The organism is Micromonospora sp. NPDC006766, assembly GCF_040636055.1.
Lineage (GTDB): Bacteria > Actinomycetota > Actinomycetes > Mycobacteriales > Micromonosporaceae > Micromonospora.
This window is the reverse complement of sequence record NZ_JBEYIX010000050.1, coordinates 1-43,472: the sequence shown is the minus strand read 5'-3', so window position 1 is coordinate 43,472 and position 43,472 is coordinate 1. Positions and strand designations below refer to the sequence as shown.

39 protein-coding genes, 1 tRNA gene and 2 pseudogenes are annotated in these 43,472 nt (G+C 71.5%); 31 read left to right on the top strand and 11 right to left on the bottom strand.

Translation table 11 applies throughout. The features are described from left to right. Nucleotides 1-320: 320 nt before the first annotated feature. Together ABZ671_RS27115 and ABZ671_RS27110 are read left to right on the top strand one after the other, a co-directional pair. Complete coding sequence (locus ABZ671_RS27115) at nt 321-1,250, top strand: Replicase polyprotein 1ab (protein ID WP_357863306.1); 930 nt, start codon at nt 321-323, stop codon at nt 1,248-1,250. After that, nucleotides 1,247-2,266, top strand: a complete 1,020-nt coding sequence (locus ABZ671_RS27110) for an HAD-IIA family hydrolase (RefSeq protein ID WP_357863294.1) — start codon at nt 1,247-1,249, stop codon at nt 2,264-2,266. Before ABZ671_RS27115 ends, ABZ671_RS27110 begins: the two co-directional genes overlap by 4 nt. Before the next feature lie 17 nt (nt 2,267-2,283). Here the strand turns inward: ABZ671_RS27110 and ABZ671_RS27105 are convergent, their stop codons facing one another. Continuing rightward, the gene (locus ABZ671_RS27105; protein ID WP_357863292.1) at nt 2,284-2,619 is read right to left on the bottom strand and encodes an SCP2 sterol-binding domain-containing protein; all 336 of its coding nucleotides are present in this window, start codon (nt 2,617-2,619) and stop codon (nt 2,284-2,286) included. A 114-nt stretch (nt 2,620-2,733) separates the two neighbouring features. Between ABZ671_RS27105 and ABZ671_RS27100 the strand changes: the two genes are divergently transcribed. The 13 genes from ABZ671_RS27100 (at nt 2,734) to ABZ671_RS27040 (ending at nt 18,349) form a co-directional block, all read left to right on the top strand. Continuing rightward, nucleotides 2,734-3,195: a hypothetical protein gene (locus ABZ671_RS27100; RefSeq protein WP_357863289.1), complete on the top strand. Its 462-nt coding sequence runs from the start codon at nt 2,734-2,736 to the stop codon at nt 3,193-3,195. Further along, nucleotides 3,192-3,452 carry a hypothetical protein gene (locus ABZ671_RS27095; protein ID WP_357863286.1) on the top strand — a complete coding sequence of 87 codons (261 nt, stop codon included), beginning with the start codon at nt 3,192-3,194 and terminating at the stop codon, nt 3,450-3,452. The genes ABZ671_RS27100 and ABZ671_RS27095 overlap by 4 nt, the downstream gene beginning before the upstream one ends. Before the next feature lie 20 nt (nt 3,453-3,472). After that, the gene (locus tag ABZ671_RS27090) at nt 3,473-4,333 is read left to right on the top strand and encodes a TlyA family RNA methyltransferase (protein WP_357863283.1); all 861 of its coding nucleotides are present in this window, start codon (nt 3,473-3,475) and stop codon (nt 4,331-4,333) included. Further along, complete coding sequence (locus tag ABZ671_RS27085) at nt 4,330-5,214, top strand: NAD kinase (RefSeq protein ID WP_357863280.1); 885 nt, start codon at nt 4,330-4,332, stop codon at nt 5,212-5,214. Before ABZ671_RS27090 ends, ABZ671_RS27085 begins: the two co-directional genes overlap by 4 nt. Nucleotides 5,215-5,317: 103 nt before the next feature. Then, nucleotides 5,318-7,075 carry a DNA repair protein RecN gene (recN, locus tag ABZ671_RS27080; RefSeq protein WP_357863277.1) on the top strand — a complete coding sequence of 586 codons (1,758 nt, stop codon included), beginning with the start codon at nt 5,318-5,320 and terminating at the stop codon, nt 7,073-7,075. Between the two features lie 136 nt (nt 7,076-7,211). Continuing rightward, nucleotides 7,212-8,390, top strand: a complete 1,179-nt coding sequence (gene steA, locus ABZ671_RS27075; protein ID WP_357863274.1) for a putative cytokinetic ring protein SteA — start codon at nt 7,212-7,214, stop codon at nt 8,388-8,390. Nucleotides 8,391-8,797: 407 nt separating this feature from the next. Then, complete coding sequence (locus tag ABZ671_RS27070; protein WP_357863271.1) at nt 8,798-9,739, top strand: copper transporter; 942 nt, start codon at nt 8,798-8,800, stop codon at nt 9,737-9,739. Between the two features lie 88 nt (nt 9,740-9,827). Continuing rightward, nucleotides 9,828-10,694 (top strand): hypothetical protein, encoded by an 867-nt coding sequence (locus tag ABZ671_RS27065; protein ID WP_357863268.1) that lies wholly within the window; start codon nt 9,828-9,830, stop codon nt 10,692-10,694. Between the two features lies 1 nt (nt 10,695). Beyond that, nucleotides 10,696-12,381 carry a lipid II flippase MurJ gene (locus ABZ671_RS27060; protein ID WP_357863265.1) on the top strand — a complete coding sequence of 562 codons (1,686 nt, stop codon included), beginning with the start codon at nt 10,696-10,698 and terminating at the stop codon, nt 12,379-12,381. Continuing rightward, entirely contained in the window at nt 12,378-13,511 is a 1,134-nt protein-coding gene (locus tag ABZ671_RS27055; protein WP_357863264.1) for a glycosyltransferase family 4 protein, read from the top strand. The genes ABZ671_RS27060 and ABZ671_RS27055 overlap by 4 nt, the downstream gene beginning before the upstream one ends. 2 nt (nt 13,512-13,513) lie before the next feature. Beyond that, a complete protein-coding gene (locus tag ABZ671_RS27050) occupies nt 13,514-15,811 on the top strand; it encodes a hypothetical protein (RefSeq protein WP_357863303.1) in 2,298 nt (765 codons plus the stop codon). Nucleotides 15,812-15,963: 152 nt separating this feature from the next. Next, on the top strand, nt 15,964-17,712 hold the full coding sequence (locus ABZ671_RS27045; RefSeq protein ID WP_357863261.1) for a CTP synthase: 1,749 nt from the start codon (nt 15,964-15,966) through the stop codon (nt 17,710-17,712). 31 nt (nt 17,713-17,743) lie between these two features. Further along, nucleotides 17,744-18,349 (top strand): NUDIX hydrolase, encoded by a 606-nt coding sequence (locus ABZ671_RS27040; protein WP_357863260.1) that lies wholly within the window; start codon nt 17,744-17,746, stop codon nt 18,347-18,349. 64 nt (nt 18,350-18,413) lie between these two features. Here ABZ671_RS27040 and ABZ671_RS27035 read toward each other — a convergent pair whose 3' ends face one another. From ABZ671_RS27035 to ABZ671_RS27025, 3 genes are all read right to left on the bottom strand, one after another. Continuing rightward, a complete protein-coding gene (locus ABZ671_RS27035; RefSeq protein WP_357863258.1) occupies nt 18,414-18,662 on the bottom strand; it encodes a TM2 domain-containing protein in 249 nt (82 codons plus the stop codon). 163 nt (nt 18,663-18,825) lie between these two features. Then, on the bottom strand, nt 18,826-20,283 hold the full coding sequence (gene tnpB, locus ABZ671_RS27030) for an IS607 family element RNA-guided endonuclease TnpB (RefSeq protein ID WP_357863255.1): 1,458 nt from the start codon (nt 20,281-20,283) through the stop codon (nt 18,826-18,828). After that, nucleotides 20,280-20,855, bottom strand: a complete 576-nt coding sequence (locus ABZ671_RS27025) for an IS607 family transposase (RefSeq protein WP_357863252.1) — start codon at nt 20,853-20,855, stop codon at nt 20,280-20,282. The genes tnpB and ABZ671_RS27025 overlap by 4 nt, the downstream gene beginning before the upstream one ends. A gap of 258 nt (nt 20,856-21,113) precedes the next feature. On the opposite strand from ABZ671_RS27025, the gene ald reads away from it, so the two are divergent. From ald to ABZ671_RS26980, 9 genes are all read left to right on the top strand, one after another. Next, nucleotides 21,114-22,229 carry an alanine dehydrogenase gene (gene ald / locus ABZ671_RS27020; protein ID WP_357863249.1) on the top strand — a complete coding sequence of 372 codons (1,116 nt, stop codon included), beginning with the start codon at nt 21,114-21,116 and terminating at the stop codon, nt 22,227-22,229. A gap of 5 nt (nt 22,230-22,234) precedes the next feature. Next, nucleotides 22,235-23,212, top strand: a complete 978-nt coding sequence (locus ABZ671_RS27015) for a site-specific tyrosine recombinase XerD (RefSeq protein WP_357863300.1) — start codon at nt 22,235-22,237, stop codon at nt 23,210-23,212. A 192-nt stretch (nt 23,213-23,404) separates the two neighbouring features. Continuing rightward, a complete protein-coding gene (locus ABZ671_RS27010) occupies nt 23,405-24,328 on the top strand; it encodes a ParA family protein (protein ID WP_357863246.1) in 924 nt (307 codons plus the stop codon). Nucleotides 24,329-24,369: 41 nt separating this feature from the next. Further along, a complete protein-coding gene (locus ABZ671_RS27005; RefSeq protein WP_357863243.1) occupies nt 24,370-25,323 on the top strand; it encodes a segregation/condensation protein A in 954 nt (317 codons plus the stop codon). Then, entirely contained in the window at nt 25,323-26,309 is a 987-nt protein-coding gene (scpB, locus tag ABZ671_RS27000) for an SMC-Scp complex subunit ScpB (RefSeq protein WP_357863241.1), read from the top strand. Before ABZ671_RS27005 ends, scpB begins: the two co-directional genes overlap by 1 nt. Next, the gene (locus ABZ671_RS26995; protein ID WP_357863238.1) at nt 26,296-27,066 is read left to right on the top strand and encodes a pseudouridine synthase; all 771 of its coding nucleotides are present in this window, start codon (nt 26,296-26,298) and stop codon (nt 27,064-27,066) included. Before scpB ends, ABZ671_RS26995 begins: the two co-directional genes overlap by 14 nt. Nucleotides 27,067-27,285: 219 nt before the next feature. Beyond that, nucleotides 27,286-27,966 carry a (d)CMP kinase gene (gene cmk / locus ABZ671_RS26990; protein ID WP_357863235.1) on the top strand — a complete coding sequence of 227 codons (681 nt, stop codon included), beginning with the start codon at nt 27,286-27,288 and terminating at the stop codon, nt 27,964-27,966. Beyond that, the gene (gene der, locus ABZ671_RS26985; RefSeq protein ID WP_357863233.1) at nt 27,963-29,366 is read left to right on the top strand and encodes a ribosome biogenesis GTPase Der; all 1,404 of its coding nucleotides are present in this window, start codon (nt 27,963-27,965) and stop codon (nt 29,364-29,366) included. Before cmk ends, der begins: the two co-directional genes overlap by 4 nt. Before the next feature lie 168 nt (nt 29,367-29,534). Next, nucleotides 29,535-29,608 (top strand) — tRNA-Pro (locus ABZ671_RS26980). Nucleotides 29,609-29,721: 113 nt separating this feature from the next. Here ABZ671_RS26980 and ABZ671_RS26975 read toward each other — a convergent pair. Next, nucleotides 29,722-30,903 carry a tyrosine-type recombinase/integrase gene (locus tag ABZ671_RS26975; protein ID WP_357863230.1) on the bottom strand — a complete coding sequence of 394 codons (1,182 nt, stop codon included), beginning with the start codon at nt 30,901-30,903 and terminating at the stop codon, nt 29,722-29,724. A 211-nt stretch (nt 30,904-31,114) separates the two neighbouring features. On the opposite strand from ABZ671_RS26975, the gene ABZ671_RS26970 reads away from it, so the two are divergent. Next, nucleotides 31,115-31,363, top strand: coding sequence for a hypothetical protein (locus tag ABZ671_RS26970; protein WP_357863228.1), 249 nt, complete (start codon nt 31,115-31,117; stop codon nt 31,361-31,363). On the opposite strand, the gene ABZ671_RS26965 is transcribed toward ABZ671_RS26970, so the two are convergent. The 4 genes from ABZ671_RS26965 to ABZ671_RS26950 all read right to left on the bottom strand — a co-directional run bounded on the left by ABZ671_RS26965 (nt 31,364) and on the right by ABZ671_RS26950 (nt 34,236). Beyond that, a complete protein-coding gene (locus ABZ671_RS26965) occupies nt 31,364-31,612 on the bottom strand; it encodes a helix-turn-helix domain-containing protein (protein WP_357863225.1) in 249 nt (82 codons plus the stop codon). It lies immediately after the preceding gene. Nucleotides 31,613-31,860: 248 nt separating this feature from the next. Continuing rightward, nucleotides 31,861-32,115 carry a hypothetical protein gene (locus ABZ671_RS26960; protein WP_357863222.1) on the bottom strand — a complete coding sequence of 85 codons (255 nt, stop codon included), beginning with the start codon at nt 32,113-32,115 and terminating at the stop codon, nt 31,861-31,863. A 203-nt stretch (nt 32,116-32,318) separates the two neighbouring features. Next, nucleotides 32,319-32,948 carry a DUF402 domain-containing protein gene (locus ABZ671_RS26955; RefSeq protein WP_357863220.1) on the bottom strand — a complete coding sequence of 210 codons (630 nt, stop codon included), beginning with the start codon at nt 32,946-32,948 and terminating at the stop codon, nt 32,319-32,321. A 46-nt stretch (nt 32,949-32,994) separates the two neighbouring features. After that, a complete protein-coding gene (locus ABZ671_RS26950) occupies nt 32,995-34,236 on the bottom strand; it encodes an MFS transporter (RefSeq protein WP_357863297.1) in 1,242 nt (413 codons plus the stop codon). Between the two features lie 207 nt (nt 34,237-34,443). Here ABZ671_RS26950 and ABZ671_RS26945 point away from each other — a divergent pair. Beyond that, nucleotides 34,444-35,732: pseudogene (locus ABZ671_RS26945) on the top strand (IS701 family transposase). A gap of 79 nt (nt 35,733-35,811) precedes the next feature. On the opposite strand, the gene ABZ671_RS26940 reads toward ABZ671_RS26945, so the two are convergent. Then, a complete protein-coding gene (locus ABZ671_RS26940; RefSeq protein ID WP_357863216.1) occupies nt 35,812-36,333 on the bottom strand; it encodes a GNAT family N-acetyltransferase in 522 nt (173 codons plus the stop codon). A 557-nt stretch (nt 36,334-36,890) separates the two neighbouring features. On the opposite strand from ABZ671_RS26940, the gene ABZ671_RS26935 reads away from it, so the two are divergent. Genes ABZ671_RS26935 through ABZ671_RS26920 form a run of 4 tightly spaced genes read left to right on the top strand, consistent with a single transcriptional unit; the run spans nt 36,891 to nt 40,411 of the window. Further along, the gene (locus tag ABZ671_RS26935; protein ID WP_357863214.1) at nt 36,891-37,307 is read left to right on the top strand and encodes a hypothetical protein; all 417 of its coding nucleotides are present in this window, start codon (nt 36,891-36,893) and stop codon (nt 37,305-37,307) included. Further along, complete coding sequence (locus tag ABZ671_RS26930) at nt 37,304-38,740, top strand: relaxase (protein WP_357863211.1); 1,437 nt, start codon at nt 37,304-37,306, stop codon at nt 38,738-38,740. The genes ABZ671_RS26935 and ABZ671_RS26930 overlap by 4 nt, the downstream gene beginning before the upstream one ends. Nucleotides 38,741-38,789: 49 nt before the next feature. After that, nucleotides 38,790-39,905 carry a hypothetical protein gene (locus ABZ671_RS26925; protein WP_357863208.1) on the top strand — a complete coding sequence of 372 codons (1,116 nt, stop codon included), beginning with the start codon at nt 38,790-38,792 and terminating at the stop codon, nt 39,903-39,905. Continuing rightward, nucleotides 39,902-40,411, top strand: a complete 510-nt coding sequence (locus ABZ671_RS26920; protein ID WP_357863206.1) for a DUF4913 domain-containing protein — start codon at nt 39,902-39,904, stop codon at nt 40,409-40,411. The genes ABZ671_RS26925 and ABZ671_RS26920 overlap by 4 nt, the downstream gene beginning before the upstream one ends. A 154-nt stretch (nt 40,412-40,565) precedes the next feature. Here ABZ671_RS26920 and ABZ671_RS26915 read toward each other — a convergent pair whose 3' ends face one another. Further along, nucleotides 40,566-42,614 carry a hypothetical protein gene (locus ABZ671_RS26915; RefSeq protein ID WP_357863203.1) on the bottom strand — a complete coding sequence of 683 codons (2,049 nt, stop codon included), beginning with the start codon at nt 42,612-42,614 and terminating at the stop codon, nt 40,566-40,568. A 370-nt stretch (nt 42,615-42,984) separates the two neighbouring features. Between ABZ671_RS26915 and ABZ671_RS26910 the strand changes: the two are divergent. Next, nucleotides 42,985-43,472: pseudogene (locus ABZ671_RS26910) on the top strand (IS5/IS1182 family transposase); the annotation flags it as partial.

Genomic DNA, 43,472 nt, shown 5'->3' with positions numbered 1-43,472 from the left:
AGGAGCGGCGCGAGGGCGGCTTCGGTGGCGGCGAGCGCCGTGAGGGTGGCTTCCGGCGCGACGACAGCCGCGAGGGCGGCTTCCGGCGCGACGACAGTCGTCCGGGTGGTTTTCGGGGCGCCCGGGAGCGTACCGAGCGGGACGGGGAACGCCGCGGCTATGGCGAGCGCCGCCAGCCGGGTGGTCACGGCCCGCAGGGGGAGCGCCGCGACGACCGGTGGGAGCGTGTCGAGGGACGTGAGACCGAGCGGGCTGCCGCGCCGGCGCTGCCGGACGAGGTGGTCGCCAGCGACCTCGATTCGACCGTCCGGGCCGAGCTGCTGTCGCTGGCCAAGCCGGTGGCGGAGACCGTCGCCCGGCACCTGGTCGCGACCGGCCTGCTGATTGACGAGCACCCGGCGGAGGCGCTCGCGCACGCGCTGGCCGCTCGCCGGCTCGCCGCGCGGATCGCCGCGGTCCGGGAGGCGGTCGGGCTGGCCGCGTACCACGCTGGCGAGTGGCAGACCGGCATCGCCGAGCTGCGCACGTACCACCGGATGACCGGCTTCCAGAGCCACCTGGCGGTGCTGGCCGACTGCGAGCGGGCGCTGGGCCGGCCGGAGCGGGCGGTCGACCTGTTCCGCGGCGCGGACCGGGAGAAGCTCGACCAGCCCGTCGCGATCGAACTGCTGATCGTCGCCGCCGGGGCCCGGGGTGATCTCGGGCAGAAGGACGCGGCTGTGGCGATGCTGCAGGTCCCCGAGCTGACCACCGACTCGTCGGAGCCGTGGGCGGCGCGGCTGCGCTACGCGTACGCGGACGCCCTGCTGGCCGTGGGGCGGCGCGCGGAAGCGCGGGAGTGGTTCTCCAGGGCCGCCGACGTGGACGCCGAGGGCGAGACCGACGCGGCCGAGCGGCTGCTGGAACTCGACGGCGTGGTGATCGAGGGCGACGACGAGGAGGACGACGACCTCGACGCGGTGCACGACGAGCCGGACGGTGACGCGGGTGCGGGCCGCCGCGACGAGCCGGACGAGGTTGGGGATGGCGATGACGCGCCGGTCGGGTACCGCGACGGGGACGGCACGGACCTTGGCGAGGACGAACTGACCGGCGCCGAGGCGGGCTCGCTCGCCGGCGACGCGTCGGCCGAGGCCTCGGACGCCGAGCGGAACCGGGACGACGACGCGCCGGTCGCCGCGGACGAGGCTCCGGACGCTGCGGACGGCGATGCCGCCCCGGATCGCGGGGTGGAGGCGGACCGCCGGTGACCACGAGCGCCGGGGAACGGCTGGTCGACGGGTACACCCTGGTCGTCTTCGACCTGGATGGGGTGATCTATCTGATCGACCGCCCGATCCCCGGCGCGGTCGAGGCGGTCGGCCGGCTGCATGCCGAGGGGCGGGCGGTGGCGTACGCGACCAACAACGCCTCCCGTCGGTCCAGCGAGGTGGCGGATCTGCTCACCGGCATGGGCGTGCCGGCCCGGCCGGAGGAGGTGCTCACCTCGGCCGCTGCCACCGCCGAGCTGCTGCGCGACCGGCTGCCGGCCGGGGCGCCGGTGCTGGTCGTGGGGGCGGAGGCGCTGCGGGCGGAGTTGCGGGCCGTCGGGCTGCGCCCGGTGTCGACGGTCGACGAGCAGCCCGCCGCCGTGGCCCAGGGCTACGGGCCGGAGGTCGGCTGGGTCGACCTGGCCGAGGCGTCCCTGGCGGTGCGGGCGGGTGCGACCTGGTACGCGACGAACACCGACCGGACGCTGCCCAGCCCGCGTGGTCCGCTGCCGGGCAACGGTTCCCTGGTCGCGGCGCTGCGTACCGCGTTGGGGCGGGACCCGGACGTGGTGGTGGGCAAGCCGGAACCGGCGCTGTTCGCCACTGCTGCCCGTCGGGCTGGTGGGGGGCGGACCCTGGTGGTCGGCGATCGCTTGGACACCGACATCGAAGGTGCCCGCCGGGCCGGTCTGGACAGTCTGCTGGTGCTCACCGGTGTCAGCGACGTACTCGAGCTGCTGGCCGCACCCGAGCGGCGCCGGCCGACGTACGTGTCGGTCGATCTGGCCGGGTTGTTCGACCCGGCGGTGGTGGTCCGGGTGCCGGGTACGCCCGACGCCGGCGGTTGGTCGGTGACCGAAACCGACGGCGGGCTGGCCCTCGACGGTGCGGGACGCCCGCTCGACGCGCTCGCTGCGCTCTGCGCGGTGGCCTGGTCGACGGCGGCCCATCCGCGGGTGCGACCGGCCTCCCCGGCGGCGGTGGACGCTCTCGCTGCGCTGGGCCTGCCCGCCTGACCGATCGCCGCCGTAGGTCAGAGCAGCTTGCGCAGCTTCATCAGGTCGAACGGGTTCGCCTTGATGGATACTCGGCGGGCGCCCAATGCCTTGGCCATGTCGAGCTGGCCGTGGACCATCGCGACCAGGTCGTCGCTGCTGGTGCTGAGCGCGATCTTGGCGTTCGGGTCGTCGCCGTCGGTCAGGTCGACCAGCCGGCCTCCCTCGATGCGGGCGTGGAACGCGGTGTCCAGATCGGTGATCCGGCAGGCCAGGGTGCGTTCCAGGTCGATCCGACCTTGCGCCTCGGCATGCCGGTCCAGCCGAGCGGCCAACTCCTGTAACGCCTGTCGGCACTCGTCCACGCTGGCCACATCATCTCCTCACCACGCGCCACGCCGTACCCTCGGCACGGTACCGCAATGGGGTGTCCGGGGTGCCCGGTAGCGTGACACCAGCACACTCGCCCCGCGGAAGGACTCTCAGGCATGCAGGACGCGTGGCGCGCCTATCTCGAGCTGGCCATGGGCCTGACGGAGGCGCCCCGGAAGAAGGCCCAGGACGCGGTGCGACGCGTTGTCGACCAGGGGGGCGCGACCGCGGCCCAGCTGCAGGCGCTCGCCGAGGAGCTCGTCTCCACCGGCATGGCCAACCGGGAGGCGTTGACCAAGCTGATCCGCTTCGAGGTGGACCGGGCGTTGGGCGCGGTCGGGCTGGCCACCGCCGATGAGGTCGGCGAGCTGACCCGTCGGGTGCGCGAGCTGGAACGGCAGCTGCGCGAGGCCACAGCCGCCCCGACCTCTGGTGTCCAGGCGGCGCCGACCGGCTCGGTGCCCGCGCCGACGAAGGCCGCGCCGACGAAGGCCGCGCCGACGAAGGCTGTGGCGAAGAAGGCTGTGGCGAAGAAGGCCGCCGCCCCTAAGCGGACGTCCGGGGGTGCCGGGTCGTGACCGGCTCGTACCGTCCCGGACCGCCGCCGGCCCCGCGCTCGGGACCGCCGCCCGGTGGCCCCCGGCCCGGGCCGCCGCCCGGAGTGCGGCCGGCGCCGGTCGAGGAGCTCGGCGACATCGTCCGGCACCCGGCGGTGGACGCCGCCGTCCAAGCCATGATCAACGCCGAGGCGCTCTCCCCGGCGGATCAGATCGCCCAGTACGAGGCGGCGTACGAGACGTTGCGCGAGACGCTGGCCAGTATCGACCAGACCTGACTGACCGGAGAGAACCCCGCATGGCACGTCGCACCCGACTGGATGCCGAACTCGTCCGTCGCGGTCTGGCCCGATCCCGCGAGCAGGCGGCCGCGCTGGTGGAGGCCGGCCGCGTACGGCTACGCGGAGTGCCCGCCCGCAAACCCGCCGCGATGGTCGACCCGGCCGACCCGCTGCTGGTCACCGGCGCGGACCCCACCACGGAATACGTCTCACGGGGCGGGCACAAGCTGGCCGGGGCGCTCGCCGCGTTCGCGCCCGGCGGGCTGACCGTGGCCGGCCGACGCTGCCTGGACGCCGGCGCCTCCACCGGCGGCTTCACCGACGTGTTGCTGCGCGCCGGCGCCGCCGAGGTGGTGGCGGTCGACGTCGGCTACGGTCAGCTGGCCTGGCCGCTGCGCACGGACAACCGGGTGCACGTCTTCGAGCGCACCAACGTGCGCACCCTCGCTCCGGAGGTCGTCGGCGGCGCGGTCGACCTGACGGTGGCCGACCTGTCGTTCATCTCGCTGCGGCTGGTGCTGCCGGCGCTGGCCGGCTGCACGAAGCCGAGCGGTGACCTGGCGTTGATGGTCAAGCCGCAGTTCGAGGTGGGCAAGGAGCGGGTCGGTGCGGGCGGGGTGGTCCGCGACCCGGCGCTGCGCGCCGAGGCGGTGCTCGACGTGGCCGCTGCGGCGGCACAGCTCGGTCTGGGGCTGGCCGACGTGGCCGCCAGTCCGCTGCCGGGGCCGAGCGGCAACGTCGAGTTCTTCGTATGGTTACGCCGGGACGCACCGGCCGCGGACCCCGAGCGGGTGCGCGCGGTGGTGGCCGCGGGCCCGCAGGGATTCCCGTCCCCGGCTGACACTGTGGGTTCCGCGAGCGAGGAGGTGCCCGGGTGAGCCGGACCGCTCTGCTGGTGACGCACACCGGCCGTCGACGCAGCACCGAGCACGCGCGGGCGGTTGCGGCCGACCTCATCGCGGCCGGTTTCGAGGTACGGGTGGTGGCGGAGGAAGCCGACGACTTGGACCTGCCCGGGGTGGTGCCGGTGACCGGCCTGGAGGCCGCCGAGGGCGCCGAGATCGTCTTCGCCCTCGGCGGGGATGGCACGTTCCTGCGGGCCGCGGAGTTGGCGCGGCCGGCGAAGGTGCCGCTGCTCGGCATCAACCTCGGCAAGGTCGGTTTCCTCGCCGAGGCGGAGATCGACGACCTGGACAGCGCGGTACGCGACGTGGTCGGGCGAAACTACACCGTGGACGAACGGCTCACCCTCGATGTGACCGCCGAGTTCGACGGCGGTCCGATGATCGAGTCGTGGGCGTTGAACGAGATCAGCGTGGAGAAGGGCGTCCGCGCCCAGATGCTCGAGCTGCTGGTCGACGTGGACGGTCGGCCGTTGTCCCGGTACGGCTGCGACGGGGTGGTCTGCGCGACTCCGACCGGCTCCACCGCGTACGCGTTCTCCGGCGGCGGCCCAGTGGTCTGGCCGGAGGTGGAGGCGCTGCTGCTGGTGCCGATCAGTGCGCATGCGCTGTTCAGCCGTCCGCTGGTGACCGCGCCGACGTCCACCTTCGCGATCACGGTCGACCCGTTCACCACCCTCGCGGTGCTGAGCTGCGACGGCCGGCGGGTGTATGACCTGCCCCCGGGTGCCCGGATCACGGTGCGCCGGGGTGCGCTGCCGGTGCGGGTCGTCCGGCTGCGGGCGCGCCCGTTCACCGACCGGCTGGTGGCCAAGTTCGACCTGCCCGTTCAGGGTTGGCGCGGCAGCCGCCGCTGACGGAGGCGCGGAGCCGCACGGGGACCGGTTCGCCCAGCGGGGCGGACGGGGCCGCCCGTGCCGGCTGGTCAACTGTCGGGGCCCGCGTCTACTGTCGGGTGCTGTGCTGGAAGAGCTGCGTATCACCGGACTGGGCGTCATCGAGGACACCACGCTGCCGTTGACCGGCGGGATGAACGTCATCACCGGGGAGACCGGTGCGGGCAAGACCATGGTGGTGACCGGCCTCGGTCTGCTCTTCGGCGGCCGGGCGGACGCCGGCCGGGTGCGGGCCCAACCGGGTCGTGCGGTGGTGGAGGGGCGGCTGCGCCTGCACGGCCGGGTGGCCGCGACGGTGCACGCCCGGATCGCCGACGCCGGCGGCGAGGCTGACGAGGACGGTTCGCTGCTGCTCAGTCGCACGGTCACCGTGGAGGGCCGGTCCCGGGCGCACCTCGGCGGCCGGAGCATGCCGGTGTCGATGCTGGGCGAGGTGGGCGATCAGGTGGTGGCCGTGCACGGCCAGTCCGACCAGCTGCGCCTGTTGCGCCCGGCCGAGCAGCGGGCCGCGCTGGACCGGTTCGCCGGCCCCGAGCACGAGAAGTTGCTCGACGCACTGCGCGAGGCGCACACGCGGTGGCGGGCGGTGGTCGACGACCTGGCCGACCGGCGGCGCAACGCCCGGGAACGCAACCAGGAGGCGGATCTGCTCCGCCTCGGTCTTGACGAGATCACCCGGGTCGATCCGCAGCCGGGCGAGGACGACGAGCTGAAGGCGGAGGCGCAGCGTCTGGAGCACGCCGAGGGGCTCCGGACGGCGGCTCAGCTGGCCCAGCAGTGTGTGGCCGGTGGCGTGGAGGCGGCCGACGACACCCCCGACGCCGCCGCTCTGCTCGGCACCGCCCGGCGCGCGCTTGAGGCGCAGGCCGGCACCGATCCGGCGCTCGGCGAGCTGGCCGGGCGGCTGGAGGAGGCGGCGGCTCTGGTCGCCGACGTGTCCGCGGAGCTGTCGGCCTACCTCGCCGGGCTGGACGCTGACCCGGCCCGCCTGCAGGCTGTCTACGAGCGGCGGGCGGCGCTGCGCGGGCTGACCCGCAAGTACGCCGACGACGTCGACGGGGTGATCGCGTGGGCTGAGCGGGCGCGTACCCGGTTGTCCGACCTGGATACCTCCGATGACCTGCTCGACGAGCTGGACCGGGAGGCGTCCCGGCTGGCCGCGGAGGTGGCCGAGCTGGCCGGTCGCGTCTCCACCTCGCGTCAGGAGGCTGCGGGTCGCTTCGCCGAGCAGGTCACCGTCGAGCTGGCCGGGCTGGCCATGCCGCACGCCCGGATCGAGGTGGCGGTGCTGCCGCGTCCGGCCGGGCGGGCCGAGCCGAGCCTCCCGGTCAACGGGGTCGAGGCCGGGGTCGGCCCGGACGGTGCCGACGAGGTGGAGCTGCGCCTGCTGGCGCATCCGGGCGCTCCCGCGTTGCCGTTGCAGCGGGGCGCCTCCGGCGGTGAGTTGTCCCGGGTGATGCTCGCCATCGAGGTGGTCTTCGCCGGTTCCGGCGGGCCGCCCACGTTGGTCTTCGACGAGGTCGACGCCGGGGTTGGCGGGCAGGCGGCGGTGGAGATCGGCCGGCGGCTGGCCCGGCTGGCCCGCAGTCACCAGGTCCTGGTGGTCACCCACCTGCCGCAGGTCGCCGCGTTCGCCGACCGCCACCTGGTGGTAGCGAAGGACACCGGGGGAGCGGTGACCACCAGCGGGGTCCGGGTGGTGGAGGACACTGAGCGGGCCCGGGAACTGGCCCGGATGCTCGCGGGTTTGCCGGATTCCGACCTGGGTATCGCGCATGCCGAGGAACTCCTGGCCGTGGCGGCCAAGGAAAGGCGTCCGTGATCTCAGGTTTGTGACGGCAAGCACACCGGCCCCCGCTCCGGTGTGCTTCCCTGGGTAGGCGACCCTGCTCAGACATGTCGCGACAGTGAGGCATGTCGCGACAGCAAAACCTGCCTCACATGCCAGGATGGTCACGATGCGTCTACCCACGTTGCGCCGGACCCGGAACGCGGAACCGGGCTCGATCCTTGGCACCGCGCGGCTCGATCGCCGGACGAAGCGGCTGGTCGGCCGGCTCCGGCCCGGGGACATCGCGGTCATCGACCACGTCGACCTGGACCGGGTGGCGGCCGACTCGCTGGTCGCGGTCGGGGTTGCCGCGGTGCTCAACGCCAAGCCGTCGGTTTCCGGGCGTTATCCGAACCTCGGCCCCGAGGTGCTGATCTCCGCCGGCATCCCACTCCTGGACGACCTCGGCGAGAGCGTTTTCGAGCAGGTCCGGGAGGGCGACGTCGTCCGGATCGAGGGCAACACCGTCTACGTCGGTGACGAGCCGGTCGGGCACGGCGCCCTGCAGGACGCCGAGTCGGTGGCCAAGTCGATGGCCGACGCCCGGGAGGGGCTGTCGGTCCAGTTGGAGGCCTTCGCCGCCAACACCATGGACTACCTCAGGCAGGAGCGCGACCTGCTGCTCGACGGCGTCGGCGTGCCGGAGATCCAGACCCAGATCCAGGGACGGCACTGCCTGATCGTGGTCCGCGGTTACGACTACAAGGCCGACCTGGACGTGCTGCGCCCCTACATCCGGGAGTTCAAGCCCGTGCTGATCGGCGTGGACGGCGGCGCGGACGCGTTGGTCGAGGCCGGCTATACCCCCGACATGATCATCGGTGACATGGACTCGGTCACCGACGACGTGCTGCGCTGCGGCGCTGAGGTGGTCGTGCACGCCTACCCGGACGGTCGTGCCCCGGGCCTGGCCCGGGTGGAGGGACTCGGCGTGCCGGCGATCACCTTCCCGGCCGCGGCCACCAGCGAGGATCTGGCCATGCTGCTGGCCGACGAGAAGGGCGCCTCCCTGCTGGTGGCCGTCGGCACCCACGCCACCCTGGTGGAGTTCCTCGACAAGGGCCGGGGCGGGATGGCCTCGACCTTCCTGACCCGGTTGAAGGTGGGCGGCAAGCTGGTCGACGCCAAGGGCGTGAGCCGGCTCTACCGGCAGGGCATCTCCGGCTCGTCCCTGCTTCTGCTGGTCCTCTCGGCGGTGGCCGCGATGGCCTCCGCGGTGGCGGTCTCCACCGTGGGGAAGGCGTATCTGGGCGTGGTCTCCGAATGGTGGGACAATTTCGTGTTCCAACTCGGCCAGCTCTTCTAGTGCGCGGGCCATCGGAGTGCCGACGCGGTGTCGTGGATCCTCGCCGGGTGGCGAGCGGTCCAGCCCGCCGGCTGTGCCCAGCTTCGACTCGGGCAGCGCCCCGAACAACTCCTGATAGCCTGCCAAGGGCGTGTCCCGGCGATGGCGCGGCCCGGTGCTGACCTCGATTGCGCGGGTGCACACGTCACCGGTTGTGCGCAGCAGCCCGAAACCCCGCCGCCGCCCAGCCGTCACCCGCGGACCGACCCGCGCCGTGCGACGCATCACCTGAGGAGCGGCAGGACCCGACGACGAGGCACGAACCAGACCACCCGTACGACGATTTTCTGCGGCGCCGACCGGAGGCGCACCGTGAACGTTCACCGACGAGGCACTGACTCCCCCCGACCGATCAAGAGGCTGCAAGCGTGATCAACTTCCGCTACCACGTGGTGTCCCTGACCGCGGTCTTCCTGGCGTTGGCGATCGGCCTGGTGGTCGGTACGGCCGCCCTCAACGGGCCGGTCGCCGACTCGCTCAGGGAGACCGTCAACGGGCTGCGCAAGGACAACCAGCAGATGCGCCAGACGGTCAACAGCATGCAGAAGGAACTGGACCAGGAGGAGCAGTTCGCCGCCGGGATGGCGCAGCTCCTGCTCCCGGGCAAGCTGACCGGCCGGCGGGTACTGGTGCTCACCCTGCCCAGCGGCCGCGACCACACCGAGGGCGTGGTGAAGATGCTCCAGCTTGCCGGGGCCCACGTCGCCGGCCGGGTCGACGTCCAGGACAAGTTCATCAACCCGGACAGCACCAACAACCTGCTCGAGCTGGCCGTCACCGCCTCCCGCCCGAACAGCGTCTCCACCAACCTGCCGGGCAACGGGCACGGCGTGGAGACCTCCAGCGCGCTGCTGGCCAGCGTCCTGCTGGACCGGCCGCAGGGCACCCCGGCGGTCACCGACGGGGACCGCCGGACGGTGCTGCAGGCGTACACGAACGCCGGATACCTCACCGCACCGGACAAGGTCGCCGGGCCCGCCGAGGCGGTCGTGCTGGTCAGTGGGCAGCCGTACGTCGACAAGGACTCGGCGAAGAAGGACGACTCGGTGGTGAAGATCGTCGAACAGTTCGAGCGCAACGGCCCGATCGTGGTGGGCGGCATGGGCTCGGCGGGCGGCAACGTGGTCAACGCGGTCCGGAGCGACGCGGTGCTCTCCCAGAGCATCTCGACCGTCGACGACGCCAACACCGTGCAGGGCCAGCTGGTCACCGCGCTCGCCCTGGTGGAGCGGCTGACCGAGAAGAAGGCCGGCCAGTACGGTGTCGGGGACAACGCCTCGGGAGGGCTGCTGCCTAAACTGCCGCAGTGAGCGAGCGTCGCGAGGCGGCGGGCGTGCGGGGCCGGCTGCTGTGCGGTCGGCGTCGCGTCGGGCATGACATCCGGATCGGAGGGGTCGCGTGACCAGGTGGGGTCGGCTGCTTGCCGTCGGCGCGGGGGTGGCCGCCGCCCGCTACGTACTGCGGGAGGTGCGCACCTGCCCGAGCGCGCCGGCGCTGGAGCGCACCAATTTCCGGGGCCGCACGGTCACCCTGGCCGCCGGCCCGGCCCTGGCCGTCGGGGCCGCGACCGCGGGTGCGCTCGGTGCGGGCAGCGCCCCCGCCGGCGCCGCCGCCCTGCTCGCCGGGGTGGGTGCCGGCACGGTCGGGCTGTACGACGACATTGTCGGCGCGCGCCCCGAGCAGAGAGCCGCCAAGGGCTTCGCCGGGCACCTCGCCGCGCTGCGCGAGGGGCGGGTCACCGCCGGGCTCGTCAAGATCGTCGGGGTGGGGGCGGCCGGCCTCGGCGCCGCCGCGCTGCTGGCCGCCGATCGCCGGGTCGCCGCCCACCCCCGCCGGCAGCGGGCCGGCGCCGTCGGCCGTGGGATTGACGTGCTGCTCGGCGCCGGCGTGGTGGCCGGTACCGCCAACCTGGTCAACCTGCTCGACCTGCGCCCCGGCCGGGCGTTGAAGGCGGGCATGCTGCTCGGCGCGCCGCTGTCCGCCGGCCCGTACGGGGGGATCGCCGCGGGCGCGGTCGGCGCCGCCGCCGGGCTGGTCCGCGACGACCTCGACGAGCGGGTGATGCTCGGCGACAGCGGCGCCAACGCGCTCGGCGCGCTGCTCGGGGTGAGCCTGGCCGCGCGCACCGGCCCGCTCGGCCGGGCCGGCGTGCTCGCCGTGCTCGCCGCGCTCACCGCCGCCAGCGAGAAGGTCAGCTTCACTCAGGTCATCCAGCGGACCCCGGGGCTGCGGGAGATCGACGCGCTGGGCCGGCTCGCGGACTGATGTGAAAAAACCGGCACCTCTCGCCGGCGCCGGCCGGGTGGCCGGAGCGGCCGCGCTCATCGCCGTGCTCACCGTGGTGAGCCGGCTCGCCGGCTTCGGCCGTACCGCCGTCTTCACCTGGACGCTCGCCCCCACCGACCTCGGCGGCGCGTACCTGGTGGCGAACAACCTGCCGAACTTCATCTTCGAGATCGTCGCCGGTGGGGCGCTGGCCAGTCTCGTCGTACCGCTGCTGGCCGGGGCGGCCGAGGCGGGCGACCGGCGGGCCGTGGCCGCCACCACCGGCGCCCTGCTCACCTGGGTGCTCGCCCTGCTGGTGCCCCTCGCGCTGCTGGTCGCGCTGCTGGCCGACCCGCTGGTCTCGCTGCAGGGGGGCGGCCTCAACGAGGTCCAACAGCAGGTCGGGGCACGGATGCTGCGGCTGTTCGCCCCCCAGCTGCCGCTGTACGGCGTGGGCATCGTGCTGACCGGGGTGCTCCAGGCGCACCGGCGCTTCGCCTGGCCGGTGATCGCCCCGCTGCTGTCCAGCATCACCGTCATCGCGGTCTACCTCGGCTTCACCGCCGTCGAGGGGCGGCTGGCCACCGTCAGCGAGGTCGGCGGAGGCGGTGAGCTGCTGCTCTCCGGCGGCACCACGCTCGGCGTGGTGGTCCTGTCGCTGTCCCTGCTCATCCCGCTGCGCCGGCTGCGGCTGCCGCTGCGGCCGGGCTTCCGGTTCCCCGCCGACGCCCGGGCCCGGGTCGGCGCGCTGGCCGTCGCCGGGGTGGTCACCATCGCCGCGCAGCAGATCGCCCTGATAGTGGCGCTCAACCAGGTGTCCTACGGGTCGAAGGCCAACCTGGGCGTCTACAACCTCGCCCAGACGGTCTACTTCCTGCCGTGGTCGGTGCTGGCCGTGCCGCTGGCCGTGGCCGCGTACCCGACCCTGGCAGCGGCCCGGGCGGCCGGCGACGAGCGGACCTACCGGGAAACCCTCGCCCCGGCGGTACGCGGGGTGGTGCTGTTCAGCCTGCTCGGCGCCGCCGCGCTGGTCGGCACGGCCATCCCGGTCGGGCACTTCTTCTTCGCGCCGCACCTCGCCGGCCCGGCCGCGGCCGCCATCGCCGGTTTCGCCCCCGGCCTGGTCGGCTACGGCCTGTTCGCCGTGCTCACCCGGGCCCTGTACGCCCGCGGCGAGACCCGGTCGGCGAGCGTCGCCACCGCCGTGGGCTGGCTGACCGTGCCAGTGCTGGCGGTCCTGCTCGGGTGGCTGCTGCCGCTTGCCGACCGGGTCCTGGCGGTGGCCCTGGCCACCTCCGCCGGCATGCTGGTGCTCGGCGCCCTGCTGATCGCCGCCGTGCTCCGCACCGCCGGGCGGACCGCACTGGCCGGCGTCGGCCGGGCCGGGGCCGCCGGCCTGCTCGCCGCGGCGGTGGCCGGGCTCGGCGGGGCGGCCACGTCCCGCTGGCTCGCCGGCCTCGGCACCCCGACGACGGCGCAGGCGCTTCTGCAGGGCATGCTGTCCGGAGCCGTGGTCGGCGCGCTGTTCCTCGCCGTAGCCTGGCTGACCGACGCGCGGGACGTCCGGCCGCTGCTCACCGCAGTGACCCGTCGGCTCGGGCGGCGGCGACCGCCGGAGAGGACCGGCACGCAGGTGGAGCAGCGCCCCACGGATCAAGGCGACGGGAAGGAGACCGTGACCTCATGACGGACGCCTCGTCGGCGCCGCGGTGGCCCGGCTCGGTGGCCCTGGTGCTCGCCTCCAGCACCGGCGGGGTGGGGCAACACATCCGCTCGGTGGCCCGGGGGCTGACCGCCGCCGGGGTGTCCGTGCTGGTCTGCGGTCCGGCCGCCACCCAGGACCAGTTCGACTTCATCGGGGTGAGCGCCCGGTTCGTGCCGGTGGAGATCCCGGCAAGCCCCACCCCGGCCGACGCGCGGGCCGTCGCCGCGCTGCGTCGGGCGCTCGCCGCCACCGGGGTCGACGTCGTACACGCGCACGGGCTGCGGGCCGGCCTGGTCGCCGTCCTCGCCCGGCCGGCCGCGCCGCTGGTGGTCACCTGGCACAACGCCGTCCTCGCCGGCGGGCTGCGCGGGCGGCTGTCCCGGCTCGCCGAGCGGATCGTCGCCCGCTCCGTCCGGGTGGCACTGGGCGCCTCCAACGACCTGGTGGAGCGGGCCGCCGCGCTCGGCGCGCCCGACGCCCGTCTCGCCCCGGTCGCCGCGCCGGCGCTGCCCGCGCCGCGCCGCCGCCGGGCCGCCGTACGGGCCGAGTTCGGGCTCGCCGCCGACCGGCCGCTGATCCTCTCCGTGGGCCGGCTGCACCCGCAGAAGCGGTACGACATCCTGGTCGACGCGGCCGCCCGGTGGCGTACCCGGGCGTCGGCGCCGCAGGTGCTGATCGCCGGCAGCGGGCCCGCGTACCTCCAACTCGCCGCGCGGATCTCGACCACCCGGGCGCCGGTGACCCTGCTCGGGCACCGCACCGACGTGGCCGACCTGCTGGCCGGCGCGGACCTGGCCGTGGTGACCAGCGACTGGGAGGCCCGCCAACTCTTCGCTCAGGAGGCGCTACGCGCCGGCGTGCCGCTGGTGGCGACCGCCGTGGGCGGGCTGCCGGACCTGGTCGGCGACGGCGCGGTGCTGGTTCCCGCCGGGGACGTCGACGCGATCGACGCGGCGGTCCGCGACCTGCTGGACGACGACTCCCGCCGGGCCGACCTGGCCCGTCGGGGCGCCGCCCGCGCCGCGACCTGGCCGACCGAGGCGGACACCGTGGCCGCCCTGGCCGCGCTCTACGCCGAGCTGGCTCCCGAACCTTCAGCGGCCAACCGGTGATGGTGATGCGCAGACTCATCCCCGTCCTGCTGACCCTGCTCGTGGTGGCTCTCGGCATCACCGCGCTGTCCGCCCGGCCCGGCACCGGCGACCCCGAACACAGCGCCGACTTCGTGGTGCTGGCCGGGGTGGCCGGGCTGCGCTGGGACGACGTCGACCCGGAGATCACCCCGGCCCTGTGGCGGTTGGCCGAGGAGGGCTCCATCGGCTCCCTCGCGGTGCGCTCCGCGCACCGGCCGACCTGCCCGGTCGACGGCTGGCTGACCCTCGGCGCCGGCAACTTCGCTGCCTGGCACGGCAGCCGCCCCGGCGGGGGCTGTCCGGCGGCGGGGGTGGCTGTCGAGCAGCCCGACGGGATCGGCGCCTACCTGCCCGACCAGGAGAACGTTGTCGCACACAACCGGGACCAGCTCGCCTGGGGCGCGACGCCCGGCGCGCTGTCGGAGTCGGTGCGCTGCTCGGTGGCGGTCGGGCCGGGCGCGGCGGTGGCCGCCGCGCGCCCGTTCGGCCGGGTCGACCGCTACGCACCGGACCTGCCCGCCGATCCGGCGGGTCTGCTCGGTTCCTGCGTGCTGAGCATCGTCGACCTGGGCACCGTCGACAGCGCGGACCCGGCGGTCCGGGCGGATCAGGCCCGGCAGGCCGACGCCCGGCTCGTCCGGGTGCTCGCCGCCCGGCCACCCCGTTCGCTGGTCATGGTCGCCGGTGTCTCCGACACGGACACGCCGTCGCGGCTGCATGTGGCCGTCGCCAACGGCCCGGGCTGGGAGCGGGGCTGGCTGACCTCGCCGAGCACCACCCGCCAGGGCTACCTGCAACTGGTGGACCTGGCGCCTACCGCCCTGGCCGCGTTGGGCCGTCCGATGCCGGAGCGGCTCTTCCTGGGCAGCGCCGCGGTGCCGGTCGGCGGACGCCCAGCCGACCTGCGTGCCGCGATCGACGTGCCGGCCGACGCGGACCGCGAGGCCGGTGCGCGGCGCCCGGTCGCCGACTGGTTCTTCACCCTGCTCGCCGTCGCCCAGGTGGCTCTCGCCGTGGCGGTGCTGCCGCTGCTGCGCCGGGCTCGCCGGCACGCCGGCCCGCACGGGCCGCAACCGGTGTCCCGGCGGGTGGTGGCTACCGTGGAGCTGCTGCTGATCGCCGCCGCGCTCGCCGTGCCGGCCGCCCTGCTCGCCGACGCCGCGCCCTGGTGGCGGGGCCAGTACGCGGGCTGGTGGTTCACGGCGGTGACGGTCCTGCTGATCGTCGGGGGCACCGCTGCGGTCCGGTTCAGCCCCGGGCACGGGCGCACCCTCGGCCCGCTCGGCGCGGTCGCCGGGTTGGCCACCCTGGTGGTCGGCGTGGACGTGCTCACCGGCTCCCGGTTGCAGCTCAACGGCGTGATCGGCTATTCGGCCCTGGACGGCGGCCGCTACGCCGGCCTCGGCACGGTCGGTCTGGGCGTGTTCATCGCGGGCTCGCTGCTCTGCGGCGGCTGGTTGGCCCAGCGGGCCCCCCGGGCCTGGCGTCCCATGGTCATGGTGGTGATCGGCGGCGCTGCCGTGGTGACGGTGGGCAGCCCCTACCTGGGGGCGGACTCGACCGGCGCGATCGCGCTCACCGCCGGGGTGAGCGTCGCCGCCGCGATCTGCGCCGGCGGCTGGCTGACCATGACCCGGCTGGCCTGGGCCACCATGGCCGGGCTGGCGCTCACCGTCGGCTTCGCCATGATCGACCTGCGTCGGGCGGCCGCTGACCGGGGCAGTGTGGGCCGGTTCCTCGCCGCGCTGGGTGAGGGCACCGGCGGGCTCACCGTGCATCGCGCGAGCACCGCCAACGTCGAGACCCTGTTCCACAGCCCCCTCACCGTGCTGGCCCTGGTCGGCGCGGCGCTGGTCTGGCTCGCCCTGCTGCAGCCCTGGGGCGGCCTGGTGCGGCTGTTCGGCATCTATCCGGCGGTCCGGGCCGCGATGGCCGGCACCGCGGTGGCCGCCGGCGTCGGCGGGCTGCTGGGCGGTGTGGCGTTGGACGTGGCCGGGGCGGCGGCCGCCCTGGTGGTGCCGATGGCGGCGCTCGCCGCGTTGCGGGTGCTCGACCATGCCACCGACCGCACCCAGCCCCGTGGGCGGCCCGGCGCCGCCGATTCGGGGATCGCCGGGCGGCCGGCCGGTGCCGGCCGGTCCGGGACCCCGGACGAGTCGGCGGGGCCCGACGGCGGGGGCACGGACGGCCGGGCGGAAACGGAAACCGCCGAGCCCGCTCGGCTGGCGCGGGTGCCTGCCCAGGGGCCTGCGGCGGCGGCGGAAATGCCCACCACCTGAGGGCGGGACCGGGCTTCACGTGCGCCGACGGCGGGTGCGACGCCGATCCGGGGCGGGGAAGGTGTTACCGTGGAATCCCGTGGATCGCATGATCACTCAGTTGATCGGCACGGCGGTTCGCACGACCGCTACGGACGACACGGGAGCAGGCCTTGGCCCCTTCAGCACGGACGACCCGGCACATTTTCGTCACCGGGGGCGTCGCCTCCTCGCTGGGTAAGGGCCTCACCGCCTCCAGCCTCGGCAACCTACTGACCGCGCGCGGGCTGCGGGTGGTGATGCAGAAGCTCGACCCGTACCTGAACGTCGACCCGGGGACGATGAATCCGTTCCAGCACGGTGAGGTGTTCGTCACCGAGGACGGCGCGGAGACCGACCTGGACGTCGGGCACTATGAGCGGTTCCTGGACCGGGACCTGTCCGGCATGGCGAACGTCACCACCGGGCAGATCTACTCGGCCGTGATCGCCAAGGAGCGGCGCGGCGAGTACCTGGGCGACACGGTCCAGGTCATTCCGCACATCACCAACGAGATCAAGTCGCGGATTCTCGGCATGGGCGAGCCGGACGCCGACGGTCAGGTCCCGGACGTGGTGATCACCGAGGTTGGCGGCACGGTCGGCGACATCGAGTCGCTGCCGTTCCTGGAGGCCATCCGCCAGATCCGCCACGACCTGGGCCGGGACAACTGCTTCTACCTGCACGTCTCGCTGGTGCCCTACCTGGCGCCGTCGGGTGAGCTGAAGACCAAGCCGACCCAGCACTCGGTGGCGCAGCTGCGCAGCATCGGCATCCAGCCGGACGCCCTGGTGCTGCGCTGCGACCGGGACATCCCGGACAAGGTCAAGGAGAAGCTCTCCCTCTACTGCGACGTGGACCGGGAGGCGGTCACCGCCGCCCCGGACGCGCCGAGCATCTACGACATCCCGAAGGTGCTGCACCGCGAGGGCCTCGACGCGTACGTGGTGCGCCGGCTCGGCCTGTCCTTCCGCGACGTCGACTGGGCCAGCTGGGACGACCTGCTGGACCGGGTGCACCAGCCTCGCCACACGGTGACCGTGGCGCTGGTCGGCAAGTACGTCGACCTGCCCGACGCGTACCTGTCGGTGAGCGAGGCGATCCGGGCCGCCGGGTTCGGTCACCGGGCCCGGGTGCAGCTGCGGTGGGTGCCCAGCGACGACTGCGTCACCCCGGCCGGCGCGGCGGCCGCCCTGGCCGGCGTGGACGGCATCGTCATCCCGGGCGGCTTCGGCGTCCGCGGCATCGAAGGCAAGATCGGCACCACCCGGTACGCCCGGGAGAACGGCATCCCGCTGCTCGGCCTCTGCCTCGGCCTGCAGTGCATGACCATCGAGGTGGCCCGGCACCTGGCCGGCCTCGACGGGGCGAACTCCCTGGAGTTCGACGAGGAGGCCAAGCACCCGGTCATCGCCACGATGGCCGACCAGGAGGACATCGTCGCCGGCAAGGGCGATCTGGGCGGCACCATGCGGCTCGGGGCGTACCCGGCGAAGCTGGCCGAGGGTTCCCTGGTCGCCGAGGCGTACGGCGTCACCGAGGTCAACGAGCGGCACCGGCACCGGTACGAGGTGAACAACGCCTACCGCGACCGGCTCACCAAGGCCGGGCTGCGCATCTCCGGCACGTCGCCGGACGGCCGGCTGGTCGAGTTCGTCGAGCTGGACCGCAAGCTGCACCCGTTCTTCGTGGCCACCCAGGCGCACCCGGAGCTGAAGAGCCGGCCGACCCGGCCACACCCGCTGTTCGCCGCGTTCGTCCAGGCCACCGTCGCGTATTCCGAGGCCGACCAGCTTCCGGTCGACCTGACGACCGCCCCGCCGGAGGCCGCCGCCGCGAAGGCGACCCGCGACGGCGCCGCCGCCGCGAAGGCCGCGTCGTGAGCGAGCGAACCGTTCGCAGCGGGGCGGCGGCGTGAGCGGCGTCGAGCACCGGTACACGGTGACCGGCCACCGCGAGATCTGGTCCGGCCGGATCTTCTCGGTGGTCAGTGACGACGTCACCATGCCCGGCGGCGGCACCGCCGCCCGCGACTACGTCCGGCACGTCGGCGCGGTCGCCGTGGTGGCCCTGGACGACGCGGGACAGGTGGTGCTGATCCGGCAGTACCGGCACCCGGTCGGCCGGCACCTGTGGGAACTGCCGGCCGGGCTGATGGACGTCGGCGGCGAGGACCTGGCCGCCGCCGCGGCCCGGGAACTGGCCGAGGAGGCCGACCTGACCGCCGGCGCCATCGATGTCCTGGTCGACCTGCACAGCTCGCCGGGCTTCTCGGACGAGGTGGTGCGGGTCTTCCTGGCCCGCGACCTCGCCGACGTGCCTGTCGAGCAGCGGCACGACCGGCGCGACGAGGAGGCCGACCTTCAGGTCGTGCGGGTCGACCTGGACGAGGCCGTCGGGATGGTTCTGGCGGGGGAGATCACCAACGCCGCCTGCGTGGCCGGGCTGCTCGCCGCCGCCCGGGCCCGCGAGACCGGCTTCACCGAGCTGCGCCGGCCGGAGGCGCCGCTGCCCCGCTGAGCGGGCCGGACAGCCGCAGGGGCCGTGCGATCACCGCACGGCCCCTGTCGCGTTGCTGCCGCCGTCAGTCGCGCAGCGGGCGCCCCTGGCCGTCGACGCCGCCGTTGACCAGGATCAGGATGCCGTCGATGAGACCCCAGATCGAGCCGAGGCCGCAGGTCACGAAGGTCACCACGAGCTGAAGCACACCGGTCTTCACGTCGCCCATGTAGAAGCGGCCGACACCGAAACTGCCGAGGAGAATCTGCAGGATGCCCGCGACGACCTTGCTTTTGTCCGAGACACCGTAGGGCTGGTAAGGGGGAGTAGTCATGAGGGGTCAGCGTAGTGATCGACACCGGAGCTGTCCGCATCGCCGCCCGGACAATCAGGCGATCTTCACGAATACCGGCCTGACGGCTGAGTCACTCCGTTGCTGATTCCGTAGTCGGATGTCAGCAATCCCGGCCTTTGGGCTGGGAAGGTCCGTAACGGTGTCACCGAAGCGCGAGCGGTTCGGTGTCCTGATGACGGTCTCGCGTTTCCTCCTGCTGCTGTTGGTGTGGCAGGGTTGCGCCACCTGCCCGCTCACCCGTGGCCTTACGGCTGCGGGTGGTGGTGCGGGTCTTGCGGTCGGCTCCACGCGGTTTCGGCGTTTGCGCGCCTGGGTCTCCGGCCACTCCGGTACCCGTTGCTTGTGCCGTCGCGAGGGCGGCGAGGTTGCGGGCTGCGTTGGCGTCCCGGTCGAGGACCAGACCGCAGGCGTCGCAGGTGAACACTCGGACGTGCAGCGGCAGTTTGGCTTTCACCACGCCACAGGCTGAGCAGGTCTTGCTGGAGGGATACCAGCGGTCGGCGAGCACGTGGGTGCCGCCGGCCCAGCCGGTCTTATAGACGATCTGGCGGCGGATCTCACCGAACCCGGCGTCGGCGATCCTGCGGGCCAGACGCCGGTTACGCAGCATGCCGGCCACGTTGAGGTCCTCGACCACCACCGTGCCGTACTCGCCGGTGATGCCGGTGGTGAGCTTGTGCAGCCCGTCGGCGCGCAGGTTCGCCACCCGGTGGTGCACGCGGTTACGTTCGGCGTTCGCGACCGCCCACCGCCGGGACGGCCGCTGCCCGGTGCGCCGGTCCGGCCCCTGACGGCGGGAAACCCGCCGGGACAGCCGTTTGAGGTGCTTGAGCGCGGCGTCGTAGTGCCCGGGGTTCGGCACGTACCGCACCTCACCCTGACTGTCGGCGATCACCGCGAGACACGTCACCCCCAGATCCACGCCCGCCACCACATCCGGACGCGCCGGAGCCCGGTCGGCTGCGCGTTGGATCTCGACCTGGAAAGAGACGAACCACCGCCCCCGCGCGAACGTGACCGTGGCGGACAGGATGCGGGCGGTGTCGTTGCCGATGCGGCGCTCCAGCTTGCGGGTGGACTCGTAGGTGCGGATGGTCCCGAGCCGGGGCAGCGTCACGTGGCGGCGGTCCGCCTCCACCCGGATAGTGCCGGTGGTGAACCGGCACGCCAGCCGGGCGGTGTGCTTGGACTTGCGCCGGGGCATACCCACACGCTTGCCCTTGCGCTGCCCGCGCTTGGACTTCGCGTAGTTGTCGAACGCCGCCGCCGCGTTGGCCAGGCCCGTGTTGTACGCCTCCTTCGAGTTTTCCTGCCACCAGCCGGCGAAACGCGGGTCGATCTTCTTGACCTCGTTGAACACTTTCCGCAACGACTGCAGCGACCACGGCCGCCACGGTGTCAGGTCCTCTTCGCCGATGCCGTAGGACTCTTCCGCCTTGCGCTGCCACCACGACGCCATCACCCAGCCCACGGCCCAGTTGTAGGCGGCGCGAGCCGCACCACAGTGCGACCGCAACCGCTGCTCCTGCTCGGCGTTCGGGTCTAACGCGAAACGGAACGCCTGCACCACGAAACCCGGACGCGGCTCGAACTTCTTCACACCGACGGCTCCTGGGCGGTCGCGGCGGCCAGAGCGCGGGCAGCACGATCCTTGCCCGCCCGCTGCCCATACAACCGGACACACAACGACGTCAACACCTCGGCCATATCCTCGACCAGGCCGTCCGTGGATCCCTCCGGATCGATGACCACCAGACGACGCCCGGTCGCAGCGAGCGCGGCCTGCACATGCTCCACCCCGAACCGGGCCAGCCGATCCCTGTGCTCGACCACGATCACCGCCGCAGACGGGTCAGCGAGGAGTCGATGCAGCTTGCGGCGCTTACCGTTCAGGCCGGAACCGATCTCGGTCACGACCTCCGCCACGGCCAGGCCCTGGGCGTTCGCCCCCTCCACCACCCGCACCGTCTGCCGGTCCAAGTCACTCTTCTGATCACTGGAAGACACGCGACAGTAGGCGACCACACGACCGGCCGCCGACCGCGCCTCTTCCACGATCCACGTACCAGACGGCGCCTGACGGACAGGAACAGGCATCCTGCCGTCCCTCACCCACCGCCAAGCCGTCTGATAGGACACGCCCTGCTCGCGCGCCCAGTCCGACAGCTTCACACCACCACAATACATGGGAATGTTCGAGTATGGTTGCCCACAAAACCGGGATCTGTTGCCAACCCCACCGCTCAGCCCGGTCCGGTCCTGACACATCGTCAGCACGATCGGGCACCGGATGGCACTGTGCAGGCCGCCGAAGGAGTGCCCGCGCGCCTAGACTTCGGCCGGCAGGACCGGTGGACCGCGCCGGCGTAGGGGTCGCCGCGGCGCCGCAGTCGGGGGCGGTGAGCAGCCCCGGAAGAAGGTGTCTGCACCGTGAAGGTCGGAATTCCCCGCGAAGTCAAGAACCACGAGTACCGCGTGGCGATCACGCCCGCGGGCGTCAACGAGTTCACCCGCCACGGCCACGAGGTCTTCGTCGAGGCCGGGGCGGGGGTCGGCTCCAGCATCGCTGACGACGAGTACGCCGCCGCCGGCGCGAAGATCGTCACCGGCGCGGACGAGGTCTGGGCCGCCGCCGAGCTGGTGCTCAAGGTCAAGGAGCCGGTCGCCGAGGAGTACCACCGGATGCGTGAGGGGCAGGTGCTCTTCACCTACCTGCACCTGGCCGCCTTACGGGAGTGCACCGACGCGCTGCTCGACCGCAAGGTCACCGCCATCGCGTACGAGACCGTGGAGCTACCCGACCGGTCGCTGCCGCTGCTCGCCCCGATGTCCGAGGTGGCCGGACGCCTCGCCCCGCAGGTGGGCGCCTTCTACCTGATGCGCACCGGCGGCGGACGCGGGGTGCTGCCCGGCGGCGTCTCCGGCGTCTACGCGGCCAAGACGGTGGTCATCGGCGCCGGCGTCTCCGGCATGAACGCCGCCGCGATCGCGCTCGGCCTGCAGTCGGAGGTGCTGCTGCTGGACAAGAACGTGGCCCGGCTGCGCCAGGCCGACGCCATCTACCGTGGCCACCTGCAGACCGTCGCGTCCAACGCGTACGAGATCGAGCGGGCGGTCCTCGACGCGGACCTGGTCATCGGCGCGGTGCTGGTGCCCGGCGCGAAAGCGCCGAAGCTGATCTCCAACGAGCTGGTCTCCCGGATGAAACCGGGCAGCGTGCTGGTCGACATCTCCATCGACCAGGGTGGCTGCTTCGAGGACTCCCGCCCGACCACCCACGCCGACCCGGTCTACAAGGTGCACGAGTCGATTTTCTACTGTGTGGCGAACATGCCCGGGGCGGTGCCGAACACCAGCACCCACGCGCTGACCAACGTCACCCTGCCGTACGCCCTCGAACTGGCCAACCGGGGCTGGCGTCAGGCGCTGCGCAACGACCCGGCCCTGGCGCTGGGCCTGAACACCCACGCCGGCAGGGTCGTCTATGGCCCGGTCGCCGAGGCGCACGACCTGGACGTGCTGCCGCTGGCCGAGGTGCTGAGCTGAACGCGATCACGGACCGGGCCGGCGCGGAACCCGCGCCGGCCCTGCGCCGCGCCGTCCGCGGCTACCTCGACCACCTCACCGTCGAGCGTGGGCTGTCCGCGAACACCCTCACCTCGTACCGCCGCGACCTCGACCGCTACCTGAGCACCCTGGCCGCGGCGGGGGTGACCGACCTGTCCTGCGTCGGGCCCGCCCAGGTGGAGACACACCTGGCCCGGCTGCGCGCCGGGGACGCCGACCACCCGCCACTGGCCGTGTCGTCGGCGGCCCGCGCCGCCAGCGCCGTCCGCGGTTTGCACCGCTTCGCGCTGCGTGAGGGCCTGACCGGCGTCGACCCCAGCCGCGACGTTCGCCCACCCACCCCGCCGCGCCGGCTGCCCCGGGCGCTGCCCGTCGACGACGTGCTCCGGCTGCTGGATAGCACCGGTTCGGTCGCCGGGACCGGCGACGCGGCGCCCTGCGCGCTGCGCGACCGGGCGTTGCTGGAATTCCTGTACGGCACCGGCGCGCGCATCTCCGAGGCGCTCGGCGCGGTCGTGGACGACCTGGACGTCGACGAGGGAGTCGTCCTACTGCGCGGCAAGGGCGGCCGGGCCCGCCTCGTCCCGGTCGGCGGGTACGCCGTCGAGGCGCTGCGCGCCTGGCTGGTCCGGGGCCGCCCGGCGTTGCTCGCCGCCGGCCGGGGCACCCCGGCGGTCTTCGTCAACGCCCGCGGCGGCCCGCTGACCCGGCAGGGCGCCTGGATCGTCCTGCGTGGCGCGGCGCAGCGGGCCGGCCTGCCGGTCGCCGGCCCCGACGCGGTCTCCCCGCACACCCTGCGCCACTCGTACGCCACCCACCTGCTCGACGGCGGCGCCGATGTGCGGGTGGTGCAGGAACTACTCGGCCATGCCTCGGTGACCACCACCCAGGTGTACACGTTGGTCACCGTGGAGCGGCTGCGCGAGGTGTACGCGACCGCCCACCCACGAGCCCGCGGTTGACCTCTGTGCACCCGCCCGGCGGCGTAGCGGGTCGACACGCCGACCCGCTACCGAACGCCCTGCTGGCCGGTGGCGTACAGTCGGCATCGGCGTGAACCTCATGGGCCGGCAGACCGGAGGTCGCAGCGGCGCCGCGAGGGACGTCGGACGGCTCCGACACCGGGTGGTCGTCGGGAGGGGGCAAACAAGGACATGGCTGGCAACGAGGACCGTGCCGAGACCTGGACGTCGGAGCTCCGCGAGCAGCAGGCGTCGCTCGGCGCCGACCTCGGCCCGGCCGACCCCGCCGCGTACACGATGCGCAAGCCGATCCCCGAGCCGATGCCGACCGACCGGCACGGCCCGGCGCGGATCATCGCGATGGCCAACCAGAAGGGTGGCGTCGGCAAGACCACCACCACCATCAACCTGGGTGCCGCGCTCGCCGAATACGGCCGCAAGGTGCTGCTGGTCGACTTCGACCCGCAGGGCGCGCTCTCCGTCGGTCTCGGCGTCAACCCGCACAACCTCGACCTGTCGGTCTACAACCTGCTCATGCAGGACGACGTCACCGCCGAGGACGTGCTGATCAAGACCGACGTCGCCGGGCTGCACCTGCTCCCCGCCAACATCGACCTCTCCGCCGCCGAGATACAACTGGTCAACGAGGTCGCCCGGGAGATGGCCCTGGCCCGGGTGCTCAAGTCGGTCCGCAAGGAATACGACTTCATCCTGATCGACTGCCAGCCCTCGCTGGGGCTGCTGGCGATCAACGCGCTGACCGTGGCGCACGGCGTGCTCATCCCGCTGGAGTGCGAGTTCTTCAGCCTGCGCGGGGTCGCGTTGCTGCTGGACACCATCGACAAGGTGCGCGAGCGACTCAACTTCGACCTGGAGCTCGAGGGCATCCTCGCCACCATGTACGACAGCCGCACCACCCACTGCCGGCAGGTGCTGCAGCGGGTGGTGGAGGCGTTCGGGGACAAGGTCTACCAGACCGTGATCACCAAGACCGTCAAGTTCCCCGAGTCGACCGTCGCCGGCGCCCCGATCACCACCCTCGACCCGGCCTCCTCCGGCGCCCGCAACTACCGCCAGCTGGCCCGTGAGGTGATCGCCGCCCAGTCGGAGCGGTAGGTCGCACGTCGCGAGTCCCTGCCGTGGACTACGGTTTTCCGGTGACCGCACCGCCCCTCGACCCGCCCGCCGCCCCGGCCGGCACCGCCCCGCCAGCGACCGAGCCGGCTGCGGACGTCGACGGTGCCGGCGCGGGCAACCCCGCCGGGGACACCAGCCGGTTCACCGTCCGGCTGGACAACTTCACCGGCCCGTTCGACCTGCTGCTGCAGCTCATCAGCAAACACAAACTCGACGTCACCGAGGTGGCCCTGCACAAGGTCACCGACGAGTTCATCGCCTACATCCGGGCCATGGGCGACCAGTGGGACCTCGACGAGACCAGCGAATTCCTGCTGGTCGCCGCCACCCTGCTCGACCTGAAAGCGGCCCGGCTGCTGCCCGCCGCCGAGGTGGAGAACGAGGAGGACCTGGCCCTGCTGGAGGCCCGGGACCTGCTCTTCGCCCGACTGCTGCAGTACAAGGCCTACAAGGAGGCCGCGGCGCACCTGGCCGACCTGGAGGCGGTCGGCGGCCGGCGTTACCCCCGAGCGGTCACCCTGGAACCCCGGTACGCCGAGGCGCTGCCCGACCTGGTGCTCGGCATCGGCCCGCAACGACTGCTCAAGCTGGCGCTGAAGGCGATGACCCCGAAGCCGGTACCCGAGGTGTCCATCGCGCACGTGCACATGGTCCGGGTCAGCGTCCGGGAGCACGCCGAAATCATCTCCGCCCGGCTACGCCGCGCCGGCACCGCCACCTTCTCGCTGCTCTGCGCCGACTGCGACATCACCCTGGAGGTCGTGGCCCGCTTCCTCGCCCTGCTGGAGCTCTACCGGCAGGGGCTGGTCGCCTTCGTGCAGGAGCAGGCCCTGGAGGAGCTGACCGTGCGGTGGACCGGCCCCGTCGAGGGCGGCACCGCGCTGACCATCGACGAGTACGCCGGCTCCCCGGAGCCGGCCGCCCCGCCCGCGCCCGACGGCGGCGACCCGGCAACGACCCAGGAGGAGCCCTGATGAGCGACGAGGAGTACGGCCACTCGCTGGCCGACCAGGCCGCCGCCTGGGTCCCCCCGTGGCAGCGTCCCGCCCCCCAGGAACCCGCCCCCGCCGCTGCGCCCGCCCCCGCCGCAGATCGTGGAAGCGAAGAGCCCTCGGAGGGGTTTTCCTCTTCCACGATCTCCACCGTCGCCGAGTCGGAGCCGCAGCCCGCTTCGGACCGTGGTGCGGGCAGGCCTCTGGAGGGGCCGCACGGCACCAAGATCCCGGAGCAGAGCGGCGGGAGCGGGTCCGGTGGGGCGAAGGAGGGAGTGGCGTCGGGGACAGTGCCGGGTGGGGCCGGGACGGAGGCGGCCGGCGCCGGCGAGTCGGTGGCAGCGGACGAGGCGACTTCGGGCGTACCCGGGAAGCGGGGGCGACGGCGGGCGACGGTCGCGCCCGAGCCCGCCCCGACGCTCGACGACACCGAACTGCGCGGCGCGCTGGAGGCGATCCTGCTGGTGGTGGACCAGCCGGTCAGCGAGCTGACCCTGGCCCAGGTGCTGGAACAGCCCCCGGAGCGGATCGGCCCGATGCTCGAGGACATCGCGGCCGGTTACACCGCCGCCGGACACGGCTTCGAACTGCGCCGGGCCGCCGGCGGCTGGCGTCTCTACACCCGCCCGGAATACGCCACCTACGTGGAGCGGTTCGTGCTGGACGGGCAGTCGGCACGACTCACCCAGGCCGCCCTGGAGACACTCGCCGTGGTCGCCTACAAGCAGCCGGTGACCCGGTCGCGGATCTCCGCTATCCGGGGCGTCAACTGCGACGGGGTGCTGCGTACCCTGGTCTCCCGCGGCCTGGTCGAAGAATGCGGCACCGAACCGGACAGCGGAGCCTTCCGCTACCGGACCACCACCCTTTTCCTGGAGAAGCTGGGACTGAACTCGGTGGACGACCTGCCGCCGCTAGCCCCCTTCCTGCCCGACGACGTAGAAGAGCTTGCCGATGCGACGCGATGACCGTGCCCCCAAACCCGACGCCCCCGTGTACGAGGACGCCGAGCGCCTGCAGAAGGTGCTCGCCGCCGCCGGGGTGGGATCACGGCGTGCCTGCGAGGACCTGATCTTCCGGCGCCGGGTCACCGTCAACGGCCGGGTCGCCCAACTCGGCGACAAGGCCGACCCGACCCGCGACGTCATCCACGTCGACGGCGAACGGCTGCAAGCCGACACCCGGCTGGTCTACCTGGCCATGAACAAGCCCCGCGGCGTCGTCTCCACCATGGCCGACGAAAAGGGACGCGCCGCGCTGTCGGACTTCCTCGGCAACCGGGTCGAACAGCGCGTCTACCACGTCGGGCGGCTCGACGCGGACAGCGAGGGCCTGCTGCTGCTCACCAACGACGGCACCCTCGCCCACCGACTCATGCACCCGTCGTACGGGGTGCTCAAAACCTACCTGTGCGAGGTCGCCGGGCCGATCCCGCGTAACCTCGGCAAGCGCCTGGCAGCCGGCGTCGAACTGGAGGACGGGCCGGTGCGGGTCGACTCGTTCCGGGTGACGGGCACCCTGGGCAAAACCGCCCACGTGGAACTGGCCCTGCACGAAGGGCGCAAACACATCGTGCGGCGCCTGCTGGCCGAGGTCGGGCATCCGGTTAGCCGGCTGGTCCGTACCTCGATCGGGCCGATCCGCCTCGGCGACCTGCGCGCCGGGCGGACCCGGCGGCTCACCAACGCCGAGGTGGCCGCCCTGTTCAAAGCGGTGGGTGACTGACCCGCCGTTGCGGGTAGGCGTGCCGGTAGGCTTCCTCGCGGCCCGCGACAGCACCAGGTCGTGGCGCGGCGAACTGGAGTAGCCACGGTGTCGCCGGTCGCGCCCGGCGACGTCGCCGCGCCGGCCCGCCACGGGCGCGGGCATCATGGACGAGGAACATCCGCTCAACGGCGCCGGAGACACCGGCGACCCGCGAGGTACGGGCTGAGGAGGAACACGGTGGGGCAGAACGAACCGACCGGGCGGTGCGTGGTCGCGGTGGACGGACCATCCGGTTCGGGCAAATCCACCGTCTCGCGGCGGCTCGCCGTCCGCATCGGGGCCCGTTACCTCGACACCGGCGCCATGTACCGGGCGGTCACCTGGGCGGTGCTGCGCTCCGGCGTCGACCTCACCGACGCCGAGTCGGTGGCCAAGGTCGCCGGCGACGTCGACCTGCGCATCGGCACCGACCCTGAGGGGTACGGCGTGACCGCCGACGGCGTCGACGTGGCGAAGGAGATCCGCGGTGCCGAGGTGACCGGCGCGGTCTCCGCCGTGGCCGCCGTGGCCGCCGTACGCGAACTGCTGGTCGCCCGCCAGCGACAGATGATCACCAACGCCGGCCGGATCGTGGTCGAGGGCCGCGACATCGCCTCCGTGGTGGCCCCCGACGCCGACCTGAAGGTCTACCTGACCGCCTCGGAGGAAGCCCGCGCCCAGCGGCGCAGCGCCGAAGACGCCAGCGACGTCACCGCGACCGCCGCCGACCTGGCCCGCCGCGACCAGCTCGACTCGACCCGCAAGGTCAACCCGCTCCAGCAGGCCCCCGACGCGGTCGTGCTGGACACCACCCAGCTGGGCATCGACGAGGTCGTCGCCCAGCTGCGCGAACTACTCACCGAACGAGGCGTGGCATGAGTGAGGTCGGAGAATGGGTCGAGCTGCACGACCCGGAGCTTGACGCCGGTGAACCGACCGGCCCGCAGCCCGTCGTAGCTGTGGTCGGCCGGCCCAACGTCGGCAAGTCGACGCTGGTCAACCGGATCATCGGCCGCCGGCAGGCCGTCGTCGAGGACATCCCCGGCGTGACCCGCGACCGCGTCCCCTACGACGCGCAGTGGAACGGCCGCGCGTTCACCGTCGTGGACACCGGCGGCTGGGAACCCGACGCGAAGGACCGCGCCGCCGCGATCGCCGCGCAGGCCGAAACCGCCGTCGTCACCGCCGACGTGGTGCTCTTCGTGGTCGACGCGATGGTCGGCTCGACCGACGTCGACGAAGCCGCCGTCAAGATGCTGCGCCGCACCGCCAAACCGGTCATCCTGGTCGCGAACAAGGCCGACAACACCACCATCGAGATGGAAGCGACCGCCCTCTGGTCGCTCGGCCTCGGCGAGCCGTATGCGGTCTCCGCGCTGCACGGCCGTGGCTCCGGCGACCTGCTCGACGCCATCCTGGACGCGCTGCCCGAGGCCCCGACCGTGGTCGAGAACCGCCCGCGCGGCCCCCGCCGGGTGGCCCTGGTGGGCCGACCCAACGTCGGCAAGTCCAGCCTCCTCAACCGCTTCTCCGGCGAGGATCGGGCGGTGGTCGACTCGGTCGCCGGCACCACGGTCGACCCCGTCGACAGCCTCGTGGAGATCGGTGGGGAGACCTGGCAGCTGGTGGACACCGCAGGCCTGCGCAAGCGGGTCGGCAAGGCCAGCGGCACCGAGTACTACGCCAGCCTCCGCACCGCCTCCGCGATCGAGGCCGCCGAGGTGGCCGTCGTGCTGCTCGACGCCAGCGAGGTGATCAGCGAACAGGACCAGCGGATCCTCTCCATGGTCGTGGAAGCCGGTCGAGCCCTGGTCATCGCCTTCAACAAGTGGGACCTGGTCGACGCCGACCGCCGCTACTACCTGGACAAGGAGATCGACCGGGAGCTGCGCCGCATCCCCTGGGCGATTCGGCTCAACCTGTCGGCGCAGACCGGCCGGGCCGTCGACAAGCTCGCCCCAGCCCTGCGTAAGGCCCTGGCAAGCTGGGAAACCCGGATCCCCACCGCGCAGCTCAACCAGTGGCTCACCGCACTGGTCCAGGCCACCCCGCACCCGGTGCGCGGCGGTCGGGCCCCGCGCGTCCTCTTCGCCACCCAGGCCGGCGTCTCCCCGCCGCGCTTCGTGCTGTTCACCACCGGTCCGCTCGACGCCGGCTACCAGCGGTTCGTCGAGCGCAAGCTCCGCGAGGAGTTCGGCTTCGAAGGCAGCCCGATCGAGATTTCGGTACGCCCCCGCAAGAAGCTCGGCCCGGGCGGGCGCGGCAAGGCACACGGCTGAGTTTCGGTCCCGAAGCCGCCGGGGAAGTCTCCTCGGCGGCTCCTTTCCTAGGACGCTCTACGGGGAGTGGCGTGGCGTACCTGCGACGCGGGAGGGGCCCCTGCGCACTGCGCGAAGATCTTGCGCTAAGCTGTATCGGCTGCCGCAGGGAAGACCCGGCGGGGGCATCGGGACGTGGCGCAGTTTGGTAGCGCACTTGACTGGGGGTCAAGGGGTCGTCGGTTCAAATCCGGCCGTCCCGACAGAGTTTCAGCAGGTCAAGGCCTTGATTTACTTCGGTGGATCAGGGCCTTCTTGCTGTTTCGTCTCACAATTCATCACGTACGCCCGTACTGCTGAAATCTGGGCGTAGGAGTCACCCGAACAGGCCTGATTCGAGGTGCTCGGCGGCCACCTTCAGGTGGCTGTTGTCCGGGTGGACGTAGACCCGTTTGGCGAGCGTGCCGCCGTCGGCGTGGCCGGCCCAGGCGGCCAGCACGACGTCGGGCACTCCGGCGCCGGCCAGGTAGGTCAGGCAGGCGTGTCGTGCGTCGTACGGCCGGACCTTGCGTACGCCGACCTTGGCCATCAGTTCGTACACCCGGCGGCGGAGCCAGTCGGTGCGTTGCGGCTGGCCGAGTTCGTTGACCAGGACGTAGCCGCTGTCGACGTAGGCGTTGCCGGCCTTCAGGCGTTCCTTCTTCTGCCTGGTGTGGAAGGCCTTGAGCGCCTTCGCTACCGTCGCGGGCATTGGTAGGCCGCGCTTGCCGGCTGTCGACTTGGCCTCTTTCTCCTCGACCTCGCCGTCGACGAGCGTCCTGGTGTTCTCCCCGGCCGCGATCGTGCCGGCCTCGAAGTCGACATCGGACCAGCGCAGCCCGCACACCTCGGCGGGTCGGAGGCCCATCATCGACAGCAGGCAGACGGCGTACAGGCGTTCGCCCGTGATGCCGGTCAGGAACGTCTTTACCTCCTCCTGGGTCCACGGTTTGTGCTCCGCCCGGGCCTCGGCAGCGGCCTTCGCCGCCGCCCTGGGGATGGTGACGAACGCTGCGACGTTGCGCACCACGAGCTGACGGCGAACCGCGACGTTCAGCGCGGTTCGGAGCCGGCCGAGCGTGAGGCGCACCGATCGGACACCCAGGCCCGTTCCCGGTTTGCCGCCGCGTTTCCGGCCCTGCGTCAGCATCCAGTCGACCAGGGCCTCGATGTCGGCCTCGGTGACTTCTTGGAGTGGCTGTTCGCCGAGGCGGGCCCGGACCGGCAGGAGCGCGTCGCGGTAGTTGGCGGCGGTTGCCTTCTCCACGTCGCGGGTGGCCGACTTCAACCACTCGTCGAGGAACTCGTCGACGGTGATCTTGCCGGGTTTGACGTACGTGCCGCGGTCGGTCTCGTGCTTGATCCGGGCGTATTCGGCCCTGGCTTCCTTCTTGGTGTCGAAGGTGTACGTCCGCTGGTCCCGGCGTCCGTCCGACTTGCGCCCGACATCGATGACGAACCGATAGCGGGTCTTGCCGCTGCGAAGAGTGATCTTCTTGATCGGGTCCGAGGTACTCACGCTGGTCGTGTTCCTTCCGTTGGGGGGTGCGCTGGTGCTCTGGCGTCAACGCCTGAGGCAGCGGTTGGTCATGAGATAATGGTACCTTCTTTCGGTACCTAATATCGGTACGGATTTGTCCGCGCGGTGGCGGATGGTGGTGGGCGATGTGGGATGTGGGAACCTCGACTCGTCATCCAGCCGTCTAAGCCGCTCGCCGAGGAGTTGAGGCATGCCGCGACAGCGTCCTGTCGCCGACAACCTGCCACCGTTGCCCGCGCGAGAGAAGCGGGATCAGCAGGTCAAGATCCGGCTCACGCCTTCGGAGATAGAGAGGCTGGCGGTGTTGCGGCCTGACCTCACGCCGTCCGGGATACTCGCGTTGCTCGTTGACGACGTGCTCGCCGGGCGGTACCGGCCGGCGTGGGCTGCCGCTGCGCCCGACGAGGCTGAAGCGGGCGGGCCTCAGAGGTCGGCGTAGTTACTGCCGGCCCTGACCCGAGGCGGCTTGGTCGGCTTCCTGCCGTTCGACGCCAACGAGCTTGAGCAGGTCCGCCGTGCGCACGCGGTACGAAGTTCCGATCCGAAGCACGGGGCAGGGGAAGGCGCCGCTCTTCGCAAGGTCGTAAGCCTTCGTGCGGCCCACACCGAGAGCGCGGGCGGCGGTCGCGAGGTCGACCACCGCGGGTAGTTGGAGTAGCTCGTCCCGGTTGAGAGTGCTGGCGATCATCACCCTGCTCCTTAGGTCGAGGGGAGTGGACGCCGAGGGCGTCCGGCTGGAGAGGCACACTTCGACATGCCTCGACACGACCATCGGGTTCCGGCGTTGCTTGTGGCGCTACCCGTCGCCGGTAGCGGCGTGACCCAGAACGCTGGTAACGCCGCGGTAGCCGCCGGCGGTTGCCCACCACCACTACCGTGCCGGGGTCCGTCCGTTCCCAACTGTTCTCGGGCGGCTGGTCTATTCCGCGCGCCCGATCAACGGCGCGGCCGAAACAAGTAGTACCCCTCCACGCCGCCCCGCTTGTCCTGGCAGTACGACATCTGGTGCAGCAGCCAGCCCTGAGCCTCCACCGCCTCGATCTGCTCCGCCACACCAGCGACCGACCCCGACATCACATGCCCGGTCGCCGGGTTGTTGATGCGGGCCACGAACACCGTGCGGCCCTCCTCGCGAGCCCTGGCGGCCTCCTGCGCGATCGCGTTGGCCTTGGCGTCCTTGATCCAGCCCATCGCATCCCTCTCATGTGGTGGGTGTGCTCAAGCGTCACAGGCTGCCACCAGGGCGCAACCCGATACATCCCCCAACCTGGCAAGGTGATACGCCTGGGAGGTGACATGGCCGCCCTACCCCGCACTGTCGCCCAGGCTGACCGCCACGGCGTTCGCGAAATATGCACCCAGTGCCTCAGCCGTACCCAGTGCTGGATGACCTGTTAGTCGGCCAGCCCGGGCTGCGGGTCGAGGGTCGCAGGGAGCCGCAGCATTGGCCAGCGCTGGTCAGGACGGAAGTCGGTGTAGGTGCCGTCGAAGGGGAAGTCGCCGGCCGTGACCAGCTTGATGAGCCGTTCTCCCTCGGCGCGGACGGCGTCGGCCGTGGCTCTGTCGAAGTAGAGGGCGTTTCCGATGCGCTCGTTGAGCTCGTCGACGTCCTTCCACTCCCACTGCCGGTCCGGGGTTACGACGATGTCGAGGACGAGGTCGTTGGTGTCCACGCCGTCGGGCTGCCGGCGGTAGGGCGTCTCGAGGTTGACGTACCAGCCGTCGAAGGTGCCGTCGCGGAAGAACCACCACACCGAGTAGGCGGCCTGCGGCGGCATGAGGACCAGAATGTCGTACGTCTGCCAGGTCAGGACCGTCAGCTTCGGGTCACGCATCTGATCGACGGTGACCTCGTGCTGAGTCTTGCCGTCGGCATCGACAAGCCGGGCGAAGTCACTGCCGGCAGAATGCCAGAGCAGCAGGCCGTCCTCGTTGTCGGCGATGACGCGCATCGGCTGCACCCACGTACACCACGGCCCGCGCAGATAGCGGCGATTGATGACCTTGCCCGGTTCAAACGGCATCGCAGCAGCGTAGTCCGCCTTGATCAGATGCCGCGGACTCACTCGTCTAGTTCGATGATCGGACGGGGGCGGAATCGGGTGTGGGAGCGGCGGTGGGGGTGATGGTGGCTTCGGCGGCGGAGTCGGACCGCCGGTGACGCAACTCGGTCGGCAGCACTGCCAGCGCGATCAGCGCGCCGAGTAGGCCCGTCGCGGTGAAGCCCCAGGCCGGTGCGGAGGCATCGATCACCGCCCCGGCCAGCGGGGCGCCGAGCGCCAGTCCCACCGTCATCGCCGAGGCGTGCAGGCCCATCGCCTCACCCCGTACGCTTGCCGGCGCCAGTCGGCTGACCGCGTCGGCGGTGGCGGCTACGGTCGGCGCGGTGAGTGCCCCGGATGGCAGCAGCACCAGGGCGAGCAGCCACCATTCGCCGCTGCCCAGACCGACCGGAATGGTGACCAGACCGAGTAGCAGGGTAAGGGTCAGCGACGGCACCGGGCGGGGCAGCGCTCCGTAGGTGAAGCCGCCGACCAGCGAGTACGAGGCCCAGAGCGCCAGCACGACACCGGTCCAGTCGATCTGACCGGCGTCACGCAGTACCGCCACCACTGTCACATCGGTGCCGGCGATTATCAGCGTGCTGGCCGCGCCGCCAGCGAGCAGTCCGATCAGTCGTGGGGTCAGCCACTGCCGGCGGGGCAGTGGCTGCGCTGGCGTCGTCTGCTCGTCCTGGGCCCGGGTTGGTGGGTTGAGCACCAGTAGGGTGAGTCCGGCCAGCGCGATGCCGCCGCCGACGGCGTACATGGTCAGGGTTGGCGAGACACTGGTGGCCAGGGCCGCCGCCCCTGCCGGCCCGATCATGAAGCTGAGTTCGACCGACATCGAGTCCAGGGCGTACGCCTGACGGCGTTGGGTCGGCGGGACCAGCGCGGCGATCGACTGCCGGATCACGGAGAAGATCGGGAGGGTGAGCAGCCCGCCGACGAACGCGGCACCGAGCAGCATCGGGTACGGCAGGGCCGGCGCTGTTGCCCAGAACAGCGCCGAGACCGCCGTGGTCAGCAGCAGCATCGGCCGCAGGCCACGCCGGTCGACCAGCCGGCCGAGCAGTGGTGCGCCGAGCGCCGAACCGACCGTCATCGCGGCCCCGACCAGGCCGGCGGCGAAATAACCGCGGCCCAGATCGAGCACGTGCAGCGTCATCACCACCGCGGTGGCCGCCACCGGCACCCGGGCCAGGATCGCGACGAGCAGCAGAGGCCGCAACCCCGGCAGTGCGAGCGCGTCCCGGTACAGCTTCAAATCCAACACGGTCCGCACCTCCCGGGGTCACACTGGCCTAATACGGCAGCCCGGGTTCGTTATGTAGATGGCCGGCGATGAGTTGAGCCTGGCTTGGGCTGGTCGGCGTGTCTGCGGGCATGCAGACGGCCGCCGGTTGATCATGCACTGTTTGTGAGGACAAGTGAAGATCGTGCGGCGGCCGCTGGGCACAGCGTAGACGCCGAGGGGTGGCTGGCGGAGTTCGACACCGGGTTCGCGTGGATCGCGGGCCGGTTCTCCCGGGTCGAGCCGCGCCGGCAGGCCCGCTCGTTCCTGCTCGGGCTGTTGTCGGATGTGGACACGCGGTCGTGTTGGCAGTTGGCTGAGCAGGCTGGGGACGCATCGCCGCATGCGATGCAGCGGCTGTTGGGCGAGGCGGTCTGGACGCCGACACGGTGCGTGACGACGTGCGGGGCTACGTGATCGACGCCCTCGGCGACCCGGCCGGGGTGTTGATCCTTGATGACACCGGTGACCTGAAGAAGGGTATACACACCGTCGGGGTGCAGCGGCAGTACACCGGGACCGCGGGGCGGGTGGAGAACGCGCAGGTCGCCGTCTACCTCGCCTATGCCGCACCAGGCGGCTACACGCTGATCGACCGGGAGGTCTACCTGCCCAAGGCGTGGACCGACGACCCCGATCGGTGCGCCGCCGCCGGCATCCCGGCTGATGTCGAGTTCGCCACCAAGCTCGTTCTGGCCCGGCGGATGCTCACCCGCGCCCTCGAGGCGAACGTGCCTGCGGCATGGGCCACTGCGGATGAGGCCTACGGCGGTGATCGGCAGCTCCGCCGCGACCTGCAAGCCCGCGGGATCGGCTACGTCCTAGCCGTGGCCAAGAGCCACCGGGTCACCGCCCGCCCGGTCGACGGCCCGGTCCGCGCTGACCGGCTCACCGCCGACCTGCCGAGCCGGGCGTGGAACCGGCTGTCCGCCGGGGCCGGGTCGAAAGGCGCCCGCGACTACGACTGGGCCTGGATCAGCATCACCCCGCCCGCCGACGAGACTCCGGGGCAGCACGCCCTGCTGATCCGCCGCCGGATCAGCGACGGCGAGCTGGCGTTCTACCGCTGCTGGTCACCCCAGCCAGTTCCGCTGCGTGTGCTGGTCAGGGTGGCCGGAACCCGATGGTCCATCGAGACCTGCTTCCAGACCGGCAAGACCATCGGCCTGGACGAACCCCAGGTACGCCGCTGGCACGCCTGGCACCGACACGTCACCCTCGTCATGCTCGCCCAGGCCATCCTGACCGTGATCGCCGCCCGCGAACACGACGACCATCCCGCAGCCGACCAGACAGTGATCCCGTTGACCCTGCCCGAAATCCGCCACCTCTTCGCGAAGCTGATCACCAACACCGTCCACCCGATCAGCCACTGGCTGACCTGGTCACACTGGCGACGCCAACACCAAGCACGCGCCCGGACCAGCCACTACCGCCGCCGCACCCAACCGATCCATCAACCAGCATCTACATAACGAACCCGGGCTGCCGTACTAAGACGAGTAGTTCCTAGATTCGGCTTCAGCGGGGTTGCCGTGCACAGCGCGTGACCCGTCATCGATCTAAGGCGATCCAGTAGCGCCTCACTGGACCGTGCTCGGTGTCGCGGATGCTTTCGAGGACGCCGCCGTTGCGTTCGATCGTCCGGGCCGACGCGATGTTGTCGGCCAGACAACGGATGAGGACGCGGTCCAGGCCCAGGACGACGCGAGCCTCCTTGAGCATCTCGCCGAGTGCCCAACTTGCCAGCCCTCGGCGGCGCGCGGAGGGCCGGACGCCGTAGCCGATCTGGCCGATCTCGTCGTCGAACTGGTGCCGGAGGGCGATTCCTCCGAGTACGTGGCCGTTCTCGACAATCCACCGGGGTGAGCCGTGCTGTTCGTCCGGGCACGGGTCGCCGGCCGGATGGGTCAGTCGGACCCGCTCGTGCACCCAAGCGGCGAAGCCTTCGGGCGAGTCCACGTCGTCGTCGACCCCCAGGCCGAAGCCGTCCTCGTGGAGGCCAGGGCCCCAGTCATCGCGGCATTCCAAGAACGCGGCGTGCAGGCGGATGGTCGGCAGAATCAACTCGGGCATGCGGTCACGGTATGGAAAGCCGGACCGTTAAACGAGCCGCTTCTTGCCAACATCGACCACCCCCAGAAGCCGATTCAGCTCCATAAAGGCCCACGCGCTTCGGCGGCTATCAGGAGGCGCCATGGGGCCCTGCATCGCGATGTCAGCCAGGTCAGAGACGCAACCCCCGCCGAGGAGCGCCAGGAACTCAGGAAGCCCCCACGTGCAGGTTGTGTGATCTGCGCCATATGCAAATCGGCCCGCATCCATCGACGAATCGGCTGAGCGGCCGCCCTGTAGCAGCCACGTAAAGTAGATCCGGACTCCGCAAGACCACCCGCAAGGTAGGTCCGGACTCCGCAAGGTCCGCGTGGACGCGACACACTGCCTGCGCAGGCTCCGTCCAGACGAACCCCGCACAGCGGAGCAAGATATGGCCATTGCTTATCAATCTGCGACCGGGCGCGGTCGCAGATTGGCAATGGGGGGCGGGCATGTCCGCCGAGCCGGCCGGGTACGGCGTTGGTAACCGCTGGCGCTGCCGCCGCCGGCAACGCCGGGGGCGCACAGTGGCGAGGATGGACAGCGACGAGCCCGCCCCGCCTCGCAAGGTCCGGCATCGTACTCACAGCCGGCCGGCTCGCCCGCACGCGGTGTTGCTGAGGCTGTCCGATGAGGAGAAGGCGGCGATTGACAGGGCGGCGGCCGCTGCGCAGCTGACCCCGACCGGCTACGCGGCGAAGGCCGCCGTCGCCGCAGCCTCCGCCGGGCAAGCCCCCGGTGACGCGACTGGCGATCTGCGCGATCTGCAGCATGAGTTGTTCGCCGCGCGCCGCGCCGTGGCGATGTTCGGTAACAACGTCAACCAGGCCGCCGCCTCGTTCAACGCCACCGGTCAGCTGCCCGATTGGGCTGCCGAGGCTGTCCGGTTGTGCGCGGCCGCGGTGGCCCGGCTCGACGAGGTGATCTCTCTGATCGATAGGAGGCTGCGGTGATCACGCGGGTGCACCGGCGCGGGTCGAGGGTGGGTGGGCTGCTGCGCTACCTGTGGGGCCCGGGCAAGGCGGAGGAACACGTCAACCCGCACCTGGTGGCCGCTTGGGACGGCGCGGGCCTCCTGGCCGACCTGGAGCCCGAAGTCATCGCCACGGGCAGGCGCGATTTCCGTGCGTTGACGGCGTTGCTGGAGCAGCCGGTTCGTGCCGGCTACCGGCCGCCGAAGAAGTTCGTGTGGCATGCCAGCATGCGGCTGGCGCCCGAGGACCGGCATCGCAGCATCAGCGACACGACGTGGGCGAGCATGGTGGAGCAGATGCTCACCGAGGTGGGGGTCGCCACCGCCGCCACCGATCCGGGCCTGCGGTGGATCGCGATGCGGCATGCCGATGACCACGTGCACATCGTCGCCACGCTCGTGCGCGAGGACGGCCGTACCGACTGGCTGCGCAACGACTACCCGCGCTGCGTAAAGGCCACCTACAACGTGGCCCGCCGCTACAACCTGCACCGCCGGGTTCCGCCAGCGGACCGCACCGCCCATCGTCGTCCCCACCCGGTCGAGGTCAGCAAGGCCCGTCGTACCGGCCGCGCTCGAACGCCGCGTGATGAGCTGCGCCGGCGCGTACGCACGGCCGTGGCCGCCGTCGGGTCGGAGGAGGAGTTCTTCGCCCGGCTGCGCGAGACAGGCGTGCTGGTGCGAGTCCGGCACAGCAGCACCGACCCCCGGCAGATCACCGGGTACGCAGTGGCACTCCCCGGCGGACACACAGCGGACGGGCAACCGGTGTACTTCGGCGGGGGCCGGTTGGCGCCCGACCTGACGTTGCCGAAGCTGCGGCTGCGGTGGGGCGCCCCGAAGCCGCTGTCGGCGCCGGCCGTGGGTCGGGCTGAACGGGTCGAGGCGATGCGCCAGGCCGCCGCCGCTGTTTCCGCGGCCGCCGAGGACATTCGCCGGGATGCCCGTACCGCACCCGGTCGGGCGCAGGCGACCGCCGTCGCCGCTGCTGACCTGCTGATTAGCCTGGCGTACGCGGTGGAGGGCGACCGGCGCGGGCAGCTGCACCGGGCAGCCGAAGTTTTCGACCGGGCGGCCCGGGACCTGTACGGACGAGTACGCCGGTCCACTGGCCGTTCCCAGGAGTTGCGCGCGATGGCGCGGCTGGTAGCGCTGATGGGCCGTATCTCCGGTGACGAGGACGCGGTCGCTGCTCTCGCGTTGGTGATGGACCTGGCTCGGCTTGCCGATGCCCTCGAGGGTCTGCGGCAGGCCCAGCAGCGCCTACACCAGGCCGAGGCGGCCCGGGCCGCAGCCGGCGCGCTGCGGCTGGTAGCGGGTGGCCGGCAACAGGTGGTAGCGCCGCCGCTAACTCCCGCGGCAACGCCCGAGCCGACAGTGGGAGGCGGCCGGCGTGCCGCGCGCGGCCGTTGAATAAGCAGGGGAGGTGCATGTGCCGCGCCCGGAGCAACATGAAGACCCGATGGCCGAGACCCGCCAACAGTTCCTGCAGGGGCTGGCGACGGTGGCGACCGTCGGCGAAGCCGGTGCCCGCTGGGCTGCCGTCGGCATCCAGAACAAGGCCGCCGAACGGGAACGCGAGGCCCAGCGTGAGCAGGCCGCCGCGACGGCTCGACGCGAAGCCGACCGGCTGGCCGCCAAGGTACGCGCGGACCGGGAACGCATGGCGGCGTCGCTGGACGGCGACTGGTTGGTCAACAAGGCCACCTTCGCCGAAGCCGCCGCTATCTGGCGAACCGCGACGATCCACGCCAGCAGCGACCCGGTAGCCCGGCGGGCGGCAGAGTTCGCCGAGCAACGGCTACGCCAGATTCGCCCAGATCTGATGGCCGCCTACGAGCGCCATAGACAGGCAGGAGTGCCGCTTCCCGAGGCTATGCGCGCCGCCGCGCGGGAGGTGTGGGAGAGCGATGCCCGCGCCGGCCACCGCCAGCACGGCAGCGCTCGGGCCCACGCCAGCACACCCAACCGACCGAGGATTACCCCGGACGGCCCAGCCGCACTGCCACCGAGCGGCAGTGGGCTGGTCGACGACTTCGACGCCGCTGTCCGGCAGGAGGCGATGAAACTGGCCGAGCACGTACGGCCGGAGGCCCTCGACGAGCTACAGCGCCAGTGGCGCGCCACAGGGAAGCTCCCCGCGGGCGACCCGGTGCAGCTGCTCCGCGACCTCGCGGCCGAGATGAACCAGGCCATCAGGGCCGGCGAAGCCGACGGCCGGCCGGTCGAGGCGATCCGCCTCGCCTACAGCCACGTGGAGGAGGCCCTGGCCCGCGACCTGCAAGGCCGGGCGGCCGCCGAACGCGGCGAAGGAATCCGCGACGCCGGGACGGTCGACAACCCCCGCACCCCGGGCGACGAGCACGCGGCCGGGCAGACAGCCAGCGTGCTCCACGACGACAACGCCGACCACACCGTCGCCACCGCGGCTGCCGTCCGCAACACCGGCACCGTCCCGACGCCACCCTGGGCGCAGGCCTTCCCGAAGCTACGCGTGGCCCAGGTCAACCCGGCGATCGCAGGGCAACAACCCGCCCCGGCCGTCACCGCTGTGCCGACCCGAGGCCCGGCACGATGACGGACAGCACATCGCAGCGGACCCGCATGGCCGCCGCTACGCAACTCGAGGAACTCGTCGCCCAGGTGGCGAGACTGGCGGCGCAGGTCGCCGACCTGCAGCAGGTCCAGGTCGAACGCACTCAGGACGGCGACGGGGAGGACCAGCCACCGCTGTACTCGACGGTCGAGGAGTGGGTGACCAAGTACCTGCTGCCGACCTTCCCGCGCCCGGTCGGCGAGGTCGGCCTGAACCGCTGGCACTGGTGCGAGCAGTGGTGGCGCCATGATGAGGCGGTGACCCGGCTGACTGCCCTGTGGTACTGCTGGGAACAGGCCCGCCTGCAGATGACCGGCATGCTTCCCTGGCTGCGCGAACTCGACCACCAACTGCCCATCCTGTGCGGCGACGACGGACCATTCCGCAACTGCGCTGCGGGCGGGGATCTCGGAGAGAAACGACACCGCTCATCGCCGGAGGTGCCCGCCCAGCCCGCGCCAGAGAACTGGTGGAGATGGTGGGAGTGACTCCGCTTCTGGCGCAGAATCAGCCAGGGGCCCTAGGGCAAGGAACGGTGGGGACGGCGGTCCGTCCCCACGTTCTGTCCCATCTGTATCGTTACCCTCATCGATCACTGAGCCGTCATGCACGCCTGCCCAGTAAGATCAGGTTTGAAAATGTTCAGTCATCGATATCCGCGATGGTCACCGCCCCATCGAGAACGGCCTGGACCTCCGCTTCCAGTTCGAGGTTCCCCTTCGCGCCGAGGTCGTTCATATAGGCCTCTGCGGCCGACTTCAGAGCAGTGTCTCCAGCCGTCATGGCGTTCGCAATCACCACTGGCACCGCATTCCGTGTGAGGTCATAGGACACCATGCCGCCCGCGCTACGCCCGTTTAGGAGAAGTTTGAGCACCGCGAAAGCAGTCGCCGGGTCGACCGTAGAGGCCTGCGCCAGGTCCTTACCGATCATGTATCGCTCCGTCGCAATCGCGGGCTCCAGCTCTAATGCCTCCCTCAGCCTTGGCAACCACCATTGGACCGGAAACTTGTCGCCCTTGGCGGTCCAGTAGAAGCCCATCAGCTCTTCATGGTCCTCCGGATGATCCTTGACGTGCTGGAAGCGCTCGTCCCAGAGGTCTCCGAACCGATCGCGGATCTCATCATCAACATGGCTAGCACGGAAGAACGACCAAGCGATAACGCCGAGTGCCTCGCCGCGGATCTTGGCATCGGCCGCCGTGAAGAACGCTTGGACAACCGGATCGTCGGCCGTCTTATGGCCGTATATCAGTGCATCGACGGCCCATTCGCCAATCCGTTGGACAGGATTGGACTCACTAGGCCATCCACGGACGAGCGCGGCGCCGACGTCAATCGCAGCAATCATCGGACCGCTTAGTAGGTCGTACAAATCGCGGTGGTAGTAGTGCATGGCAAGAGCCGTGGTCAAGGCAATCTGCTGCTGAACGGATAGGCCATGTTCAGAGCCGAAGAACTCTTCGAGGTGGTCCTTCAGCCACTCCGGCGAGTCAACAAGGAGGCGGCCCGTGTTCTCGCCGAGCACTGCACGGCCAGCACCGTGCCTGTCATCTCGCGCGAGCTCTCGTTCGATCGCTGCCATCGCGCTCGGCTTCCAGGGCGCTTGCTTGGACCGGGTGGCCAGGTAGATCAACGCCCGCAGTCGGCTAGGCCATTGCCAGTTGAGCGACATGGTGAGTGGGTCCCAGCTGTTGTCGCCCACCTCATACGCGTCGTACTCCGCCCAAGCGTCGTCGTCGTCGGCGTCGTCGATCAGCAATTTCGCAAACTGAGCTACTGAGTGGTCCGGAATCGCCACGCCGTCGCGCTTCTTGACGAGTTCCTCCAGAAGCCCGACCGCGGCTTTCTTCGCCCAACGGAAGTTTTTGTCGTCATCCATCGTGCCGCCCTCGACAGGGAAGGGCGACTCGTCCTCGTGCGCTAGCACGTCGCGAATCAACGCGGCGACCTGTGACCAATCGAGTTCAATGTCCGCCTTGAGGGCTGCCTCCCATCCTTGGAGAATGGCGCGCAGGTAGGTTGGCCGGAGCTGCTCGATGAGATCCGTGACGCCGGCTAGGGCGTGGGGGTTCGTGGTCAAGAGCCCCGCGAGCTCTCGTCCTTGACCTTCATGAGAGGGCTCAGGTCCCCAGCCGTCCCCCGTGTCCTGCCAGCTCGCAAGGTGAGCGACAAGCTCGGTAGGGCTCATTGCCGCCATCTCATCTTGGGTGCTGTACGGGTTTGGCCCAGTCCAGCTGGTGATCATGCCCGAGGGGGTGAGCGCTCCCTCGACCGTGCCGTTGCGCGCATCCAACGCGGCCAACTCGGTGCGCAGCTGGGGCGGCAGAGCATCAGCGCCAATCGCAGAAAGCCAGCGATGCTTGTAGCGGTCAGCGCGCTCCTGGATCTGGACCTCGGCCTCTTCCTCGGGCGTGTCCGGGTCGACGAGGCGTTCACGCATCCACCGCCGATCTTCTGCGTGTGCGTAGGCGATGAACTTGTTGATGACGTTCAGCGCGCTCGAATCGACCGTCGCAACCGCCTGTGCAAGCTCGGCGTACTCGACCCGCAGGTGGTCGTTGTCGGACGCCTCGTCGCCGAGGAATCGTTCGGCGACGCCAAGCAGGTACCGTGCGTCGGTGCCTGCATCGATACGTTGGCGGATCGCCTCGGCAACAGCGAACATCGCTATCTTGCGGAGCAGTTGCATGCCCGAGCGGAGGAGCACCTCTACAGTCGCCTCCGGGTCCTCCAGTACGGCCGGTATCGCCAGATCTCTGACCGCGTCGACCAGGGCGTGCTCGGGACGTGGGTAGGAATTGTCGCATGCCCGAATTGACGGTCGAGTCATGCCGCTGAAGTCGTGCTCGTCCCCGGCGTGGCCGGAGAACTTCTCAAAGTTGACGAGCCAGCCGGCAACTGAGCCATTCCGCGCAAGCGGGTGGTAGCAGTCAGTAGCTGCCTGGAATGCCGGGAAGGCGTGAGACGCGCCAGATCAGGTCCGGTACGAAGAGAAGACGCAGAACCTCGGTACGAAGTGGTCCTTCCACAGATCAACTTCGTAGAGGTCCTGCGTCGACATGAGTGTCACATACACGGCTGTGCTGCCGGTACGCGAGGAGACGGTGAACCGTCTGGCCGGGTTGCTGGACGCCGAACGCACCCGCCGCGGCACCCGCGCCCGAACCCGGTCACTGACCTGCCGTGACCAGGCGATCCTGGCCCTGCGCTGGTTCTGCGACGGCACCCGGATCAAGCAACTCGCCGCCGACAACAAGATCAGCGTGTCCACCAGCTACGACTACCTGCACGAGGCCATCGACGTGCTCGCCGCACAGGCACCCAGCCTGCACGGCGCCCTCCTCGCTGCCAAGGCCGCCGGCTACTCCCATATCAACATCGACGGCACACTGATCGAAACCGACCGGTGCCGCACCCCCGGACCGACACCGGGCGTGGATCTCTGGTGGTCTGCCAAGCACGACAACCATGGCGGCAACGTCCAGGTGATCACCGTCGGCGACGGCTGGCCCATCTGGACCTCGCCCGTGCGTCCCGGCCGCGAGCA

What these genes read in the sequence shown, in the direction of transcription:
- ABZ671_RS27100 (WP_357863289.1), top strand. Translation starts at nt 2,734, where the DNA reads ATGCAGGACGCGTGGCGCGCCTATCTCGAGCTGGCCATGGGCCTGACG.
- ABZ671_RS27090 (WP_357863283.1), top strand. Translation starts at nt 3,473, where the DNA reads ATGGCACGTCGCACCCGACTGGATGCCGAACTCGTCCGTCGCGGTCTG.
- steA (WP_357863274.1), top strand. Translation starts at nt 7,212, where the DNA reads ATGCGTCTACCCACGTTGCGCCGGACCCGGAACGCGGAACCGGGCTCG.
- ABZ671_RS27055 (WP_357863264.1), top strand. Translation starts at nt 12,378, where the DNA reads ATGACGGACGCCTCGTCGGCGCCGCGGTGGCCCGGCTCGGTGGCCCTG.
- ABZ671_RS27035 (WP_357863258.1), bottom strand. Translation starts at nt 18,662, where the DNA reads ATGACTACTCCCCCTTACCAGCCCTACGGTGTCTCGGACAAAAGCAAG.
- ABZ671_RS27010 (WP_357863246.1), top strand. Translation starts at nt 23,405, where the DNA reads ATGGCTGGCAACGAGGACCGTGCCGAGACCTGGACGTCGGAGCTCCGC.
- scpB (WP_357863241.1), top strand. Translation starts at nt 25,323, where the DNA reads ATGAGCGACGAGGAGTACGGCCACTCGCTGGCCGACCAGGCCGCCGCC.
- ABZ671_RS26995 (WP_357863238.1), top strand. Translation starts at nt 26,296, where the DNA reads ATGCGACGCGATGACCGTGCCCCCAAACCCGACGCCCCCGTGTACGAG.
- der (WP_357863233.1), top strand. Translation starts at nt 27,963, where the DNA reads ATGAGTGAGGTCGGAGAATGGGTCGAGCTGCACGACCCGGAGCTTGAC.
- ABZ671_RS26970 (WP_357863228.1), top strand. Translation starts at nt 31,115, where the DNA reads ATGCCGCGACAGCGTCCTGTCGCCGACAACCTGCCACCGTTGCCCGCG.
- ABZ671_RS26965 (WP_357863225.1), bottom strand. Translation starts at nt 31,612, where the DNA reads ATGATCGCCAGCACTCTCAACCGGGACGAGCTACTCCAACTACCCGCG.
- ABZ671_RS26960 (WP_357863222.1), bottom strand. Translation starts at nt 32,115, where the DNA reads ATGGGCTGGATCAAGGACGCCAAGGCCAACGCGATCGCGCAGGAGGCC.
- ABZ671_RS26955 (WP_357863220.1), bottom strand. Translation starts at nt 32,948, where the DNA reads ATGCCGTTTGAACCGGGCAAGGTCATCAATCGCCGCTATCTGCGCGGG.
- ABZ671_RS26940 (WP_357863216.1), bottom strand. Translation starts at nt 36,333, where the DNA reads ATGCCCGAGTTGATTCTGCCGACCATCCGCCTGCACGCCGCGTTCTTG.
- ABZ671_RS26935 (WP_357863214.1), top strand. Translation starts at nt 36,891, where the DNA reads ATGGACAGCGACGAGCCCGCCCCGCCTCGCAAGGTCCGGCATCGTACT.
- ABZ671_RS26925 (WP_357863208.1), top strand. Translation starts at nt 38,790, where the DNA reads ATGGCCGAGACCCGCCAACAGTTCCTGCAGGGGCTGGCGACGGTGGCG.
- ABZ671_RS26920 (WP_357863206.1), top strand. Translation starts at nt 39,902, where the DNA reads ATGACGGACAGCACATCGCAGCGGACCCGCATGGCCGCCGCTACGCAA.
- ABZ671_RS26915 (WP_357863203.1), bottom strand. Translation starts at nt 42,614, where the DNA reads ATGCAACTGCTCCGCAAGATAGCGATGTTCGCTGTTGCCGAGGCGATC.